The 56895-nt window shown below is 67.5% G+C and carries 50 protein-coding genes and 3 pseudogenes (2 of these 53 only partly in view); 20 read left to right on the top strand and 33 right to left on the bottom strand.

The window, feature by feature from the left end:
• The 15 genes from LOS78_RS21285 to LOS78_RS21215 form a co-directional block, all read left to right on the top strand.
• On the top strand, positions 1–201 hold the final stretch of the coding sequence (locus LOS78_RS21285; RefSeq protein ID WP_230378993.1) for an FAD-binding oxidoreductase. 1125 nt of this gene lie to the left of the window's left edge; the window shows 201 of its 1326 coding nt (coding positions 1126–1326); the start codon falls outside the window, past its left edge; it ends in the stop codon at positions 199–201.
• On the top strand, positions 198–347 hold the full coding sequence (locus tag LOS78_RS21280; RefSeq protein WP_230378649.1) for a hypothetical protein: 150 nt from the start codon (positions 198–200) through the stop codon (positions 345–347). The genes LOS78_RS21285 and LOS78_RS21280 overlap by 4 nt, the downstream gene beginning before the upstream one ends.
• 957 nt (positions 348–1304) lie before the next feature.
• On the top strand, positions 1305–2981 hold the full coding sequence (locus LOS78_RS21275; RefSeq protein ID WP_230378648.1) for a formate--tetrahydrofolate ligase: 1677 nt from the start codon (positions 1305–1307) through the stop codon (positions 2979–2981).
• Between the two features lie 99 nt (positions 2982–3080).
• Positions 3081–3971: a bifunctional methylenetetrahydrofolate dehydrogenase/methenyltetrahydrofolate cyclohydrolase FolD gene (gene folD, locus LOS78_RS21270; RefSeq protein ID WP_230378647.1), complete on the top strand. Its 891-nt coding sequence runs from the start codon at positions 3081–3083 to the stop codon at positions 3969–3971.
• 41 nt (positions 3972–4012) lie between these two features.
• Positions 4013–4993, top strand: coding sequence for a CoA ester lyase (locus LOS78_RS21265; protein ID WP_230378646.1), 981 nt, complete (start codon positions 4013–4015; stop codon positions 4991–4993).
• Entirely contained in the window at positions 4993–6258 is a 1266-nt protein-coding gene (locus LOS78_RS21260) for a glycerate kinase (protein ID WP_230378645.1), read from the top strand. The genes LOS78_RS21265 and LOS78_RS21260 overlap by 1 nt, the downstream gene beginning before the upstream one ends.
• Before the next feature lie 92 nt (positions 6259–6350).
• Positions 6351–7592, top strand: coding sequence for an aminotransferase class V-fold PLP-dependent enzyme (locus tag LOS78_RS21255; protein ID WP_028717540.1), 1242 nt, complete (start codon positions 6351–6353; stop codon positions 7590–7592).
• Positions 7593–7610: 18 nt separating this feature from the next.
• The gene (locus LOS78_RS21250) at positions 7611–8807 is read left to right on the top strand and encodes a malate--CoA ligase subunit beta (RefSeq protein WP_028717539.1); all 1197 of its coding nucleotides are present in this window, start codon (positions 7611–7613) and stop codon (positions 8805–8807) included.
• On the top strand, positions 8807–9697 hold the full coding sequence (sucD, locus tag LOS78_RS21245) for a succinate--CoA ligase subunit alpha (protein WP_028717538.1): 891 nt from the start codon (positions 8807–8809) through the stop codon (positions 9695–9697). Before LOS78_RS21250 ends, sucD begins: the two co-directional genes overlap by 1 nt.
• A gap of 9 nt (positions 9698–9706) precedes the next feature.
• Complete coding sequence (locus LOS78_RS21240) at positions 9707–10678, top strand: D-glycerate dehydrogenase (RefSeq protein ID WP_230378644.1); 972 nt, start codon at positions 9707–9709, stop codon at positions 10676–10678.
• Complete coding sequence (locus LOS78_RS21235) at positions 10678–13326, top strand: phosphoenolpyruvate carboxylase (RefSeq protein WP_230378643.1); 2649 nt, start codon at positions 10678–10680, stop codon at positions 13324–13326. The genes LOS78_RS21240 and LOS78_RS21235 overlap by 1 nt, the downstream gene beginning before the upstream one ends.
• Positions 13327–13375: 49 nt before the next feature.
• Complete coding sequence (glyA, locus tag LOS78_RS21230) at positions 13376–14644, top strand: serine hydroxymethyltransferase (protein WP_230378992.1); 1269 nt, start codon at positions 13376–13378, stop codon at positions 14642–14644.
• A 70-nt stretch (positions 14645–14714) separates the two neighbouring features.
• Positions 14715–16289, top strand: a complete 1575-nt coding sequence (locus LOS78_RS21225) for a Re/Si-specific NAD(P)(+) transhydrogenase subunit alpha (RefSeq protein WP_230375802.1) — start codon at positions 14715–14717, stop codon at positions 16287–16289.
• A 13-nt stretch (positions 16290–16302) separates the two neighbouring features.
• Entirely contained in the window at positions 16303–17745 is a 1443-nt protein-coding gene (locus LOS78_RS21220; protein ID WP_230375799.1) for an NAD(P)(+) transhydrogenase (Re/Si-specific) subunit beta, read from the top strand.
• 190 nt (positions 17746–17935) lie between these two features.
• A complete protein-coding gene (locus tag LOS78_RS21215; protein WP_051476457.1) occupies positions 17936–19240 on the top strand; it encodes a sigma-54 dependent transcriptional regulator in 1305 nt (434 codons plus the stop codon).
• 18 nt (positions 19241–19258) lie between these two features.
• On the opposite strand, the gene LOS78_RS21210 is transcribed toward LOS78_RS21215, so the two are convergent.
• Together LOS78_RS21210 and LOS78_RS21205 are read right to left on the bottom strand one after the other, a co-directional pair.
• The gene (locus LOS78_RS21210; RefSeq protein ID WP_230378642.1) at positions 19259–21229 is read right to left on the bottom strand and encodes an ATP-binding protein; all 1971 of its coding nucleotides are present in this window, start codon (positions 21227–21229) and stop codon (positions 19259–19261) included.
• Positions 21222–22592, bottom strand: a complete 1371-nt coding sequence (locus LOS78_RS21205; RefSeq protein WP_230378641.1) for a sigma-54 dependent transcriptional regulator — start codon at positions 22590–22592, stop codon at positions 21222–21224. Before LOS78_RS21205 ends, LOS78_RS21210 begins: the two co-directional genes overlap by 8 nt.
• Positions 22593–22911: 319 nt before the next feature.
• Between LOS78_RS21205 and LOS78_RS21200 the strand changes: the two genes are divergently transcribed.
• Complete coding sequence (locus tag LOS78_RS21200; RefSeq protein WP_230378640.1) at positions 22912–24573, top strand: OFA family MFS transporter; 1662 nt, start codon at positions 22912–22914, stop codon at positions 24571–24573.
• Positions 24574–24826: 253 nt separating this feature from the next.
• Here LOS78_RS21200 and LOS78_RS21195 read toward each other — a convergent pair whose 3' ends face one another.
• The 8 genes and pseudogenes from LOS78_RS21195 to LOS78_RS21160 form a co-directional block, all read right to left on the bottom strand.
• Positions 24827–25732 (bottom strand): bestrophin family protein, encoded by a 906-nt coding sequence (locus tag LOS78_RS21195; RefSeq protein ID WP_230378639.1) that lies wholly within the window; start codon positions 25730–25732, stop codon positions 24827–24829.
• Between the two features lie 7 nt (positions 25733–25739).
• Positions 25740–26537 carry a family 1 encapsulin nanocompartment shell protein gene (locus LOS78_RS21190; protein ID WP_230378638.1) on the bottom strand — a complete coding sequence of 266 codons (798 nt, stop codon included), beginning with the start codon at positions 26535–26537 and terminating at the stop codon, positions 25740–25742.
• Between the two features lies 1 nt (position 26538).
• The gene (locus LOS78_RS21185) at positions 26539–27570 is read right to left on the bottom strand and encodes a Dyp-type peroxidase (RefSeq protein WP_230378637.1); all 1032 of its coding nucleotides are present in this window, start codon (positions 27568–27570) and stop codon (positions 26539–26541) included.
• Between the two features lie 82 nt (positions 27571–27652).
• Positions 27653–28076 (bottom strand): annotated as a pseudogene (locus LOS78_RS21180) (Clp protease ClpC); the annotation flags it as partial.
• Positions 28075–28911, bottom strand: a pseudogene (locus LOS78_RS21175) (cytochrome ubiquinol oxidase subunit I); the annotation flags it as partial. The pseudogenes LOS78_RS21175 and LOS78_RS21180, both read right to left, overlap by 2 nt.
• Before the next feature lie 18 nt (positions 28912–28929).
• On the bottom strand, positions 28930–31194 hold the full coding sequence (locus LOS78_RS21170) for an FdhF/YdeP family oxidoreductase (protein WP_230378636.1): 2265 nt from the start codon (positions 31192–31194) through the stop codon (positions 28930–28932).
• 354 nt (positions 31195–31548) lie between these two features.
• Positions 31549–31854, bottom strand: a complete 306-nt coding sequence (locus tag LOS78_RS21165) for a hypothetical protein (protein WP_230378635.1) — start codon at positions 31852–31854, stop codon at positions 31549–31551.
• Entirely contained in the window at positions 31851–32003 is a 153-nt protein-coding gene (locus tag LOS78_RS21160) for a hypothetical protein (protein ID WP_230378634.1), read from the bottom strand. Before LOS78_RS21160 ends, LOS78_RS21165 begins: the two co-directional genes overlap by 4 nt.
• A gap of 181 nt (positions 32004–32184) precedes the next feature.
• Here LOS78_RS21160 and LOS78_RS21155 point away from each other — a divergent pair.
• Positions 32185–32376 (top strand): annotated as a pseudogene (locus LOS78_RS21155) (IS481 family transposase); the annotation flags it as partial.
• Positions 32377–33006: 630 nt separating this feature from the next.
• Here the strand turns inward: LOS78_RS21155 and LOS78_RS21150 are convergent.
• Positions 33007–34485 carry a nucleobase:cation symporter-2 family protein gene (locus LOS78_RS21150; RefSeq protein ID WP_230378633.1) on the bottom strand — a complete coding sequence of 493 codons (1479 nt, stop codon included), beginning with the start codon at positions 34483–34485 and terminating at the stop codon, positions 33007–33009.
• A gap of 468 nt (positions 34486–34953) precedes the next feature.
• Between LOS78_RS21150 and LOS78_RS21145 the strand changes: the two genes are divergently transcribed.
• Positions 34954–35844, top strand: coding sequence for an IclR family transcriptional regulator (locus LOS78_RS21145; RefSeq protein WP_230378632.1), 891 nt, complete (start codon positions 34954–34956; stop codon positions 35842–35844).
• A 39-nt stretch (positions 35845–35883) separates the two neighbouring features.
• Here the strand turns inward: LOS78_RS21145 and LOS78_RS21140 are convergent, their stop codons facing one another.
• The 16 genes from LOS78_RS21140 to LOS78_RS21065 form a co-directional block, all read right to left on the bottom strand.
• Complete coding sequence (locus tag LOS78_RS21140; RefSeq protein WP_230378631.1) at positions 35884–36831, bottom strand: cupin domain-containing protein; 948 nt, start codon at positions 36829–36831, stop codon at positions 35884–35886.
• A gap of 189 nt (positions 36832–37020) precedes the next feature.
• Positions 37021–37614, bottom strand: a complete 594-nt coding sequence (locus LOS78_RS21135) for a hypothetical protein (protein WP_230378630.1) — start codon at positions 37612–37614, stop codon at positions 37021–37023.
• Positions 37614–38078 carry a flavodoxin domain-containing protein gene (locus LOS78_RS21130; protein WP_028716975.1) on the bottom strand — a complete coding sequence of 155 codons (465 nt, stop codon included), beginning with the start codon at positions 38076–38078 and terminating at the stop codon, positions 37614–37616. Before LOS78_RS21130 ends, LOS78_RS21135 begins: the two co-directional genes overlap by 1 nt.
• Entirely contained in the window at positions 38078–39304 is a 1227-nt protein-coding gene (locus LOS78_RS21125; RefSeq protein ID WP_230378629.1) for an FAD-dependent oxidoreductase, read from the bottom strand. The genes LOS78_RS21130 and LOS78_RS21125 overlap by 1 nt, the downstream gene beginning before the upstream one ends.
• A 1-nt stretch (position 39305) precedes the next feature.
• Positions 39306–40790: an aldehyde dehydrogenase gene (locus LOS78_RS21120; protein ID WP_051476458.1), complete on the bottom strand. Its 1485-nt coding sequence runs from the start codon at positions 40788–40790 to the stop codon at positions 39306–39308.
• A gap of 17 nt (positions 40791–40807) precedes the next feature.
• A complete protein-coding gene (locus LOS78_RS21115) occupies positions 40808–41623 on the bottom strand; it encodes an aspartate dehydrogenase (protein WP_230378628.1) in 816 nt (271 codons plus the stop codon).
• A 3-nt stretch (positions 41624–41626) separates the two neighbouring features.
• Positions 41627–43300 carry a thiamine pyrophosphate-binding protein gene (locus tag LOS78_RS21110; protein WP_028716979.1) on the bottom strand — a complete coding sequence of 558 codons (1674 nt, stop codon included), beginning with the start codon at positions 43298–43300 and terminating at the stop codon, positions 41627–41629.
• 13 nt (positions 43301–43313) lie between these two features.
• Positions 43314–44105: an SDR family oxidoreductase gene (locus tag LOS78_RS21105; protein ID WP_028716980.1), complete on the bottom strand. Its 792-nt coding sequence runs from the start codon at positions 44103–44105 to the stop codon at positions 43314–43316.
• On the bottom strand, positions 44102–45046 hold the full coding sequence (locus LOS78_RS21100) for a VOC family protein (protein WP_230378627.1): 945 nt from the start codon (positions 45044–45046) through the stop codon (positions 44102–44104). The genes LOS78_RS21105 and LOS78_RS21100 overlap by 4 nt, the downstream gene beginning before the upstream one ends.
• Complete coding sequence (locus LOS78_RS21095) at positions 45043–45885, bottom strand: alpha/beta fold hydrolase (RefSeq protein ID WP_230378626.1); 843 nt, start codon at positions 45883–45885, stop codon at positions 45043–45045. The genes LOS78_RS21100 and LOS78_RS21095 overlap by 4 nt, the downstream gene beginning before the upstream one ends.
• Before the next feature lie 11 nt (positions 45886–45896).
• Positions 45897–46634 (bottom strand): SDR family oxidoreductase, encoded by a 738-nt coding sequence (locus LOS78_RS21090; RefSeq protein WP_230378991.1) that lies wholly within the window; start codon positions 46632–46634, stop codon positions 45897–45899.
• Entirely contained in the window at positions 46634–47665 is a 1032-nt protein-coding gene (locus LOS78_RS21085; RefSeq protein WP_036698298.1) for an aromatic ring-hydroxylating dioxygenase subunit alpha, read from the bottom strand. Before LOS78_RS21085 ends, LOS78_RS21090 begins: the two co-directional genes overlap by 1 nt.
• A gap of 46 nt (positions 47666–47711) precedes the next feature.
• Positions 47712–48551, bottom strand: coding sequence for an ABC transporter permease (locus LOS78_RS21080; RefSeq protein ID WP_084648105.1), 840 nt, complete (start codon positions 48549–48551; stop codon positions 47712–47714).
• Entirely contained in the window at positions 48548–49522 is a 975-nt protein-coding gene (locus tag LOS78_RS21075; protein WP_230378625.1) for an ABC transporter substrate-binding protein, read from the bottom strand. The genes LOS78_RS21080 and LOS78_RS21075 overlap by 4 nt, the downstream gene beginning before the upstream one ends.
• A gap of 14 nt (positions 49523–49536) precedes the next feature.
• Complete coding sequence (locus LOS78_RS21070) at positions 49537–50310, bottom strand: ABC transporter ATP-binding protein (RefSeq protein WP_230378624.1); 774 nt, start codon at positions 50308–50310, stop codon at positions 49537–49539.
• Positions 50300–50602 carry a recombinase-like helix-turn-helix domain-containing protein gene (locus LOS78_RS21065; RefSeq protein WP_028716988.1) on the bottom strand — a complete coding sequence of 101 codons (303 nt, stop codon included), beginning with the start codon at positions 50600–50602 and terminating at the stop codon, positions 50300–50302. Before LOS78_RS21065 ends, LOS78_RS21070 begins: the two co-directional genes overlap by 11 nt.
• On the opposite strand from LOS78_RS21065, the gene LOS78_RS21060 reads away from it, so the two are divergent.
• Entirely contained in the window at positions 50589–51752 is a 1164-nt protein-coding gene (locus tag LOS78_RS21060; protein WP_230378623.1) for an IclR family transcriptional regulator, read from the top strand. The two genes, LOS78_RS21065 and LOS78_RS21060, sit on opposite strands and share 14 nt — an antisense overlap.
• A 19-nt stretch (positions 51753–51771) precedes the next feature.
• On the opposite strand, the gene LOS78_RS21055 is transcribed toward LOS78_RS21060, so the two are convergent.
• The 3 genes from LOS78_RS21055 to LOS78_RS21045 are packed head-to-tail and all read right to left on the bottom strand — an operon-like array spanning position 51772 to position 54355.
• A complete protein-coding gene (locus tag LOS78_RS21055; protein ID WP_230378622.1) occupies positions 51772–52539 on the bottom strand; it encodes an ABC transporter permease in 768 nt (255 codons plus the stop codon).
• Positions 52536–53342 (bottom strand): ABC transporter ATP-binding protein, encoded by an 807-nt coding sequence (locus LOS78_RS21050; protein WP_230378621.1) that lies wholly within the window; start codon positions 53340–53342, stop codon positions 52536–52538. The genes LOS78_RS21055 and LOS78_RS21050 overlap by 4 nt, the downstream gene beginning before the upstream one ends.
• Positions 53342–54355, bottom strand: a complete 1014-nt coding sequence (locus LOS78_RS21045; protein ID WP_230378620.1) for an ABC transporter substrate-binding protein — start codon at positions 54353–54355, stop codon at positions 53342–53344. The genes LOS78_RS21050 and LOS78_RS21045 overlap by 1 nt, the downstream gene beginning before the upstream one ends.
• Before the next feature lie 459 nt (positions 54356–54814).
• Here LOS78_RS21045 and LOS78_RS21040 point away from each other — a divergent pair, with 459 nt between their 5' ends.
• Positions 54815–55201, top strand: coding sequence for an IclR family transcriptional regulator C-terminal domain-containing protein (locus LOS78_RS21040; protein ID WP_230378619.1), 387 nt, complete (start codon positions 54815–54817; stop codon positions 55199–55201).
• A gap of 6 nt (positions 55202–55207) precedes the next feature.
• Here the strand turns inward: LOS78_RS21040 and LOS78_RS21035 are convergent, their stop codons facing one another.
• The 3 genes in view from LOS78_RS21035 to LOS78_RS21025 are tightly spaced (each overlapping or abutting the next) and all read right to left on the bottom strand, a layout consistent with a single transcriptional unit that may run on beyond the window.
• Positions 55208–56563 carry an FGGY-family carbohydrate kinase gene (locus LOS78_RS21035; RefSeq protein WP_230378618.1) on the bottom strand — a complete coding sequence of 452 codons (1356 nt, stop codon included), beginning with the start codon at positions 56561–56563 and terminating at the stop codon, positions 55208–55210.
• The gene (locus tag LOS78_RS21030) at positions 56560–56874 is read right to left on the bottom strand and encodes an L-rhamnose mutarotase (protein WP_230378617.1); all 315 of its coding nucleotides are present in this window, start codon (positions 56872–56874) and stop codon (positions 56560–56562) included. Before LOS78_RS21030 ends, LOS78_RS21035 begins: the two co-directional genes overlap by 4 nt.
• A protein-coding gene (locus tag LOS78_RS21025; protein WP_230378616.1) for an ABC transporter permease crosses the window boundary here: on the bottom strand, positions 56874–56895 show its 3' portion. The gene runs 971 nt beyond the window's last position; only the last 22 of its 993 coding nucleotides appear in the window; its start codon lies beyond the right edge, outside the window; its stop codon occupies positions 56874–56876. The genes LOS78_RS21030 and LOS78_RS21025 overlap by 1 nt, the downstream gene beginning before the upstream one ends.

Raw genomic sequence — 56895 nt, 5'->3', positions numbered from 1 at the left:
TTCGGGCAATGCATGGCCGCCCTGCTGGCCGGCGAGATTGCCGAATCCGACCTGCCCCTGCCCGTCACCCGCCCTGCCCCCGTCGCCTGGCGCGCGTTGCAGCAGGTGTTTTATGAAGCCGGCGCCCAGGCGGTTCACCTGGCCGAGGCCGGCCGCAACACCCTCCTCAAAGCCGTTTCTTCCGAAAAAGGCGCCCGATGACGACCGGCTTCATCCGCGCGCCGCGCATCGCCGATCTGGCAATCTCGGAAATCGTCCACCAGACCGAGAAGGCCGCCGTGCGAAGGCGCAGGGTCGCGACATCGTCGCCGGTCATCCTGCATGGCTCTGCTGCACAAATCAGATGATGATCGGACTTCCCCTTTCCTCGGACGGACTGGTCCCACCGCCTCCGTGACGGGTGCCAAGAGCCGTGAAGCGGTTGAGCACGACTCCCCCCGCCTGGTCGCCTCGGAGGTGAGCGCGTCGTCCGTATCGCGCGGAGGGGCGTCCCGTCGCAATCCCATACGACAGATGTTCCGAGGACTTTCCGGCCGGAATCGCGCTGGCCGCAATCATGTGCCGGCTATGGAGGTTTGTCCCTAGCGCGTGCGCCGCGCGATCCCCGGCGGATCAATCCGGCGCGAATGTCATCCCGCTCCACCAAGGCCCGGCTTCCGGGTTGCAGCTCGTCGATTTTTCAGCACCGGGCCAAGTCAATCAGGACGGAACGGGTGATTCGTCCTTCGGAGCAGCACCGAGCCCTTTTTCCAGGATGGAACGGCGGGTCGATCCTGCCAATCGAAAAGGGGCGATTTGGACAGAATGTACCAGTTTGACCGCCCCATCCGTCTGCCCATGGTCAGAATGTCCGCATATCGAACGGTCGCGTCGCGGAGAACAGACAAAGTGACCAGTCAACTCATTGATATAAAACAATAAAATATTGACAGCCAGACGCAATATATCGTTCCTGCAATTGGGGGGCTTCGTCGGGAACGCTGTGTGCGGACACCGGCAGCTAGGGGAAGGGAGGAAATGATGCGTCATTGCAGCATGCCGACATGGCGACAATCAGCGGCACCAGGTGACCGGCAGGTCACAGGCGCCCAGCAGGACACTGGTCGCCTTGGTGAACGATGCCCGGTGCTGCCCCATCCAGGGCTTTGAACTGCATCGCGGCCGGATGACCTGACGGCGGCTCGTGCCGTAGCGCGCAGCGCCGCACAGGATCTCCGGCATCTGACGAAACCGACCGGGCAGGCCGGCAAAGCCGGCTTGCGGGTGATCGTTTCGGCGCAACCTTCAGCATCAAGTACACCAGCATGGCATACAAGACTGACTCAGAAATCGCCTCGAAGGCGACCAAGCTGCCGATCGGGGAGGTCGCGGCAAAGCTCGGCATCGCGGTCGAGGACCTGCTGCCCTATGGCCACGACAAGGCCAAGGTCAGCCAGCAATTCATCGACCGGCTGGCCGACCGGCCCTCGGGCAAGCTGGTGCTGGTCACGGCGATCAATCCGACCCCGGCCGGCGAGGGCAAGACCACCACCACCGTCGGCCTGGGCGACGCGCTGAACCGCATCGGCCATCGCGCCTGCATCTGCATCCGCGAGGCGAGCCTGGGGCCGAATTTCGGCATGAAGGGCGGCGCGGCGGGCGGCGGCCATGCGCAGGTGATCCCGATGGAGGACATGAACCTGCATTTCACCGGCGATTTCCACGCCATCACCAGCGCCCACAACCTGCTGTCGGCGATGATCGACAACCACATCTATTGGGGGAACGAGCAGCAGATCGACCTGCGCCGCGTGGTCTGGCGGCGCGTGCTGGACATGAACGACCGCGCGCTGCGGCAGATCACCTGTTCGCTGGGCGGCGTGACCAACGGTTTCCCGCGCGAGACCGGCTTCGACATCACCGTCGCCTCCGAGGTCATGGCGATCCTGTGCCTGGCGACCGATCTCGACGATCTCGGGCGGCGGCTGGGCGACATGATCGTCGCCTATCGGCGCGACAAGACGCCGGTCTATTGCCGCGACATCAAGGCGGACGGCGCGATGACCGTGCTGCTGAAGGACGCGATGCAGCCCAACCTGGTGCAGACGCTGGAAAACAACCCGGCCTTCGTCCATGGCGGGCCCTTCGCCAATATCGCCCATGGCTGCAATTCGGTGATCGCCACCGCCACGGCGCTGAAACTGGCCGATTACGTGGTGACCGAGGCCGGCTTCGGCGCCGATCTGGGGGCCGAGAAGTTCTTCGACATCAAATGCCGCAAGGCCGGGCTGAAGCCGGACGTGGCGGTGATCGTCGCCACGGTGCGCGCGCTCAAGATGAACGGCGGCGTCGCCAAGGCGGACCTGGCGGCCGAGAATGTCGAGGCGCTGCGCAAGGGCTGCGCCAATCTGGGCCGCCATATCGCCAACATGAAATCCTTCGGCGTGCCGGTGGTCGTCGCGGTCAACCATTTCGCCGGCGATACCGAGGCCGAGATCCGGGCGCTGCAGGATTATGCCAGGGCGCGCGGGGTCGAGGCGATCCTGTGCAGGCACTGGGCCGAGGGCTCGGAGGGCGCGGTCGATCTGGCGCAGAAGGTCGTGCAGATCGCCGAGGCGGGCGGCGCGGAATTCGCCCCGCTCTATCCCGACGACCTGCCGCTGTTCGCCAAGATCGAGACCATCGCCAAGCGCATCTACTATGCCGACGAGGTGCTGGCCGATACCGCGATCCGCAACCAGTTGAAGGAATGGGAAGGCCAGGGCTACGGCCATCTGCCGATCTGCATGGCCAAGACCCAGTACAGCTTCACCACCGACCCCAATCTGCGCGGCGCGCCCGAGGGCCATTCCGTGCCGATCCGCGAGGTGCGGCTGGCCGCCGGCGCCGGTTTCGTCGTCGTCATCTGCGGCGAGATCATGACCATGCCCGGATTGCCTCGGAAGCCCACGGCCGAGGTGATCGGACTGAACGGGGCGCGCGAGGTCGAAGGTCTGTTCTGACCGCCCGGCCCGTCGCCCGACCAAGCGACCCAACGACGCTGCGGCGGCGGTGGCCCAGGGCTGCCGCAGGACCGGGCGCATTATCAGGAAGCGAAGACAATGAATGCCAAGATCATCGACGGCAAGGCCTTTGCGGCAACGGTCCGGGACCGGGTGGCCGGGACCGTGGAACGGCTGAAGGCGGAAGCCGGCATCACCCCGGGACTGGCAGTCGTGCTGGTGGGCGAGGACCCGGCCAGCGAGGTCTATGTCCGTTCCAAGGGCAAGGCGACGCTGGAAGCGGGGATGAACTCCTGGGAGCACCGGCTGGATGCCGATACTTCGGAAGCGGACCTGCTGGCGCTGATCGAGCAGCTGAACAACGATCCCGAGGTGCATGGCATCCTGGTGCAGCTGCCGCTGCCGGCGCATCTGGACCCGGACGTGGTGATCAACGCCATCGACCCGGCGAAGGACGTGGACGGCTTCCATATCTCGAATGTCGGGCTGCTGGGGACGGGGCAGAAATCCATGGTGCCCTGCACGCCGCTGGGCTGCCTGCTGATGCTGCGCGAGCATCACGGCTCGCTCTCGGGGCTGAACGCGGTCATCGTGGGCCGCTCGAACATCGTCGGCAAGCCGATGGCGCAGCTGCTGTTGGGTGACAGCTGCACGGTGACCATCGCCCATAGTCGCACGAAGAACCTGGCCGCGGTCTGCCGCAACGCCGACATCCTGGTCGCGGCTGTCGGCCGGCCGCGGATGATCCCCGGCGACTGGGTCAAGCCCGGCGCCACGGTGATCGACGTCGGCATCAACCGCATCGAGAACGAGGGCAAGACCCGGCTGGTCGGCGACGTCGATTTCGACAGCGCCGCGGCGGTCGCGGGCGCCGTCACCCCGGTGCCGGGCGGTGTGGGGCCGATGACCATCGCCTGCCTGCTGGCCAATACCGTCACCGCCTGCTCGCGGGCACATGGCCTGCCCGAACCGGAAGGGCTGACCTCCTGACGGGGGCGGCGAACTGGAACCGAAGGAAGAAGGAACCCGATATGAGCTTTCACGTCATCGAACAGGCCCCCGCGCGGTTGAACCGAAGCGAGCTTGCCGTGCCCGGCAGCGCCCCGCAGATGTTCCAGAAGGCCGCCGAATCCGAGGCCGACGTCATCTTCCTGGACCTCGAGGACGCGGTCGCCCCGGATGAAAAGGCCGAAGCGCGCCGGAACATCATCCGGGCGCTGAACGAGATCGACTGGGGCAGCAAGACCATGTCGGTGCGCATCAACGGCCTGGATACGCATTACATGTATCGCGACGTCGTGGACGTGGTCGAACAGGCCGGCGAGCGGCTGGACCTGATCATGATCCCCAAGGTCGGCACCGCCGCCGATGTCTATGCGGTGGACATGCTCGTCACGCAGATCGAGGACGCGAAGGGCCTGAAGAAGCGCATCGGTTTCGAGCATATCATCGAGACGGCCCTGGGGATGCAGAATGTCAGCGCCATCGCCGCCGCCTCGAAACGCAACGAGAGCCTGCATTTCGGCGTGGCGGATTATGCCGCCTCGACCCGCGCGCGCACCACGATCATCGGCGGCGTGAACCCCGATTACGCCGTCCTGACCGATCCCGACGAGCATGGCGGCCGCCAGCGCCACTGGGGCGACATGTGGCATTATGCCATCGCCAAGATGGTCGTCGCGGCGCGGGCCAACGGCTTGCGTCCCATCGACGGGCCCTTCGGCGATTTCAGCGACCGCGAGGGCTATCTGGCCGCCGCCTATCGCGCCGCCGTGCTGGGCTGCGAGGGGAAATGGGCCATCCACCCCAGCCAGATCGCGCTGGCCAACGAGGTGATGAGCCCCTCGGACGCCGAGGTCACCAAGGCGCAGCGCATCCTGACGGCGATGGCCGAGGCCGAGGCCGAAGGCAAGGGCGCCGTCTCGCTGGACGGGCGGCTGATCGACTATGCCTCGATCCGCCAGGCCGAGGTTCTGGTCGAGAAGGCCCGGCAGATCGCCGGCGCCGCGTGATGTCCGCCGCGCTCAGATCCCGGGCCGAGACGCTGTTCCGGGCGGCCTGCGCGGCCGCCGACCCGGCGCAAGCCCTGCGCGCCGCGCTGCGGCAGCATCCGGTGCCGGACCTGGGCGCGAATGGCCGCTATATCGTCGTCGCGGTCGGCAAGGCGGCGACCGCGATGGCCGGGGCCATGCTGGACGCGCTGGAACCGGCGCCGGTGCAGGCGCTGGTGGTAACCAATCGCGAGAACCGGCGGCCCCTGCCCGGCGCCATGGTCATGGCCGCCGGCCACCCGGTCCCGGACCAGGACGGCGCCGCGGCGGCCAAGGCGGTGATCGCCCTGCTGGGCGCGGCGGGGGCGCAGGACCGGGTGATCGCGCTGATCTCCGGCGGCGGTTCGGCCATGCTGCCGGCGCCGGCGGGCGACCTGACGCTGGCAGACGAGGTCGCGGTCGGCCGGCTGCTGCTGGAGCGCGGCTTTGACATCCGCGCCGCCAACCTCGTGCGCCAGCAGCTGTCGCGGCTGAAGGGCGGCGGCATGCTGCATTTCGCCGCGCCGGCGCCGGTGACGGCCTATATCCTGTCGGACGTGATCGGCGACGACCTTGCGGTGGTGGCCTCGGGGCCGACCGTGGCGCCGATCGGCAGTATCGAAGAGGCCCGGTCGCTGATCGAGGCGCGGGGCCTGTGGCTGCTGCTGCCCGAAGAGGTCCGGGCGCATCTGGGCCGCGGCCAGGCGTCCGGTCCCGCTGCGGCCCTGCCCGAGGCGCGGAACCACCTGATCGGCTCGAACCGCAAGAGCCTGGAGGCGATTTCCGCGGCGGCGGCGGACCTGAACCCGGCGATCCTTTGCGACGCGCTGGTGGGTGCGGTGGCCGAGGCCGCGGCACGCATCGTCGCGGCGGCGCAGGACGCGCCGCGCGGGCGGCCGGCCTGCCTGATCTTCGGCGGCGAGACGGTGGTGAATGTCGTCGGAACCGGGCTGGGGGGGCGCAACCAGGAACTGGCGCTGCGCGTGGCCCTGACGATGCCGGCCCTTGGCCGGGACTGGGTCTTCCTGTCCGGCGGCACCGATGGCCGCGACGGCCCGACCGACGCCGCCGGCGGCATCGTGGACGCGGGCACCGCCGCCCGCATCCGCGCCGCCGGCCGCGACGGCGCGGCGCTGCTGGCCAACAACGACAGCCACGTGGCGCTGAAGGCCGCGGGCGATCTGCTGCTGACCGGAGCGACCGGGACCAATGTCGCCGATGTCCAGATCCTGCTGCTCTGCCCCTGAACCAAGGAGGAAACCGTGAAGAACCATCCGGCCCCGTCCAGCCGCGCCCGCAACGGCACCCAGGCAAACATTCTTTCCGAAAGGTTGACGCGATGAAGGACACGATCATTTTCCCGCCCCTCGAAATCCCCGAGACGCTGGCCGCCGGGCCTGGCCCGGGCAATACCGATGCGCGGGTGCTGCAACGCTTTTGCCAGTCGGGACTGGCCGACCACATGCAGGCCGACGTCCTGCGGGGGATGATCGAATGCAAGATCATGCTGCGCGAGGTCTGGGGCACCGGCAATATCCACACCTTCGGCGTCGCCGGCACCGGCTTTTCCGGGCTCGACTGCATGCTGAGCGCGATCCTGCCCGGCGACAGCGTCGTGGTCTTCACCAACGGCACCTTCTCGGGCATCGACGGGCTGTCGATCCGCATGAAGGCCTCGACCCGCGAGGAATTGCGGGCGGATTCCCTGAACCCGCAGCCCGCCTCGGTCACTACGGTCGAGGTGCCGCATGGCCAATCCGTCTCGGCCGAGGTGATCGAGGCGGCGCTGGCCCGCCACAAGCCGAAATGGGCCTTCATGGCGCATTGGGAAACCGGCGCGGGCCGGATCAACGACCTGCGCGGCTTCTCGGACGCCTGTCAGCGGCACGGCGCGCTGGGGCTGGTCGATGCGGTCTCGTCGCTGGGCATCGCGGATTTCTCGATCGACGACTATCCCGGCGTGGTCGGCTGGGCCTCCTGCCCGCAGAAGGGCGTGCTGTGCCTGCCGCTGACCTATGCGCCGGTCAGCTTCAGCGACCGCTATATCGCCGAGCTGCGCGAGAACGGCTGCCACACCTATGCGCATCACCCGATCCTCGAGGCGCGGCACTGGGCGATCGTCAACGGCCAGGATGTCGAGAAGGGCGTCTATCACCGCACCCATTCCGGCTATGCGGTGGCGGCCTTTCACGAGGCGCTGCGCATCATCCTGCAGATCGGCCGCGCCAAGCGGGCCCAGGACTATGCCTTCCACGAAAAGGCCCTGCGCGCGGCGGTCGAGGCCATGGGCTGCGAGGTCACCTCGAACATGACCAGCCTGGTGGTGCTGAACCTGCCCGGGCCGCTGGCGGGACGCGAGATGGAACTGGTGCAGAACTGCCGCGCCGAGGGCTTCGGCATCTGGCCGACGCTTTCGGAACCCGTGCAGGTCCGCATCGGCATCCTCAACCAGCTTTCCGAACCCGCGATCACCGAGATCGTCACCCGCTTCGCCGATGCCATGGCGGACCTGGGGGCGAATATCGACATGGCCAGGGTCCGGGCGGTGCTGAGCGCCCATTACGACCACGCCGACGCCTAATCCAGGGAGGATTGTCAGATGGATATTCACGAATACCAGGCCAAGGAAATCCTGGCGAGCTTCGGCGTCGCCATTCCGCCCGGCGCGCTGGCCTACAGCCCCGAACAGGCGGCCTATCGCGCCCGCGAACTGGGCGGCGACCGCTGGATCGTCAAGGCGCAGGTGCATGCGGGGGGCCGCGGCAAGGCCGGCGGCGTCAAGCTTTGCGACAGCGATCACGAGATCATGGAGGCCTGCGAGGCCATGTTCGGCCGCAAGCTGGTCACGCATCAGACCGGGCCCGAGGGCAAGGGCATCTATCGCGTCTATGTCGAGGGCGCGGTGCCCATCGCGCGCGAGATCTATCTGGGCTTCGTCCTCGACCGCGGCTCGCAGCGGGTGATGATCGTCGCCTCGTCCGAGGGCGGCATGGATATCGAGGACATCTCGGCCCAGAAGCCCGAGACAATCGTCCGCTCGGCCGTCGAGCCGGCGGTGGGACTGCGCGAGTTCCAGGCGCGCGAGATCGCCTTCGCGCTTGGCATCCCCGCCCCGCTGGTCCAGCAGATGGTCCGCACGCTGACCGGCTGCTATCGCGCCTTCCGCGACCTCGACGCCACCATGGTGGAGATCAACCCGCTGGTGGTCACCGGCGACAACCGCATCCTGGCGCTGGATGCGAAGATGACCTTCGACGACAATGCGCTGTTCCGCCATCCGCAGATCAGCGAGCTGCGCGACAAGTCGCAGGAGGACCCGCGCGAATCCCGCGCCGCCGACCGTGGCCTGTCCTATGTCGGGCTGGACGGGAACATCGGCTGCATCGTCAACGGCGCCGGCCTTGCCATGGCGACCATGGACACCATCAAGCTGGCCGGGGGCGAACCCGCGAACTTCCTCGACATCGGCGGCGGCGCCACGCCCGAGCGGGTGGCCAAGGCGTTCCGGCTGGTCATGTCGGACAAGAACGTCCGCGCCGTGCTGGTCAACATCTTCGCCGGCATCAACCGCTGCGACTGGGTGGCCGAGGGCGTGGTCCAGGCCCTGACCGCCAACCCGGTCGAGGTGCCGGTCGTGGTGCGCCTTGCCGGCACCAATGTCGAGGAGGGCCGCAGGATCCTCGAGCAATCCGGCCTGCCGGTCATTGCCGCCAAATCCCTGATGGACGCGGCGCAGAAGGCGGTGAACGCCCTGACGGACGGGGCAACCAATCTGGAAAAGGCGGAGGCGATCTGATGAGCATCTATCTGGACAATGAAAGCCGCGTGATCGTTCAGGGCATTACCGGGCGTCTTGCGCAGTTCCACACCAAGGAGATGATCGACTACGGCACCAATGTCGTGGGCGGCGTCGTGCCCGGCAAGGGCGGCGAGACGGTGCAGGGCGTGCCGGTCTTCGACACCGTCAAGCAGGCGGTGGCGGCGACCGGGGCCAATGCCAGCCTGGTGATCGTGCCGCCGCCCTTTGCCGCGGATTCGATCATGGAGGCGGCGGATGCCGGCATCGGCTATTGCGTCTGCGTGACCGACGGCATTCCGGCCCAGGACATGATCCGGGTCAAGCGCTACATGTATCGCTATCCCCGGGAAAGCCGCATGGTGCTGACCGGGCCGAACTGCGCCGGCACCATCAGCCCCGGCAAAGCGCTGCTGGGCATCATGCCGGGCCATATCTATCTGCCGGGCAACGTGGGCATCGTCGGGCGGTCCGGCACGCTGGGCTATGAGGCGGCGCAGCAGCTGAAGGATCTGGGCATCGGCGTCTCGACCTCGGTCGGGATCGGCGGCGACCCGATCAACGGCTCGTCCTTCAAGGACATCCTGATGGCCTTCGAGCAGGACGACCAGACCGAACTGGTCTGCCTGATCGGCGAGATCGGCGGCCCGCAAGAGGCGGATGCGGCCGGCTATATCCGCGACCACATGAAGAAACCGGTGGTCGCCTATATCGCCGGGCTGACCGCGCCCAAGGGCCGCACCATGGGCCATGCCGGCGCCATCATCTCGGCCTTCGGCGAAAGCGCCAGCGAAAAGGTCGAGATCCTGACCGCCGCCGGGGTCACCGTCGCCGAACATCCCTCGATGATCGGCGAGACCATCGCCCGGTCGATGAAACAGTTTGCCTGAGAGGTCGAGATGGCACAGCCCAAGGTACTTCTGACCCGACGGTGGCCCGAGGCGATCGAAGCGCGGCTGGGTGAGGTCTTCGACCTCACCGTCAGCCGGGACGATCTGCCGCTGGACGCCGACCAGCTGAAAGCCGCGCTCCGCGATTACGACGCGGTGCTTCCCACGGTGACCGACCGGCTGTCGGCCCCTGTCTTCGACGTGGCAAGCCCGCGCACGAAGATCCTCGGCAATTTCGGCGTCGGCTTCAGCCATATCGACCTGGCCGCCGCCAGCGCCCGCGGGATCACCGTCACCAACACGCCCGACGTGCTGTCCGAATGCACCGCCGACCTTGCCATGACCCTGCTTCTGATGGTCGCGCGCCGCGCCGGCGAGGGCGAGCGGGAATTGCGCGCCGGCAAATGGACCGGCTGGCGCCCGACCCACATGATCGGCAAGAAGGTTTCGGGCGCGACGCTGGGCATCGTCGGCTTCGGCCGGATCGGGCAGGCCATGGCGCGGCGCGCGCATTTCGGCTTCGGCATGAAGATCGTGGTGCAGAACATCCCCGCCGTCGCCCCCGAGACCCTGGCCGAGTTCGGTGCCGAGCAGGTCGGCACCATCGACGAATTGCTGCCGCGCTGCGATTTCGTATCTCTGCACTGCCCGGGCGGGGCCGAGAACCACCACCTGATCGACGCGAGCCGCCTGGGGCTGATGAAGCCGGACGGCTGCCTGATCAACACCGCCCGCGGCGAGGTGATCGACCAGCACGCGCTGGCGCAGGCGTTGTGGTTCGGCACCATCGGCGGCGCCGGGCTGGACGTGTTCGAGGGCGAGCCGGACATCCCCTATGCGCTGCTGGGCGCCGACAACCTGGTCATGCTGCCGCATCTGGGTTCCGCCACGCGCGAGACGCGCGACGCCATGGGCCTGCGGGTGATGGAGAACCTCGTGGCCTTTTTCGAGGGCCGCGAACCGCGCGACCGTGTGAACTGATGGCACGCGCGCGGGACTTCCAGCCCGGACCGGACGGCGGCGCCGATGCCTATGCCGAGACGCTGAGGCGCACGCTGCGCCAGCTTTGGCGCGAGGTGCTTCTGCGCCGCGCGCCGCAGGTGGCCGCCAGCCTCGATTCCGCTGCGCCGGTCGCGATCCCCCGCGACAATGCGGCGGTGCCCTATCTTCAGGCGCTGAACATCTGGTTCCAGCTGCTGCGCATCGCCGACGAGAACGTGGCCATGCGCGAGCGGCGGCAAGCCGAGACCGAGTCGGGCCCGGCGACCGTGCCCGGCAGCTTCGCCAAGGCGCGGGCCGAGCTGGGCGCCGCGGCCCGGATCGGCGCCAGCGGCGCAGAGGACGGCATCTGCGTGGGGCCGACGCTCACCGCGCACCCGACCGAGGCCAAGCGCGTCACCGTGCTGGAAATCCATCGCCGCATCTATCGCAATCTCGTGGCGCTGGAGACGCAACGCTGGACGCCTCGGGAACGGGCGCAGCTGACCGACGACCTGCGCAGCGAGATCGACCTGCTCTGGATGACCGGCGAGCTGCGTCTGGAACGCCCGCGGCTGTCGGATGAGATCGAATGGGGGCTGCAATTCTTTCGCGACAGCATCTATGACGCGGTGCCGCTGCTCTATGACCGCTATCTGGCCGCCGGCTTCGACCCCGGCACCCTGCCCGAGATCCGCTTTCACAGCTGGATCGGCGGCGACCGGGACGGCAATCCCAACGCGACGACCAAAGCGACCAGCGACGCGCTGGCCCGCAACCGGCAGGCGATCCTCGACCGCTATCTGGACGGGCTGCGCGAGGCCGGGGCCCGCATCAGCATCAGTTCCTCCATCGTCGCCGTTCCGGGGGCCGAGGGCATCGCGCTGGACGCCCTGATCGCCGAGCGCCCCGAATGCCGCAGCCGCAACCCGGGCGAGGTCTTCCGCCAGGCGCTGACGGTCATCGGCAACCAGATCCGGGCGCTGCGCGACCAGACTGGCGGCTATCGCTTCCTGAGCGACTTCATCGCCGACCTGAAGGTGGTCGAGGACGGGTTGCACGCCATCGGCGCCGCGCATCTGGCGCATCGCCATGTCCGCCCGATCCGCTGGCAGGCGCAGACCTTCGGCTTTCGCACCGCGACGCTGGACATCCGCCAGAACTCGACGGTGACGACCGCAGTGCTGGCCGAGATCTGGGCCGGCGACGGCGGCCCCGCGCCGCAATACGGCTCATGCGCCTGGTCGGAGCGGCTGCGCGCCGACCTGTCCAGCCCGGCGCTGCCAGAGGTCGATCCCGCCCGACTGAGCGAGGCCGGTCAGGAACTGCTGGCGCTGCTGCGCTTGATGCACGACATGGGCGAGGGCGTGGACCGCGATGCGCTCGGCCCGTTCATCCTGTCCATGACGCGCTCGACCGACGATCTGCTCGGTGTCTATCTGCTGGCCCGCCATGCCGGTTTCGGCGCCGAGACCCTGGACCTGCGCGTGGTGCCGCTGTTCGAGACCATCGCCGATTTGCGCGCCGCGCCCGCGATCCTGTCCGAGCTGCTGCAGGTGCCGCTGGCGCGCCGCAGCCTGAAGGCGCGCGGCGGCAACCGGTTCGAGGTGATGCTGGGCTATTCCGACAGCAACAAGGACGGCGGCTTCGTCAGCTCGACCTGGGAACTGGAGCGGGCGCAGCGCAGCATATCCCGCGCCCTGGCCGGCCACGGGATGCGCCCGGCCTTCTTCCACGGCCGCGGCGGCTCGGTCAGCCGCGGCGGCGCCCCGACCGAGCGCGCCATCGCGGCGCAGCCGCCCGGCACGGTCTCGGGCCGGATGCGGATCACCGAACAGGGCGAGGTGGTGTCGTCGAAATACGCGAACCGCGGCACGGCGCTGAACACGCTCGAGGTGCTGACCTCGGCGGTGCTGCTGCACAGCGCGGCGCCGGCGCCGGCGCGGACCGCGGCGACGCCGGAATTCGACGATGCGCTGGAAGGCCTGGCGGGCATGTCGCAGACCGCCTATGCTACCCTGCTGGGCCAGCCCGGCTTCGTAAGCTATTTCCAGCAGGCCAGCCCGGTCGAGGAGCTGGCGATGCTGAAGATCGGCTCGCGCCCGGCCCGCCGCTTCGGGGCCAAGTCGCTTGACGACCTGCGGGCGATCCCCTGGGTCTTCGCCTGGTCGCAGAACCGCCACCTGATCACCGGCTGGTACGGCTTCGGCACCGCCATCGACAGCTTCCGCAAGGTGCGCGGGGCCGAGGGCGAGGCCCTGCTGCGGCGCATGCTGCGCGGCTCGGCGCTGTTCCAGCTGATCGTGGACGAGGTCGAGAAATCGCTGTTCCAGGCGGATATGCGGATCGCCGCCCGCTATGCCTCGCTGGTCGAGGATGCCGGGCTGCGCGACGCGATCCTGGGCGCGGTGCAGGCCGAATACCGCCGCAGCGAACGGGCGCTGCTCTGGCTGACCGGCGAGGCGCTGCTGGCCGAGCGGTTCCCCATGATGCGCGACCGGTTCGAGCGGGTCCGCGCCCCGATGAACGACATCCATGCGCTGCAGGTCGACCTGCTGCGCGACTTGCGCGGCCGCACCACAGGCAAGCTGTCGGTGCCGCTGCTTCAGACGATGAACTGCATAGCCGCCGGCCTGGGCTGGACCGGCTGAACCACAGAACAGGGAGAGGAAGATGAACCACCAACCGATCAACACCACCATGGCCGCCAGGCCGCTGGCCGACAGCGATCCCTATATCTTTCGCGCCATCCGCATGGAGCTGGGCCGCCAGCGCGACGAGATCGAGCTGATCGCCTCGGAAAACATCGTCTCGCCCGCCGTGCTCGAGGCGCAGGGCTCGGTCCTGACCAACAAATATGCCGAGGGCTATCCGGGGCGGCGCTATTACGGCGGCTGCGAATATGTCGATATCGTCGAGGATCTGGCGATCCAGCGGGCGAAATGGCTGTTCGGCTGCGAATATGCCAATGTGCAGCCGAATTCCGGCAGCCAGGCCAATCAGGGCGTGTTCACCGCGCTGATGAAGCCCGGCGACACCTTCCTGGGCATGAACCTGGCCTCGGGCGGCCACCTGACCCATGGCGCGGCGCCCAACCAGTCCGGCAAATGGTTCAACGCGGTGCAATACGGCGTGCGCAGGCAGGATTGCCTGATCGACTTCGACCAGGTGGCGGACCTGGCCCGGCAGCATCGGCCGAAACTGATCGTCGCCGGCGGCTCGGCCATTCCGCGGGTCATCGACTTCCGCAGGTTCCGCGAGATCGCCGAGAGCGTCGGGGCCTATCTGATGGTCGACATGGCCCATATCGCCGGGCTGATCGCCGGCGGCGCGCATCCCTCGCCCTTCCCCCATGCCGATGTGGTGACCACCACAACGCACAAGACCCTGCGCGGCCCGCGCGGCGGCATGATCCTGACCAATTCCGAGGAGATCGCCAAGAAGGTCAATTCGGCGATCTTCCCGGGCATCCAGGGCGGGCCGCTGATGCATGTGATCGCCGCCAAGGCCGTGGTCTTCGGCGAGGCGCTGGAGCCCGAGTTCAAGTCCTATGCCGCGGCGGTGGTGAAGAACGCGCAAGCCCTGGCGGCGGGCCTGATCGAGGGCGGGCTGGACATCGTCACCGGCGGCACCGACACCCATGTGATGCTGGTCGACCTGCGGCCGAAGAAGGTGACCGGCAACGAGACCGAAAAGGCGCTTGGCCGGGCCAACATCACCTGCAACAAGAACGGCATCCCCTTCGACCCGGAAAAGCCCACCGTGACCTCGGGCATCCGCCTGGGCAGCCCGGCCGCCACCACCCGCGGCTTCGGAGAGCCGGAATTCCGCCAGATCGCCCGCTGGATCATCGAGGTGGTGGACGGGCTGGCCGCGAACGGTCCGGACGGCAATGCGGCGGTCGAAACGCGGGTCAAGGCCGAGGTCCAGGCGCTTTGCGCGCGTTTCCCGCTTTATCCCGAACTCTGAATGGCATCCGCCCGGCCCTCCCGGGGGCCGGCGGATTCTGACGCGTGAAGACTACGGAAAGGATCGCCTGGTGAAGATCGGCGGATTGAGAGAGCGTTTTGGGGGTGAGGCGCGTGTTGCGGTGACTCCGTCCTCTGCGGCGCATCTGCAGAAGCTTGGGCATGAGGTTTACGTCGAGGCGGGCGCCGGGGTTCGTGCGGGGTTTTCGGACGCGGCCTATGAGGCGGCCGGGGTCGCGGTTCTGCCGGACGCCGCGGCGCTGATCGGCGCGGTGGACGTGGTGGTCAAGGTGCGGCCGCCCGAGCCCGGGGAACTGCGGCAGATGCGGCGCGGCCAGGTGCTGATCTCGCATTTCTGGCCGGCGCAGAACCCGGACCTGCTGGAGCTGGCGCGCGAGCAGGGCGTCACCGCCATCGCCATGGACATGGTGCCGCGCATCTCGCGGGCGCAGAAGATGGATGCGCTGAGCTCGATGGCCAATATCGCCGGCTACCGGGCGGTGATCGAGGCGGCGAACAATTTCGGCCGCTTCTTCACCGGCCAGGTGACGGCGGCGGGCAAGGTGCCGCCGGCCAAGGTGCTGGTGGTGGGCGCCGGCGTCGCCGGGCTTGCCGCCATCGGCGCCGCGGTCAGCCTGGGCGCGCAGGTCCATGCCTTCGACGTGCGCCCCGAGGTGGCCGAGCAGATCGAATCGATGGGCGCGGAATTCGTCTATCTGGACTTCCAGGACCAGGTGCAGGACGGGGCCGCCACCGGCGGCTATGCCGCGCCCTCCTCGCCCGAGTTCCGCGAAAAGCAGCTCGAGAAGTTCCGCGAACTGGCGCCCGAGATGGACATCGTCATCACCACGGCGCTGATCCCCGGCCGCGACGCGCCGAAGCTGTGGACCGCCGACATGGTCGCGGCGATGAAGACCGGCTCGGTCATCGTCGACCTGGCGGCCGAGCGCGGCGGCAATTGCGAGCTGACCGTCCCGGACGAGCGCATCGTCACCGAAAACGGCGTGGTGGTGATCGGCTATACCGATTTCCCGTCGAGGATGGGGGCGCAAGCCTCTGTACTTTATGGCAACAACATCCGCCACATGCTCTCGGACCTGACGCCGGGCAAGGACGGCGTCATCGTCCAGAACATGGAGGACGACGTGATCCGCGGCTCGACCGTCACCCATGACGGCGACGTGACCTGGCCGCCGCCGCCGCCCAAGGTCGCGGCCATCGCCGCCGCGAAGCCCAAGGAAAAGCCCAAGGAGCCGACCCCCGAGGAACGGCGCGCGCAGGAAATCGCCGCCTTCCGCGCCCAGACCCGCAGCCAGGTGACGCTGCTCGGCGCGGGGGCGGTGCTGATGCTGCTGGTGGGGCTGTTCGCGCCCGCAAGCTTCCTGTCGCATTTCATCGTCTTCGTGCTGGCGGTCTTCGTCGGCTTCCAGGTGATCTGGAACGTCAGCCATTCGCTGCACACGCCCTTGATGGCGATCACCAACGCCATCTCCTCGATCATCATCGTCGGCGCGCTGCTGCAGATCGGCTCGGGCGGCTGGCTGGTGGTGCTTCTGGCGGCGCTGTCGGTGCTGATGGCGGGCGTCAACATCTTCGGCGGCTTCCTGGTCACGCGCCGGATGCTCGCCATGTTCCAGAAGTCGTAAGGGGAGAGGGCGCATGGAATACGGATTCACCACCGCCGCCTATGTGGTCGCGGCCGTGCTGTTCATCCTGTCCCTGGGCGGGCTCTCGGGCCAGGAAAGCGCCAAGCGCGCGGTCTGGTACGGCATCGCGGCCATGGCGCTGGCGGTGGTCGCGACGCTGATCGGGCCGGGCTATGGCAATTGGGGGCTGACGCTGGTCATGCTGGCCATCGGCGGCGCCGTGGGCTGGGTCGTGGCCAAGCGGGTGCAGATGACCGAGATGCCGCAGCTGGTCGCGGCCATGCACAGCCTGGTCGGCCTGGCCGCGGTGCTGATCGGCTTCAACGCCCAGTTCGAGCTGGCGCGGGTGATCCGCGCCCGCGCCACGGATGCCGCCGCGCATTTCGAGGGCTTCGCCGCGGTGCTGGCGCACAAGACCCCGGCCGAGATCGCCATGCTGAAGGTCGAGGTCTTCCTGGGCATCTTCATCGGCGCGGTGACCTTCACCGGCTCGGTGGTGGCCTTCGGCAAGCTGGCGGGCAAGATCGACGGCAAGCCCCGCAAGCTGCCGGGCGGGCATATGCTGAACGCCGGCGCGGCGGCGCTGTCGGTGCTGCTGGGCATCCTCTATTGCGCCGGGATCGGGCCGGCGGTGCCGTGGCTGCTGCTGATCACGCTGCTGGCCTTCTTCATCGGCTATCACCTGATCATGGGCATCGGCGGCGCCGACATGCCGGTGGTGGTGTCGATGCTGAACAGCTATTCCGGCTGGGCGGCGGCGGCGATCGGCTTCACGCTGGGCAACGACCTGTTGATCGTGGTGGGCGCGCTGGTCGGCTCCTCGGGTGCGATCCTGAGCTACATCATGTGCAAGGCGATGAACCGCAATTTCGTCAGCGTGATCCTGGGCGGCTTCGGCGGCGAGGCGGGCCCGGCGATGGAGATCGAGGGCGAGCAGGTGGCCATCGACGCCGACAGCGTGGCGGCGGCCTTGAACGATGCCGACGAGATCATCATCGTGCCGGGCTATGGCATGGCGGTGGCGCAGGCGCAGCAATCGGTGTCGGAGCTGACCCGCAAGCTGCGCGCCAAGGGCAAGACCGTGCGCTTCGCCATCCATCCGGTGGCGGGCCGCCTGCCGGGGCACATGAACGTGCTCCTGGCCGAGGCCAAGGTGCCCTATGACATCGTGCTGGAGATGGACGAGATCAACGAGGATTTCCCCTCGACCGACGTGGCGATCGTGATCGGCTCGAACGACATCGTGAACCCGGCGGCGCAGGAGGACCCCAACAGCCCCATCGCCGGCATGCCGGTGCTGGAGGTGTGGAAGGCCAAGCAGGTCTTCGTCAGCAAGCGCGGCCAGGGCACCGGCTATTCCGGCATCGAGAACCCGCTCTTCTACAAGGAAAACACCCGCATGTTCTACGGCGACGCAAAGAAATCCATCGACCAGCTCCTGCCCATGATCGAGTGAGGGGGGAAACCGCGCGGAAAACAGCGGCGGGCCGAAAAGACCGGTCCGGTTGCGCATCGCGAGTCTTGCTCGTTTCGGGGGACATCTTGCTGTATCACGAAAGGCAGGCGTCCGCAGGGAACGGACGGAACGGGAGGTTGCATTGGAAGCCCAGGCGACGGCGCCCGCCGCCGACAGAGCCGACCCGCTGATGCGCCAGGCAAGCGTGCTGGTGGTCGATGATGAGCCGGGAATACGCAATTTCCTGGTCAAGACGCTGCAGCCCCATTGCCGCGCGGTGCTGGAGGCGGCGGATGTCGAGACCGCCGGCGCCATGCTGGAACAGCAACGCTTCGACATCGTGCTGCTGGACAACCGCATGCCCGGCCCGCGCGGCATCGACTGGCTGGTGCAGCAGCGCAAGCAGGGCTGGCGGTTCGAGGCCATCATGATCACCGCCTTTCCCGACCTGGATACCGCCATCGAGGCGATGCGGGCGGGTGCGGCGGATTTCCTGCTCAAGCCCTGCCGCGCCAACCAGGTGCTGAACGCGGTGCGGCGCAGCATGGAACTGGCCTCGCTGCGGCGCGAGAACCTGCTGCTGCGCCATGAGCTCGACCGGACGCGGCTGAGCCAGCGCAGCCAGCTTCTGGGCAGTTCGCCCGCCATCGAGGAGGTGCGCGAAAGGCTGCGCCGCGTGGCCGGGCTGCCGACGCCGGTGCTGATCTCGGGCGGCTCGGGCACCGGCAAGGAAGAGGCGGCGCGCTTCCTGCACGCGCTCTCGGGCCGCGCCGACCGGCCCTTCGTCGCGATCAATTGCGCGACCATCCCCGCCGATATGCTGGAAACGGAACTGTTCGGCCATGCTCCCCGTGGCGCGGACCAGGGACGGACGGGCCTGTTCGTGTCAGCCGAGGGCGGCACCGTCTTCTTCGACGAGATCGCCGAACTGCCCAGGCCGGCGCAGGCGGCGCTGCTGCGGGTGCTCGACAAGCAGACCATCCGCCCGGTCGGCGCGGAGCGCGAGATCGCGCTGGACCTGCGCTTCGTCTTTGCCACCGGAAAGACGCTCGCGGCCGAGGTCGAGGCCGGCCGGTTCCGCGAGGACCTGTTCTTCCGGGTGAACGTCCTGCAGATCGAGATGCCGCCGTTGAGGCTGCGCGGCACGGATACCATCGACCTGGCCGCCTTCTTCATGGCCGGGCTGGCCGCGGAACTGGGGCTGGAGCCCTTGCCGATCGATACCCAGGTGCGCGCGGCGCTGTTGCGCCACCCCTGGCCCGGCAATATCCGCGAGCTTCGCAACTTCATCGAACGGTCGCTGATCTTCGGCCGCTTTCCGCTGGAGACGCTGGGGCCGGCCACGCCCCAGGACGTCGAGCCGCTGGATGCGGTGCAGCGCCGGTATATCCTGCAGGCGCTGGAACTGGCCGGCGGCAACCGCTCGCGCGCCGCGGATTGGCTTGGCGTGTCCCGCAAGACCATCGAGCGGAAATGCGCGCGCTGGGGGCTGTAAGCGGCGCGCGCGGCGCGATCACGCCGCAGGCAGCCAGATGCGGAAGCGGCTGCCGGTTGCGTCGCTCTCGACCGTGATGCTGCCGCCCTGGCGCTCGACCAGCCGCCGGCAGATCGACAGGCCCAGCCCGGTGCCGCCCTTGCGGCCGCGGCTGGTGACGAAGGGCTCGAAGATCTGCCCCAGTATCTCGGGCGGGATGCCGGTGCCGGTGTCGGAAAGCTCCAGCGACACGCCCTGCGCGCCGTCGAAAGCCGCGTCGCGGCTGGCAACGCGGATCTCGCCGCCCTCGGGCATGGCGCGGATGGCGTTGGCGATCAGGTTCACCAGCACCTGCTGCAACGCGACCCGGCCGATCCGCACCATCCGCGTCGAGCGCAGGTCGTGGCGCATGGTGACGGCACCGCGCGTCAGCATGTGCCGGACCAGCGGCTCGCATTCCGCGACCGCCTGCACCGGATCGGTTGCGGGCTCGCCCTCGCCCGGCTCGTCCATGCGGGCGAAATCCAGAAGCCGCGTCACGATCTGCGAGATGCGGTGGATCTGTTCGTCGATCAGCCGCAGCTCGGTTTCAGCCGGTTGGGCGGCCGGGCCCAGGATCTCGCGCAGCACGTCCAGATTGCCCTGGATCACCGCCAGCGGGTTGTTGATCTCATGCGCGATGCCGGCCGAGATCTCGCCCAGGGCAGCCAGCTTTTCCGATTGCACCAGCTGATGCGTGGCGGCCTCGAGTTCGCGCACCGCCTGGCGCAGGGCGGCGGTGCGTTCCTCGACCCGCTGGTTCAGCGCGTCGTTCCAGGCACAAAGCTGCCGGTCGCGATCCTGCAGCTGCGCCAGCAGCCTGTCCAGCAGCATGGCAAGGCCGGCGATCTCGTCCGCGCCGCGGGTGACGCCGGTGCGGGCGGAAAGGTCGCCGCCGCGCAGCCGGGCAAAGGTCTCGGCGATCTTCTCGAGCGGGCGGAAGATGCTGCCTGCCCATCGCAGGAACACCGGCACCGTGACCAGCGCCACCAGCAGGAAGGCGGCCAGGACCAGCAGCACCGCGCGGCGCTTGGCCTCGGCGAAGGGGCGGTCGAGGATGCCGACATAGATCATGCCGATGCGCTGGCGCGCGCTGTCCTCAATCGGCGCATAGGCCGAGATATAGCGGTCCTGCAGCACCTGCGCCCGGGCCAGCCAGACCTGGCCCCGGCCAAGCACCCGGTCGCGCACGATGGCCGAGGCCCGGGTCCCCAGCGCCCGCGCCCCGCCCGCCACCGTCACATTGGTCGAGATGCGCATGTCGCCCAGAAACAGCGAGACCGTGGCATGGGCGCCCGGCGGCAGGGTGTCGGGGTGATAGATCAGCTCGTTGATGCGGTCGATGATGGACAGGTTGCGGTTCAGCAGGATGCCGCCCACCAGGACTGCCGGCGCGCCGGTCTCGGGATCGCTGGCCGCGACGACCGATTGCGCCACCATGCCGCGGGTTTCCCTTTGCCGCGACGGCTGGGGGGCGGCCGAGACCAGGGCGATCTCGGCCCGGGCGGCAAGGCCGGGCGAGATGGCGCGAAGCGCGGCCTGGTCGAAGACCTCGAGGGTGTTGCGCGCGCCCCGCACCGGGCCCGAACCCGGCACGTTCATCGGACGCGCGCCCTGCGGGCTGGCGGCGACCAGCCCGCCCGCCGGCGTGGCGAGGTAGAGATAATCCAGCCCCAGCCGCACCCGGTAAAGGTCCAGCAGGCCCGGCCGGTCCGCGCTATGGGCGAATTCCTCGGAGCGCGCCAGCATCTCGATCCGCTCGCCGGCGTTTTCCAGGATGCTCTGCAGATATTGCTGGGCGATGGTCAGGTCGCTGTTGACCTTGGCGGTCAACAGCCGGTCGAACTTGAGCGACCATTGATGCATGGTGATGCCCAAAAACACCGGCAGGATCACCAGCACCGGCAAAAGCGCGATGGCGAGCAGGCGGTAGCGCACCGAATGACGCCAGCGGCGGGTCGCCTCAGCCATTCCAGTCCGCCAGGCGCCGGTCGATGGTCTTGCGCGAGATGCCCAGCCGCGCCGCCGCCGCCTCGCGGTCGCCGTCCAGCGCCGCCAGCGTGCCCATGATCGCCCGCCGCTCGATCTCGGCCAGGGTCTGGCTGTCGCGGCGGCCCAACGGGGCGGCCAGCGGCGGGAAGCGGCCCAGGATCAGCGCGCGCTCGACGGCATTGCGCAGCTCGCGCACATTGCCGGGCCAATCATAGGTGGCGAGGTTCGCCCGCACCTCGGCGGTGATCGGCACGGGCCGCATGCCAAGCTGCCGCGACAGGATGGCCATGAACAGATGCACCAGGTCGAACAGGTCCGGCCCGCGTTCGACCAGCGTCGGCATGGCGATATGCAGCACGTTGATGCGATAAAGCAGATCGGCCCGCAGCCGCCCCTCGGCCACCGCCTTGTCGAGATCGGTATTGGCGGCAAAGATCAGCCGCACATCCACCGGGGTCTCGCGCTCGGACCCCAGCGGCCGGACGCGACGATCCTCGATAGCGCGCAAAAGCTTGGCCTGGAGCCCGACGGAAAGCTCGGCGATCTCGTCCAGGAACAGCGTGCCGCCGCGCGCCGACATGAACAGGCCCTCGCGGTTCTGCTCGGCGCCGGGAAAGGCGCCGCGGACATGGCCGAAGAGTTCGGTTTCCAGCATATCCTGGGGGATGGCGGCGCAATTGACCGGTACGAAGGCGCGGCCGGCGCGGTCCGACAGCGCATGGATCATCCGCGCCGCCACCTCCTTGCCGGTGCCCGAGGCGCCGGTGATCAGCACCGAGGAAGGTGTGGCGGCGACCCGGGCGATCACCTGCCGCACCGCCTCGATGGCCGGGGAACCGCCGACCAGCTCGCTGCGCAGCCGGTCCTGGTCGACGCTGTTGCGCAATTCCTGGCGCAGCACCAGGTTTTCCCGGCGCAGCCTCTCGCCCTCAAGACAGCGGGTGATGCCGTTCAGCAGCTGGTTCGTGCGAAAGGGTTTCAGCAGGAAATCCGAGGCACCGGCCTGCAGCGCCTGGATGGCGGTTTCCATGTCGGCATAGGCGGTCATCAGGATCGCGGGCGGAAAGAAGCCCAGCCGCCGCTGCTCGGAAAGCCAGTCGACGCCGCGCTGGCCCTCCATCAGGTTGTCCAGGATGACCAGGTCGAAATCGGTCCGGCCGATCAGGGCGCTGGCCTCGGCGGCATTGGCGGCCAGATGCACGGCCCGGCATTTCGGAGCCAGGATGCGCTCGATGAAATTCCGCATGCCCGGCTCGTCCTCGACGACCAGAATCGTGGCCTGGGCAATCGCCTCGCCGAACCCGCCTTGCGGTCCGGGCCTTGGGTCGGTTTCCGCCTGCATCACACCCCCCTTCCTCCCGAGAAACACAGTCGCACTCCCCCGCTCGGCTTGGCAAGCGTCCGGCTCTTGCCGGATGGACCCGGGCGGGGCGCAGGTCAACGGACAGAGCGTCCGGGCGCGGCGGACAGGCTGTCCGTCGATGCGTCCCGGCGCCACACACGGGACAGGTTGTCCAGGCATGGCAGACATATTGTCAATTGATATCAATACCATGATCTGGCCTCATCCCTTTCCACGCGCATCCGCGACTGCGACCGCACGCCGGAAGAGGAGCCGGCGGCATCGCGCCCCAGGTCGCATGCCCAGGGAGGAACAACACATGACGGATCTTCAGGAAAGCTGGACAGAGATCGGCGCTCCCGCCGGCCTGCTGTCCCGAGACCGCACGATCGCGAAGCCCGGCTTCAACCGCTGGCTGGTGCCGCCCGCCGCGCTGGCGATTCACCTGTGCATCGGCATGGCCTATGGCTTCTCGGTGTTCTGGCTGCCGCTGTCGCGCGCCATCGGCGTCAGCGACCCGGTGACCTGCGAGGGCATGAGCCTGGTCTCGGCGCTGTTCACCACCAGCTGCGACTGGCGCATCGCCGATCTGGGCTGGATCTATACGCTGTTCTTCGTGCTGCTGGGGTCCTCGGCCGCGATCTGGGGCGGCTGGCTGGAAACCGCGGGGCCGCGCAAGGCCGGCGTGGTCGCGGCCTGCTGCTGGTGCGGCGGCATGGTCGTCTCGGGCATCGGGGTGATGACGCACCAGCTTTGGCTGATGTGGCTCGGCTCGGGCTTCATTGGCGGCATCGGGCTGGGCCTGGGCTATATCTCGCCGGTCTCGACGCTGATCAAGTGGTTCCCCGACCGGCGCGGGCTGGCGACCGGCATGGCGATCATGGGCTTCGGCGGCGGCGCGATGATCGGGGCGCCCCTGGCCGACCGGCTGATGAACTATTTCCAGTCGGCGCAAGGCGTCGGCGTCTGGCAGACCTTCTTCGCCATGGCGGCGATCTATCTGGTCTTCATGCTGGCCGGGGCCTTCGCCTATCGCGTGCCGCCGGCCGGCTGGAAGCCCGAGGGCTGGCAACCCAAGGTCTCGGCTAGGAAGGCCGCGATGATCACCCCGCACCACGTCCACCTGCGCGACGCCCACAAGACCCGCCAGTTCTGGCTGATCTGGCTGGTGCTGTGCCTGAACGTCTCGGCCGGGATCGGGGTCATCGGCATGGCCTCGCCCATGCTGCAGGAGATCTTCGCCGGCCATCTGATCGGACGGCCGGACCTGGACTTCACCCAGCTCGACACCGGGCAGAAGGCCGCCATCGCCGCCATCGCCGCCGGCTTCGCGGGGCTCTTGTCGCTGTTCAACATCGGCGGACGGGTGGGCTGGGCCTCGGCCTCGGACAGGTTCGGGCGCAAGAACACCTATTGCATCTTCTTCATCCTGGGCATCGCGCTTTACACCCTGGCGCCCAGCGTGGCGCATTCCGGCAACCAGGTGCTGTTCGTGGCGATGATCTGCATCATCATCTCGATGTATGGCGGCGGGTTTTCGACGGTGCCGGCCTATCTGGCGGATGTGTTCGGCACGCAGTTCGTCGGCGCCATCCACGGCCGGCTGCTGACCGCCTGGGCCACGGCGGGCATCGTCGGGCCGGTGGTGGTGAACTACCTGCGCGAGGCGCAGATCGCCGCCGGCGTGCCGCGGGCGCAGGCCTATGACTACACGATGTACATCCTTGCCGGTTTCCTGGCGCTGGGGCTGGTCTGCAACCTGCTGGTCCGACCCCTGGACGAGAAATGGTTCATGAAGCCCGAGGAGCTGGCAGCCCTGCAGGCGCGCGAGCACAAGACGGCCGAGGTCAGAAGCGGTACCTTCGGCATCGACCGCGGCCGCTTCGACCTGCCGGCGCTGCTGGCCTGGGCGGCGGTTGGCATCCCCCTGGCCTGGGGCGTGTGGATGACGGCGCAGAAGACCGCGGCGCTGTTTCACTGACAAGGCGGGCCCTCCCCCGGCGCAGCAACGGGGGAGGGCTTTCCGATCGTCGCTCGGTCTTGCCGAGAGGTCGCAAGCGAACGGCCAAGCATCCCGGATCAACCTCGGTTTTCATGCCGATGCCCAAGGGCCATGCCGGCAGGATTCACAGCGGTTGATGACCCGAAATGCCACCGCGATCCTCCTGGTGCATGTCTCGTGCCCTCGGGATCGCGGCGGTGTGATGCCGATGGACCCGCCGCCGCGCCGCATTTCAGCCAGCAGATCGGCAAGCGGCGCCCGCACCGCCGTCACGATACGGTCCGCCTGGTTCTGATGCGGCCTCGATCATCTCCCTTTCGATGGTTTGGGCGAGCGCGTCGAGGGGCAGGGCATAGGGGGTCTGGCCGAACGGGTCCTCGAGCTGGTGGCCAAGCGCGTCGAGGCCGAAGAAGGTATAGGCCACCAGCAGCACCGGCAGCAGCGTCCAGATGCCCAGAGACCCCGCCAGCGCGAAGGGCAGGAGCAGGCAGAACACCAGCGCCGTGCGATGCAGCAACAGCGAATAGGCGAAGGGCACCGGCGTCGTGGCGATGCGCTCGCAGCCGGCCTGGGCCGCCGAAAGCGCCTGCAGATGGCCCTCGAGCACCGACCAGCGGATCGGGTCCAGCCCGCCCGGTCCCAGCGCCGCCGCCAGCCGCGCCCCGGCCTCGCGCAGCACCGCGTCGGTCGGGTTGACCCGGCCGGCCAGCGGCAGGTCAGGCTGCCAGCGGGCGATGGCGGCGCGCTCGTCCCGGCCGCGCAGCCGCGCCGCCAGCCCGGCGGCAAAGCCGCAAAGCGCGTGCAAGAGCGGCCCGCGCAAGTCGGGCGGCAGGCCGGCGCTGGCCCGCGCCAGGCCGCGGCAGCCGGTCAGCACCTGGCCCCAGAGCTGCCGCCCCTCCCACCAGCGGGCGTAGCAGGTGCCGTTGCGAAAGCTCATGAACACCGACAGCGCGATGCCGATCAGGGTAAAGGGAAAGGCGCTGATCGTGGCGAAGATGCCCGGGTGCAGCCCGGCTGCCAGCACCGCCACCAGCGACACCGCCCCGATCGCCGCCAGCCGGCCCAGGATCGAGGGAATGATCGAGCCATGGACCGTGAACAGGATGTCGCGCAGGCTGGGCTGCGAGCGCCGGATCATCGCCGTCTCAGGCCTCCAGCACCACGACCGCCTCGGCGGTCTGCATCTGGAAGGTCAGGCTTTCCTGCAGATACAGCGTCACCGTCTGCGCGTCATGCGACAGGTAACCGATGGCGATGTCCTGGCCCAGCCACAGATCGAAATCGCCGCCGCGCGTCGTCACCACCGCGCCGCCCTGCAGCGCCTGGCTCCAGGTCACCGGCGCATCTACCAGCTTTTCCAGGTGCTTGAGCACCGGATAGCCGTCCTCGGCCCCGCCGCTCGCCGCTGTGAAGCCGGCGGTTCCCAGGACCAGCGCATAGGGCCCGTTCACCCCGGCCAGCCGCAGGGCGCTGACCGCGCGCGCCACCGCCTCGGGGTAGTCCGCGACATCCTCGGGCAGGGGCACGGCGGGGTTGCTGGTTTCGGGCAGGATGCCCTTGATGCCGGCCTCGGGATAGCCATGGAACACCAGCCGGTCCTCGGCCAGGGCAAGCTGGCGCGCGGCGTCCTTCAGCGGCTGCCAGTCGCTGTCGTTGGCGCCGCGCGCCACGTCGTCCACGGCGGCGCGGGTCAGGGTGAAGGGCACGCGCAGCTCGACCAGCGGGTTCACCTCGCGCTGCTGGCAGGCGACGCCCTCGGCCAGCGCCGGCGCGGGCTTCAGATGGCCGGTGCCGACGGCGGACAGCGCGAAGCCCTCGGGCCCGTGCAGGTCGACGACCCGCCGCGCACCGAGGTAGCGTTTCAGCGTGCGCGCGGCCTCTTCCTCGATCTGCGCCCAGGCGGCGCTGCTGATCGGGGCCAGTTCGCGGTAGAGATTGTCCATGTCAGTTCCCCTGTCCAGTCTGGCGTTTCAAGGATCCGAGGCCCAGCGAGCCGTCGGGCGCCGCCGCGGCGGCCGGCGCGGCGGCCGGCGCCATGGGCTGGCCGGCACCGATGCGCTCCAGCACATCGACGGTCGGCACGAAGAACAGCCCGCCCGTCACCGCCGTCGAGACATCGAGGATGCGGTCGTAATTCCCCGGCGGCAGGCCGATGAACATGTTTTCCAGCATGGTCTCGATGCGGCCCGGCTCGCGGGCGTAGCCGATGAAATAGGTGCCGGCCTCGGCCCGGCCGGGGCTGCCGAAGGGCATGTTGTCGCGCAGGATCTGCAGCTGGTTGCCCTGCGCGTCGTTGATGTTGGTCAGCACGTTATGGGCCGAGCTGGCCTTTTCGGCATCGGGGAATTCGATGTCCGAAAGCTTGTGCCGGCCGATGACGCGTTCCTGCGCGGCCACGCCCATCGCCTCCCATTTCGCAAGGTCGTGCAGGTATTTCTGCACGATGACATAGCTCGAACCGGCGAAGGCGGGGTCTTCGTCGCCGACCAGCACGGCCTCGGACCGTGCCGCGCCTTCGGGGTTCTCGGTGCCGTCGACGAAGCCCAGCAGGTCGCGGTTGTCGAAGAACTTGAAGCCCTGGGTCTCGTCCTCGAGCGTGGTGGCCGGGCCGAGGCGCAGCATGATCTGGCGCGCGAGCTCGAAGCAGAAATCCGGCCTCGCGGCGCGGATATGCAGCAGGATGTCGCCGGGCGTCGCCGGCGCGTGATGCACGCCCGAGATGGCGCGGAACGGGTGCAGGCCGGCCGGCGTCGCGCCCATGCCGAGCCGGTCCCAAAGCCCGGCACCGATGCCGATGATGCAGGACAGCGCCGCCTCGGCGTTGCGAAAGCCCACCGCGCGGATCAGGCCGGGCAGATCGGCCGCAAGGTCGCGGAAGGTCTGCACCGCCGCATCGCCCTCGTCCAGCGACAGCGTCAGGAAGACGGCGTTGGCGGTCAAGGATCCGTCGACGGGCTGGCTGGCAATCGTTGTCATTGGCTCTCCTTCGCTGGCATGGGATCAGAAAAGCTTATTCGGCCGGCTTGCGAAAGCACCGAGATCGTCCGGATAGGCACGTGACCCCGGCCAAGGCTTTGGCGAACTCGGCCTTGCCGACGCCAGTCGGGCCCAGGAACAGGAAGGTGGCGATGGGCCGGCTGCCTTGCCGCAATCCGGCCCGCGCCAGCCGCGCCGCGTCCGAGACCGCCTCGATGGCGCGGTCCTGGCCGATGACGTGCTGGTGCAGGCGGCTTTCCATCTGCAGCAACTTTTCCTTTTCCTCCTGCGTCAACTCGTTCACCGGGATCCCGGTCAGCTTCGAGACGATATCGGCGATGTCGCCGACCTGGACCTCGGCGCTGCAAGAGCCGACCCGGGCCTGCCAGGCATCGGTCTTTTCCTCGAGATCCTTTTCGCGCTCGGCGATCCGGGCCTCGAATTCCTTGGCCTTGTCGAAATTCTTGCGAGGCGGCATAGGCCTGCTCGCGCTTCAGGCCGGCGATCGGGCAGGCCGAACAGGATCAGCGGGGCGCCCTCGGGACTGGGCTCGTAATGGCCCTCCATGGCCAGGACCTTGGCGGGCTGGTGCTCCAGCGTGTTCAACCCATGCGCGTCGCCGACCAGGACCTGGATCGGCGCGACGATGGCCGCCATCCACATCGCCATCGAGAACATCTTGCGCGCGCCGGGATTGGCGCGGCCGCGCAGCAGGTGCCAGGCCCCGACCGCACCCACCGCCAGCGCCGTGGTCAGATAGGCGGCGATGACCGTATGCACCAGCCGGTACGGGAAGCTTGCGGTGAAGATGATGGCCCACCAGGACGGCCCCGGCACGAACTGCCCCTGTTCGGTGAGCAGATGGCCCGCCGGGGTCTGCATCCAGCTGTTCGCCGCCAGGATCCAGGTGGCCGAGATCAGCGTGCCCAGCACGACCATGCAGGTGGCCAGGAAATGCAGCCCCTTGCCGACCTTGTTCATCCCGAACAGCATCACGCCCAGGAACCCCGCCTCGAGGAAGAACGCGGTCATCACCTCATAGGCCATCAGCGGGCCGATCACCGGCCCGGCCTTTTCCGAAAAGACCGACCAGTTGGTGCCGAACTGATAGGACATCACCACGCCCGACAAGACGCCCATGCCGAAGACCACCGAAAAGACCTTCAGCCAATAGCGGAACAGGTTGGCATAGACGCCCCTGCCCGTGCGCAGCCAAAGCGCCTCGAGCACCATGAGATAGCTCGCCAGCCCGATCGAGAAGGCCGGAAACACGAAGTGGAACAAGACCGTGAAGGCGAATTGCACGCGGGCCAGGAGCACGGCGTCCCGATGTTCAAGCATGGCTGCCCCTCCGGGGGATCAGGTGGCGATGCGAACGGGAATGGATTTCGCGGCGGGCGTGCCGCTGATCCGGTCAATGTAATCAAGCGGCAGAAGCGGATTCAGCTCGGGGTAATATCCGGCGACAGACCCGCGCGGCATCGGGTATTCCACTACCGTCAGCCCCTCGACTCGGCGCGGCCGCCCGTCGCGGCTGATCGTGTCCAGCGCCACCGTCTGGCCGTCGCGCAACCCGCGCGCGGCGATGTCGCCCCCGTTCATGAACAGCACCATGCGGTCGTTGTAGATGCCGCGATAGCGGTCGTTGTGGCTGTAGATCGTGGTGTTGAACTGGTCGTGGGACCGGATCGTCGACAGCCGCAGCATCTGCGGATCATCCACGGGGTCGTTGACCTCCAGCCCCGGCAGCAGCAGGAAATTCGCCTTGCCGTTCGGCGTCGCCCAGATGCGCCGGCGCGGCGGCACCTCGAGATGAAAGCCGTGCGGCGCCTTGATGCGACTGTTGAAATCCGCATAGATCGCCGGATAGACATCGGCGATCCGGTCGCGGATCGCGCCGTAATCGTCGATGTATTCCTGCCAGGGCGTGCGGCTGTCCGGCAGCGTCGCCAGGGCCATGCGGCAGACGATCTCGACCTCGGGCAGGCAGTCGGGGCTGGCCGGCGTCAGCACCCCGCGCGAGGCGGTGACGTTGGACATGCTGTCCTCGATGGTGACGAACTGCTCGCCCCGGGCGGTGCGGACGATCTCGGAACGCGCCACCACGGGCAGGATCAGCGCGTCCCGGCCATGGACCAGATGGCCGCGGTTCAGCTTGGTCGCGATGCCGACGGTCAGGTCGAGCTTGCGCATCGCTGCATAGGTCCGCTCGGTGTCCGACATGGCGCGGGCGAAATTGCCGCCGAGACCGATGAAGACCCTGGACTCGCCACGCAGCATGGCCTCGACTGACTCGACGGCGTGATGACCGTGTTCGCGCGGTGGCTCGAAGCCGAAGACAGCGGCCAGCCGGTCCAGATAGTCCTGCGACGGCTTTTCGTCGATGCCGACGGTGCGGTCGCCCTGCACGTTGGAATGCCCCCGGATCGGCGAGATCCCCGCGCCCGGCTTGCCGAAATTGCCGCGCAAGAGCAGCAGATTCACCACCTGCTGCACCAGCCGCGAGCCCTGCTGGTGCTGCGTCACCCCCATGCCGTAGCAGATCATCGTCGCGTTCGAGCGGATATAGATCTCGGCCAGCCGCCGGATCTGCGCCTGGTCGATGCCCGAATGCCGCTCCAGTTCCGCCCAGTCCAGCGCCTCGACCTCGGCCCGGACCCCGTCCAGGCCGGCGGTGTGGGCGTTGACGAAGGGCCAGTCGATGACGTCCTCGCCCGCGGCGTCGCGCTCGAAGATCACCTTCATCATGCCCTTCAGGATCGCCAGGTCGCCGCCGATCCTCACCTGCACGAATTCGCTGGAGATCCTGGTCGAGCCGAAGGTCGCCATCTGGATCATGTCCTGCGGCTCGGTGAACTGGATCAGGGCGCGTTCGGGCATCGGGTTGATGGTGACGATGGGCACGCCGCGTTTACGCGCCTCGACCAGGTTCGTCATCATGCGCGGGCTGTTGGTGCCGGTGTTCTGGCCGATGATGAAGATCGCCTCGGCATGTTCGAAATCGGCCATGACCACGGTGCCCTTGCCGACGCCGATGGCGGGCGGCAGGCCGCGGCTGGTCGGCTCGTGGCACATGTTCGAACAGTCGGGGAAATTGTTGGTGCCGAACTCGCGCACGAAGACTGCGTAAAGGAAAGCCGCCTCGTTCGGCGTCCGGCCCGAGGTATAGAATTCGGCCTGGTGCGGGCTGTCGAGGCCGCGCAGGTGCCGCCCGATCAGCGCGAAGGCATCGTCCCAACCGACCGGGACGTAGTGGTCGGTCGCGGGATCGTAGCGCATCGGCTCGGTCAGCCGGCCCTGCATCTCCAGCCAATAGTCCGACTGCTTCATCAGTTCGGTGACGCTGTGGCGGGCGAAGAAGTCGCGGGTGACGCGGGATTTCGTCGCCTCATGCGCCAGCGCCTTGGCGCCGTTCTCGCAGAATTCCAGTTTCTTGCGGCAATCGGCATCGGGAAAGGCGCAGCTCGGGCACTTGAACCCGCCAGGCTGGTTCATCGCCAGCAGCGCCCGTGACCCCTTGGTCAGCACGCTCTGCTCCATCAGCACCTTGGCCGTCGCCGCCGCCGCGCCCCAGCCTCCGGCGGGGTGATGATAGGCCTTGTAGACGGGCTTGCGGTCGGGCATCGGCGCGGTTCTCCTGTCGGGCCGGGCAGGCCCTGCCCCCCGATGGCAACAGGCCGGCGCCGCGATTGCAACGGACAGCCTGTCGGTCCATTCCGGACAATCAGTCCGGTACTCCTGGCCGTGGCGATGGCGCGATGCCGGCGCCAGCGCAAGGCGATACGAAGGATGTCATGCCGACAGAACGGATGCCGGCCGCGAGACATTTTCAACATGCCGGACGGGTTCTTTCGGATTGCAGGCCGTCCGGTCCGATGCAGCGACGGGATCGCAGCCAAGCCCGAGGGAGAGCGGCTTTTCCCCGCCGCCGCCGCGCTGCCTCTGCACGAAACCCCGCGCAGGTTGCGCCGCGGCCTGTCACGCGGTCTCTGAGGCGGGCCCCTGCGCAGCAAGCATTTGCGCCAGCCGCTCGGCGACCAGCCGGGCATCGGCCGTCAAGTCGGGGATACCCGTCAGCTCGCCGACATGGCCGCGGGTCAGCGGGCCGGTAACCAGCAGATCCGGCTGGGCCAGCCCGTCCTTGTCCGCCGCATGACATCCCGCCGTCACATCCAGACCCAGATGCAGCGGATCGGGGCGGATCAGTCCGGCCTCGGCCAGCGAGCCCAGCGGCGGCGATCCCGCGACGATGCCGCCATGCGCGGGGCCGGTGGTCAGGATCACCGCTTCGAACACCTCGCGGCGGATCGTCCGACCGCGCCATCGACCTGCCGCGTCGAGAGCAACCGCCCGGCCAGCATCGCCAGCCTGCCCTCGGCGATGCGCCGGTCCAGCACCGGCTCGACCTGCGCTGCGATGCGAAAGCGGTGCACGTCCCACCATACCCGCGGCCAGCGCAACAGGCGGGCACGCTCTGCCGGCGGCAAGGCCGCCCAGCGCGCCGGGCCGTCGCGGCGCACATTGTCATCGCCGCCCGCCAGAGCAGCCCGGCCCGGGCCTCGCGGCGCAGCGCCTGCCGGATCCGGCGCAACAACGCACGCCGTCCGAGCAGCAATACATCGATCAGGAGCTGCGCTCGCGGCGTTGAGCCGGGAACTCGGCATCAACCCCAAGACGGTGCCGACGTGGCGGAAGCGGGCGACGGTCGAGGATCTGAAGACTGGCCTGAAAGAGCCGCGCTCGACTGTGCTGACCGAGGCCGAGGAGGCGGCGGTGGTCGCTTTCCGGCGCCATACGCTGCTGCCGGCTCGGCCCCGGCAAGTTGTGCATCGGTCAGTCTCCTTGCGGAGCCTGGTCCGCGGCGCCACGGACAAGGCAGCAGGCCAGCACCTTGGCATTGGGGGGAAGGCCGCTCTTGCGGATGGCTCGCAGCCGGCCGAACCGGGCGCGGGTCCACGCGCCCGGCAGCGGCACGGGGCTTGCGGCGCGCAGGCGGGCCGGATGATCTTTCCCGCGAAGCTTAGCCGCTTTCTCATTGCCCGCGGTTGCGCCTGCCAGCGCACCGGGGGTTTCTGTTTCCGGCGCATCCTCAAGGTTGGACAACGCGGAAATATCTTGAATGATCTCAATGCCCCCTTCCGAGCGGGTTGGACAGGCCAACGGCATTGAATTTACAGAAGAAGAATGGCCCCCTACGAGCTGCCATTTCCCCCCTTGCCCCTATCCAATCCCGCCTTGAACAATCCGCTCTGGCCAGACGGCAAGGCGCGCAGGCACGAAGCGTGACTGAGCGGGCCATCGCGCTTTGGGTAGCGGCCCGTGTTGCGCGGGTGCGTGGATTGGCCGACCTGCCGATGGCGTTGTGGCACGGACCCAGGGGCAGCCTGAAATATCCCGGCACGGTGCAGGCCGCCGGGAAGGCGGCTCGCTCCGTGATCAATGACTGGCCGGCCGGATCAGCGGCACCTCATTGCCGTTCGCGTCGTAAAGCCGGCCGTCCATGAAATAATCCCCGTCCTCGAGCTGGGCGATGTCGGTATAGCGGATGGTTCGCTCCGCCGCAGCACCGAAGACCGAAGGCTGGTCGGAATTGCCGGCCGTGAAATGGTTGAACAGAAGGTTGAGCGTGATCGCCATCAGCGCCGAGGAGCTGATGCCCGAATGGAAGATCGTCTCGACCCAGGCCGGGAACTGGTGGTAAAAGGCCGGCAGCACGATCGGGATGGTGCCGAAGCCGATCGAGGTCGCGACGATGATCAGGTTCATGTTGTTGGCGTAATCGACCTTGGACAGGGTGCGGATGCCACTGGCCGCGACGGTCCCGAACAGGACGATGCCGGCCCCGCCCAGCACCGGGCTGGGAATGGCCGCGACGATCCGGCCCATCACCGGAAACAGCCCCAGCGCCACCAGGATCAGCCCGCCCGTCGCCACGACATAGCGGCTCTTGACGCCGGTCACGGCCACCAGACCGACATTCTGGGCAAAGGCGCTCTGCGTGAACGAGCCGACGACCGGCGCCAGCATGCTCGACAGCATGTCCGCGCGCAGCCCGTCGCCCAGCCGCCGCCCGTCCACCTTGGTCTCGACGATCTCGCCCACAGCGAAGATATCCGCCGAGGTCTCGACCAGTGTCACCAGGATGACGATGAACATCGAGATGGTGGCCGCGACCCCAAAGGTCGGATAGCCGAAGTGAAAGATCTGCGGCAGCGCGAAAACCGGCCCCTGCCCGACCTGGGAAAAATCGGTCATGCCGGTCGCATAGGCGATGGCCGTGCCGATCACCAGCGCCAGCAGAATCGACAGCCGGGAGATCGCGGCATTGCCGACTTTGCTGAGCAGCAGCACGATGGCCAGCGTGACGCCTGCCAGCAGGATATTGGCCGGGCTGCCGAAATCGGCCGCGTTGCGGTCGCCGCCCATCGCCCAGGTGCCGGCGACCGGCATCAGCGTCAGGCCGATGGTGGTGATCACGATCCCCGCCACCAGCGGCGGAAAGAAGCGGGTTATGCGGGAAAACACCGGCGTGATCAGAAGGCCCAGCAGCGACGAGGCGATGACCGCGCCGAAGATCGCCTGTATGCCGCCGTTGCCCGAGATGGCGATCATGGTGGCGACCCCGGCGAAGGAAACGCCCTGCACCAGCGGCAGCTGGCAGCCAAAGAAGGGCAGGCCGAGGGTTTGCAGGATGGTCGCGACCCCGCCGGCGAACAGGGATGCCGTAATCAGCAACCCGATGTCAGCAGGCGACAGGCCGGCGGCCTGGCCGACGATCAGCGGCACCGCCACAATGCCGCCATACATGGTCAGGATGTGCTGCATGCCATAGACCAGGTTGGCGGCAAGGCCCAGCCGTTCATCCTCGGGCCGGATCGGCCCCGCTTCCGCATTCTTTGCCGTTTGCACAGTCATCTCCCCCTCTTTCTCCGCAAGCAGACACTCTCCCTGTAAAGATTGGCGGAACTTATCGGGATAAGCCGGGGGTAACTTTTACAGAAATCTATATGCTGAATTAAAATCTGGTAGAAAGTCTGCACGGCTGCGGGCGCTGCGGGCCGGGCCCGCGACAGGATTTCCGCGGATGGCGGCCTCGACGGCCCGGCGTTACGATATATCGCGCACACCGCTGACGCGGTGACGGAAGGAATGTCGGGCCGGGCTGCCTGATTGCGGCGCCTCGACCCGGTTCGCGTCGGTAATGATCGCGCTGGCGCCGGCGCAGCCGGATATCCCCGTGGCGCCCCCTTCCGCCGACATGATCGGGCTCGCTCTGATGAATGGTCGGCGTCTCACGATTTCCCGACAATCGATGTCGTCCTCCATTGCTGGCTGGTAATAGTTGACCGGACCGATGGATGGCCCTTTCAGTCCAGGAAGCCTGTGGACCTCATCTCGCCATGGCTACATTGTCGTGAAGCCATCTCGACAGGAGCCTTATTCAGCATGATGGAAGACGATCGCGACCGCTATCTTGTCCCCGGCCTCTTGCGCGGGCTCGCGACGCTGAAACTGTTCACCCCCGCCTCGCAATCGCTGTCGCTGAGCCAGATCGCCAGGGCGCTTGGCATCACCCGCTCGGCGGCCTTCCGCACGGTCTATACGCTGACGCATGAGGGCTGCCTGCTCTATGACGAGCGCAGCCAGTCCTATGCCCTGGGCCCGGGGGTCATGCGGCTGACCTACGGCTATTTCGCCACGCGCGAGGTCGTCGAGATCGCCCAACCGGAACTTGCCCGTCTGCGCGAGAGGACGGGTTGGTCCGTGCATTTGGGGGTGCTTGACGGAACATCGGTCATGTATCTGATCCGCATTCCCGGCCCCAGGCATGAATCCTCGATCATTCATGTCGGAAGCCGGTTGCCGGCGCGGGCAACGACGCTTGGCCGGGTGCTGCTGGCCGGGCTTGATCCCCAGGAGATCCTGAATCGCTATCGTCCGGCCGCCGCGACGGCGGCGCCGCAGGCCACCGGGCTCGGCGTGCAGAAAGTCACCGAGATCCTGCGCCAGGCCAAGGCGGATGCCGCGGCAGAGGTCGTATCCCATATCGGGGATTTCGAGGCCGGAATCATTTCCGTGGCCGCCCCGGTCAGAACCATGTCCGGCCAGGTGGTTGCGGCCATAAACGTGACCGCTCCGAGAGAGGAAGGCATGGAACGGCAGATAGAGGAGGTCCGGACTGCGCTGGTCGCAACCGCCAGCCGGGTATCGCGCCTGCTGGGATGGGATCCGCCGGACCCGGCTTCATCATGCGGCGCCGACGCAGGGAAATAAGAAGGGGCGGGATCGTCCCGCCCCTGCTGTGCAAGCGGATCAGGCCGCCTGGAAGGTGATCGTCTCGGGCGAGGCTGAACCGACGATATACCAGACCGTCGCGTGACCCGCGCCGTTGTTGCGGAACCAGTGCCGACGGCCGGCGGGGGTCTTGACCAGATCGCGCGGCCCGAGCTCGACCTCGACCTGTTCTCCGTTCTCTTCCCAGCCCACGGTCAGCGTACCTTCCAGTACCAGGAAGGCGTCCTCGACATCGCGGACAAAGGGCTTGATCCCGACACGCGAGGGGATTCCGAGCATTTCCTTGCGGCAGGTGTCGGTTTCCACGCCGCCCGGTCCGCAATAGATCTTGCGGGTGAATCCGGCTTCTTCCCAATGCGTCCTCAGCTCGGCATGGCGCACGACATATTTCGCCATCAATTGCTGCAGCGGATGCGCGCCCTTGGGATCGAACTTCATCGTCTTGCCGGGCGCGGCCCCGAAGGCACGGGCCAGCTCCGGGGCGTGCTCCTTGGGGTGATAGTGATAAACCGGCGGCAAGGGCTTGCCGACATCGACCGAGATCGACATCAGCACCGGCTCGACGCCGTCCACCCGGAAGCCGTGGCCGATCTCGCGGGCGTTCAGGATCATGTCCTTGGGTCCCAGGTTGACCTCGACCACCTCGCCGTCCTTTTCCCAGCCGACGACCAGCGCCCCGTCGATGATCAGGAAGCTCTCCTCGATCTCGTGGCTGTGGCAGGCGGCATAGCGACCGGGTTCCTTGTAGATCAGCGAGAGAGTGAAATTGTCTGGCTTGAGCGTGCTGGCATCGCCGACCTTGGGCGAGCCGCCGGCGCCGATATAGCGCATCTGCGCCCGCGCCAGTTCATCGAAGCCGGCATTCGAAGGGAAAGCGTTCCAGTCGAACTGCTTGTCGGTGAAACGCCCGGTATGGGCCCGAAGCTCGTCGGCAAGCGTCTGAAACTTCGTATCCTGTAGGGTCATGGTCTTACCTCTGCGAAAAATTGGAAGGGTTCGCGGTATCGAATGGAGGGAAGGATAGTGCAGGGCGTTTTATTGGATACCGTGCGTTTTACTGGCAAATAAGACGGGAGGATTATCGCACCGTTCCAGCCACTTGGCCGATGACACCCGAAGGCCGTCAGACCGCCACGGGAACCGCCCCGGGCAGGTTCAGGCGTAGGTATAGCCGAAGCTGATATCGAAGTGCTCGGGCGGCAACGCGCCATCGGCCAGCCGCGCCCGTCGCGTCCACAGCCGACCATGGACCAGCATCTCGCCGCTGCGAATCTGCTCGAAGCGCGCGCTTTCCAACCAGAGCCCGCCCAGCCATTCCGAGCCATGCAGATCCGAAATCCCGCCCAGCCTGGCACGCTCGAAAGAGCAATTGCCATAGCCCACGGCTCCGGCCAGATCGACCCCGCCAGACAACTCGGCGCTGTCGAACTGCAGCACGCCGCGAAGCTCTGCGCCTGGCATCGCCAGCCGTCGCCGGAAGCGCGCGGCATCGAAGCGGGCATCGGCGTGAAACACCGCACCGGTGAAATCCGCATTGTCCGCCTCGATGTTCCGAAACCAGCTCAGGCCGCGGAACTGCGCGCCTCGCGCCGAGATGCCCAGCGGAAAGCGGGCGCCGGTGAAGTCCAGCCCGGTCAGCACGGAGCCGTCCAGAACCAGCCTGTCCTCGCAGATGATGCCGCGCAGATCGACGCAATCGCCGAAGGCATAGGGCTGTTCCAGCCGGGCGCGGATCTCGGCGGCGCGCATCAGGCCGCCGCCCCCAGGCGGGTCCCGGCCAGCGCCACGATCTCGCGTGCCCAAGGCAAGGCCAGATCCTCGGCAAGATCGCTGCCGGATGCGTCGTGAACCACCCTTTCGCCCAGAAGCGTGGCGCCTGCTCCCTCCATCAGTTCCTGCAGGTGCCGCGAGCCCTGGTTGAAGGTCTCGTATTCGGAATCGCCCAGGCCGAACAGGCCAAAGGAGACCCCGGACAGGTCGGGCGCCTGCGCCCGCATCGCCGCCCCGAAAGGTTGTGCCGAAGCCGGCAATTCGCCGTCGCCATAGGTCGAGGAGACGATGAGATACAGCCGCGCGGGATCGAAATCGCCAGGATCGAAATCGGACAGGTTGGCGACCTCGACCGCATGATCGGCCTGCAGATCGGCCTGGATATCCTCGGCCAGCATCTCGGCATTGCCGGTTTCGGTTCCGTAGAGAATGACGATATTCATCAGCGTGCGTCCTCTTTTTCGCGGCAGAGCGTCAGCATTTCTGCCCGGGTGGTGATCTTGGTGCGACAACGTCCGGCGATCGCCGCGGCAAGCTCATGTGCATCGAGCCGCTTCCAGCCGGTCCAGTCCACGATCTGGTGGCCCGCCGGCAGGATCCCCGCGCCGGCCCTTGCGCGGGGCGCGGCGGCCTCGACGTCCTCGACGATGCGTTGCGCGATGGCCAGGCTCTCGGCGCGGTTCTCGGGGATGGTGCCGCGCGGGCCGCGGCGGAACCAGCCCACGGCATAAAGCCCGGCCGCGATCCGGCCCGACTCGGGATCCTCGGCCGTGGCCATGAGATGGTCGCGGCCGAGACTGCCGTCGCAGCAGAAACCGATGGCGGTGATCAGCGTGTCGCAGGCCAGAACCTCGGATCCCTGCGGTCCTTCGACCCGCAGCGCCCGGATACGGCCCGCCGCATCGGTTTCGATCTCCGCCGGCCGGCAACCGAAGCGAAAGGTGACCGGGCGCGAACCCGTGGCCAGCCCGTCCAGCCCGGCCAGCGCCTCGATCAGCCTGTCGCCATCGGCCTCAGGCAGGTCGGCCACCCGGATCCTGACGCCCCGCAACTTGCCCAGCTCGCGGATCATCACCGGATCGAAGCGCGCCGCCGTCGCGGGCGAGCGGCCGAGGATGGTCAGGCTGTCGATGGGTTGTGCGGCCAGCCAGGCGCTGGCCTCGGCGCCAAGGTCGCTGTCCTGCAGTTCCGCCTCGGTCTTGGCCAGCAGGCGCAGGACATCGACGGCAACGTTGCCATTCCCCAGCACGATCACGTCGCCCCTCACGTCCGGCAGCCGGCCGGAATCGGGGTGATCGTAGAGAGCGCGCGTCAGTTCTCCGGCGCCGATCACCCCCTCGGCTCGCCCCAAGCCGTGGTCGCGGTCGCCCGACAGGCCGGTGGCCAGGACAACGGCATCATAGGCGGCGCGCAGCGCCTCCAGCGTGACGTCGCGGCCCAGGGTGACGTTGCCGAAGAACCGAGCGCCCTGGCGTTCAAAGACGCGCTCGAACTGGCGGGTGATGGCTTTGGTGCCCTGGTGATCGGCAGCCACGCCATAGCGCACCAGCCCATAGGGCACGGGCAGCGTGTCATAGACATCGACCGTCCAGTCGGGCCGGGCCTTCAGGATGCCCTGTGCCGTGAAGCAGCCCGAGGGCCCCGATCCGATGATGGCAACCTTGCGCATGTCACAGCCCCTCCAGAACATCCGCCGCCCAGGGATGGGGCCGGCCGGTCAGATCGGTATAGACGGATTTCTGCGCCTGATAGGCGCGCAGGCCCTCGCGGCCCTTCTCGCGGGCCATGCCGCTGTCCTTCTCGCCGCCGAAGGGGGTCGAGATCGAGAATTGCTTGTAGGTATTGATCCAGACCGTGCCGGTGGTGATGGCACGCCCGACCCGCCAGGCTTTCGGGAAATCGCGGGTCCAGATCCCGCAGGCAAGGCCGTAATCGCTGTCATTGGCCTGGGCGATCACCTCGGACTCGTCCTCGAAGGGCAGCACCACCAGCACCGGGCCGAAGATCTCCTCGCGGCAGATGCGGGCGCTGTTGGGCACTCCCGCCAGGACCGTGGGCAGGTAATAGGCGCCGCCCGCCAGCGCCGGGTCTTCCGGCCGTCGCCCGCCGGTCAGCAGCGTGGCCCCCTCGGCCAGCGCGGCGGCCACATGTGCCTCGACCGCGTCACGGTGATCGGGATGGACAAGGCACGAGACCTGCGTCGCCGGGTCGTGCGGATGGCCGACGCGCAGCCTTTCGGTGGCGCGCACCAGCCGGGCGACGAATGCGTCATGGATCGCGCGCTGCACGAAAAGCCGCGCCCCGGCGATGCAGCTTTGCCCGGTCGAGGAAAAGATGCCGAACAGGATCCCCGCGATGGCCAGGTCGGGGTCGGCATCCGCGAAGACAATGGTCGGCGACTTGCCGCCCAGTTCCAGCGAAACCGGCATCAGCTTCTCGGCGGCCTGCCGCGCGATCTGCCGGCCGGTCCCGGTGCCGCCGGTGAAGGAGACGCGGGCGATGTCGGGATGCTCGACCAGCAGGGTGCCGATCTCGCGCCCCGAGCCGGGCAGGACCGAGAACAATCCCTTCGGCAGCCCGGCCGCCTCGACGATCCGCGCCAGTTCCAGCGCGACCAGCGGCGACCAGCTTGCGGGCTTCAGCAACACCGCATTGCCCGCAGCCAAGGCCGGCGCCACTTTCTGCGCATCCGAGGCGATGGGCGAGTTCCACGGCGTGATCGCCGCGACCAAGCCCAGAGGCTCCCAGACCGACATGGTCAGCGCATCGCCGCGCTGCGCGGTCAGCGCATCATCCATGCTTTCCAGCACCGCGCCGAAATAGCGGAACGTCCCGGCGGCCGAGGCGGCCAGCATGCGGGTCTCGCGCAGCGTCTTGCCGGTGTCGCGGGTCTGGATGCGGGCGATGCGCTCGGCATTGGCTTCGATCCCGTCAGCTATCCGGTAAAGGTATCGCGCGCGTTCATGCGGCTTCAGTCCTCGCCAGGCCGGATCGGCCTGGGCAGCCTTGGCGCGGGCAATGGCACGCAACCCATCCTGGCGCGAGGCCCCGCGCAACACCCGGTTCACAGAACCGTCGGCAGGAAAAACCGAAGTGATCTCGGGCCCCGTGCCGGCTTCCCATTCACCACCGACGAACAGTCGGCCATCGGGCATATCAATCGCCATGTCCTTCATATCGAAACGGGCCCCAGATGGTTTTTCAGTTCGCGCAGCACGGAATAGACCGTCGCAAGCGAGGTTCTGGCATTGCTGCCCGTGGCGCGGTTCGAGATTTCGACCGAGACCGTCGCCAGCGGCGAGACGATCTCGTAGCGATGCGAATTGCCCTGCGCGGCAGGGTCGGCGGTCAGCGTGACCTCTGTCGCGTCGAAGCCGGCGCCCGCCAGCGCCAGCGTGGCCGCCACATTGGCATTGCGGGGATAGGCGGTCGCGGCTTCGCGGGCCGTGCCGTGAAAGATCTGCTCGGCATGGGCCAGCGCCTCCAGATCGGTCGCCTGGGCCGCGGGTGTGCCGGCCCAGGCCTGCGGCGGCTTGGCGCCGAAATAGCGCACCTTCAGATCGCCCGCCGGCGCCAGCGCGGCGAGAAGGTCGATGCCGCCGATGGCCCCCGAGGGCAGGATCAGCCGCGCGCCGCTGCGTGCCGCCGTATCCCGCAGCCGCCGGTGCAGCGCCTCGTCCGCCAGCGCACCCACCGAGACCAGGACCAGATCGATCCCCGCCGCCAGCACCTTTTCCGCATTTGCGCAGACTGCTTCGTGTCCCGCCGCCTCGATCACGAAATCGGGCCGTGCGACCAGAAAGGCGTCGCCATCGCTGAGGATCGCCGCCCGGCCCTCTAGCCCCGGATGGGCCGAGAGCAGCCGGTCCCGGGCGACATTCTCGCGCCCCTCGCGCACCAGGATGGTGATGCGTTCGACCGGCAAGCCCTCGATCAGGCCAAGAAGTTCGTTGCCGATGCTGCCGTAACCGATCAATCCCAGATGCATGGGCTACTCCGTCTTGCCGGCCGCGCCCGCCGGCGGCCCGGCGAAGGTCTCGGCGAAGGGGCCGATGGCACACATGTCGATCTCGATCACCTGCGGCCCGTCGGCGGCGATCGCGGCGTCGAAGGCGGCCTCGAACTGCGCCAGATCGTCCACCCGGCGATGCGGCATGCCGATCGAGGCACAGAAGCTGCGGAAATCCGGCGTCGCCAGCGCGCTGTAGTGATGGCGCGAGCCGTATTGCGCATCCTGGATGTTGCGGATCACGCCATAGGCGCGGTCGTTCATCAGCACATAGACCAGCGGCGCGCGCTCCTCGACCGCGGTGATCATCTCGGCGATGCCCAGCATGGTGCCGCCGTCGCCCAGCAGCGTTACCGCCTTGGGACCGTCCGAGGCCAGCGCCGCGCCGATGCCCATGGCCACGCCCTGGCCGATGCCGCCGCCAAGCGCATGCACGCCCAGGCGCGGCTCGGCGATACGGACATAACGGTTGCCGAAGGTCGAGTTGGAGATGGTCACGTCCCGCACCCAAGGGTGGCGACCGGCGGCGATCCGTTCGTTCAGCACGTCCGCAACCACGCGATAGGGGCCCAGCACATCGCGCATCCTGCCCTCGGCCTGCGCCCGGACACGGGCGATGTCGAATTTCAGGCCCTCGTCGGTATCCAGCCTTTCGGGAAGCGCCGCCACCAGCCGGGCCAACACGTCGGCGGCATCGCCGTGGATGAACTGGTCGACGGGATAGTTGCGCCCGCCCTGTGCGGCATCGGCATCGATTTGCACCAGCGGCCGGGGCAGCGGCATGCGGTTGTTCTGCGTCTCGTTGCCGCGCAGGCGCGAGCCGACCACGATCATCAGGTCGCAGCTGCGGTAAAGCTCGACCGCCTCGGGAGTCATGTTGAAGGCGCCCAGCGAGGCCGGCTCGTCCTCGGCCACCACCGCGCGGCCATTGGTCGAGGTGACGACGCCGAAGCCGCGGCGCACCAGCTCGGTCGCGGCCGCGCCGGCGCCGCGCGCGCCGCCGCCCAGCCACAGCATCGGCCGGCGGGCGGCGCGCACGCGCTCGGCAAGCTCGGCAATGGCGTCGTCGCAGGCGCGGGGCAGTTGCACCAGCGGGGCATAGGCGCGCGCGGACCCTTCGACCGGGCTGCGCTGCACATCGACCGGGATCTCCAGGCTGACCGGACCCGAGGGCGCCGACAGAGCCGCCGAGCAGGCCGCGGTCAGCGTGCCCACAGCGCCCTGCGCATCCCACATGCGAAACACCGATTTCGACACCCCCTCCAGCATCTTGGGCTGGCGCGGCACGTCATGGATCGCGGCGCGGTCGCGGTCGGCGAATTCGCGGTCTACCTGCGTCGTGATATGCAGCAGTTGCGTCCCTGCGGTCAGCGCCTCGGCCTGTGCACCGGCAGCATTGCCGGCCGCCGTGCCGGTCGAGGTCAGGCAGACCCCCAGCCTGCCCGAGACCCGGGCATAGGCATCGGCCATGTTCATCGCTCCGGCCTCGCCCCGGGCGGGAACGAAACGGATGCGGTCCTGACGCGCCACGGCATCGAGGATCGGCATGTTATGGATCGAGATGACCCCGAAGATCGTGGTGACGCCGATATCGGCCAGATAGCGGGCGATCAGGTCGCCGACGGTTTCCACCTCAAGGCGGATGTCCATTTTCATCGTGATTGTTCCTTCAGATAGAACGGGACAGGCCGCCCGAAACATCGATCTGGGCACCGGTGATGTAGCTGGCGCCCCGCGAGCCGAGGAAGGCGATGGCATGGGCCGCCTCTTCGGGATCGCCCAACCGGCCGAGGGGGATGCCCTTGCGTTCGGCCAGCGAGCCATACCATTCTTCGCGGCTGACCGATTTGTCCGCTCGCTCGGCAAAGCGGCGCGTCCACTGGCCCGAGCTGATCAGCCCCATCAGCACAGAGTTCACACGTATCTCGGGGGCCAGTTCGACCGACAGGCTTTTCAGCAGATTCTGCACACCGGCCCGCGCCGAAGAAGTGCAGACCATATGCGGCTCGGGCTGATAGGCCAGCAGCGAATTGACCGCAACGATGGCACCCCGCGCCTCGCGCAGCATCGGCAGGAAAGCCCGCGTCGGCAGGATCTGGCTGAAGATCTTCAGCTCGTATTCGGCGCGCCACTCCTCGTCCGAGGTATCGGCAAAGGTCGATTGCCGGCCCTGCCCGGCATTGTTGACCAGCAGGTCGCAACGGCCGAAACGGTCCTGCACCTCGGCCGCAAAGCCGGTCACGGCGTCCGCTTCAAGCACCGACAGGGCGCTGGCCAGCACCCGGTCCTCGCCATGATCGCGGCGCAGAACCGCGGCGACATCCTCCAGCCGCCCCTCGTTGCGGGCGCAAAGCGCCACGCGCGCGCCGCAATCCAGCAGCAGCCGCACCGTGGCCAACCCGATTCCCGAAGAGCCGCCGGTCACGACGGCGACCTGTCCCTCGTAATCGTAACGGTTCATGCGGTGGCCTCCTTGTCCCTGCTGTTGCGGCCCGGCACCAATTCGGGAAAGCCTGGATCGGGGCGGCCCTGCATCACGGCGCGTTGCGCCGGCGTGGGCGGGCCCGCGGTCATCCACTGGTCCATCTTCTCGGGGTCGTCGCGGGGCCAGACCTGCGCCTCATGCGTGGCCTCGTCGATCTGCTGCAATTCCGAGGTGAACTCGATCACGAAGCCCGAGGGCGAGACGAAATAGGCAAAGGGGTTGTTGCCCGGCCCGTGGCGGCCCGGCCCCCAGGTCGGCACATGGCCCTTCTGCTTCATCCGGCCGATGGCGCGCATGAACTCGTTCAGTGTCGGCACCTCGAAGGCGACATGGTTCACCGAAGCGTAATGCCCCCGGACCAGCGCGATCGAGTGATGGTCGGACGAACAGCGCAGGAACACCATCTGGTCGGCCGAGTAATCCGAGACACGGAAGCCCAGAACCCGTTCATACCATTCCTGCACGCCCTCCATGTCGGGCGTGTTCAGAACCACATGCGAGACCTTGCGGGGCATGGCCCATTGCGGCTCCTCGTCATGGCGCAGGCCGCCGGCGCGGAAGCGCAGCCGCCGCAGGTCGGGATCCAGGATCTCGAACCCGTAACCGCCGATCCAGTCGTCGAAGGCCGTCGGATCGCCCAGAACCACGGCGCCTTCGGCCGTGACCTGGGCGTGCAGCGCGTCGATGGCGGCCGCATCGGGCATATTGAAATGGATGTGGTCGATGCCGAAGACCGGGCCGTCCTTCAGCCCGTAGAGATAGGCTTCGGGTCCGGTGCCCTTCAGCCAGGCGGCCCCGTCCTCCTGCCGGGCCAGGGTCAGGCCCCACATGTCCTGATAGAAGGGCAATGTCGCCGGCAGGCCGGGACCGCGCATCATGATGCCGCGCAGGCTTTCGACGCGAATACGCTCGCTCATCCTGTCATTCCTTGGCTTGCGGCCTGCACCGAGTTGGCGACAGGCAGGGTTTGGTCGAGACACGCCGCCAGGGCGCGCGCAAAGGCGGCCGGTTCCTGCTGATAGATGGCATGGCCCGCTCCCGGCAGCTCGATCAGCGGGCCCCGGATGCGGCCGGGGATCGCCTTATGGGCACGGCGGTTCGCCTGCGGCGGCGTCATCATGTCGCCGGTGCCCACGATGACCGAGGCCGGCACGGCCAGCGCCGCCAGATCGTCGAGCAGCCGGCCCGAGGCCAGCATCCGGGCCGCCTGCCCATAGCCGGGCATCCGCACCTGCGCCATGTTGCTGGCGACCAGTGCCACCACTTCGGGATGGCCATCGGGATCGCGAACCAGGCGCGGCGCGCGCTTCGCCGCGAAGGCTTCGGGACCAAGGGCCTGCAATTCGTCGATGCGGGCCTTGGCGCCCTCGGACAGCGCCGCGCCGGGGCTGACGCCATGGCCAAGCGCGCAAGAGGCCAGCACCAGCGCCTCCACCCGGTCCGGCCAGCGCCGGGCGAAAGCGGCGGCCATCAATGTGCCCAGCGAATGGCCCAGCAGGATTGCCCGGTCGATGCCCATCCGGTCCAGCAGACCGGCCAGCGCCTCGGCGTAGTTCGCCGCGACGGGCCAGTCGGCGGCCAACGGTTGCGATGCGCCATAGCCGGGCGCGTCCCAGGCGATCACGCGACACGACTGGGGCAGATGCGGCAACAGTTCGGCAAAACCCGCGCTGTTCGAGCCGATGCCGTGCAGCGCCACCAGCGGCATCCCCCGACCGGGGCGCTCGCGATAGGCGACGGGGCCGGATATCTTCACCGCAAACCCCATCAGTTGAACCAGAAGCCGTTATTGACCGGCAGGGTCTGCCCGGTCAGGGTCAGCGCGTCCTCGCCCAGCAGGAAGGCGATGGTGCCGGTGATCTCCTCGGGGGTCTGCGGACCGGGCACGGCGCGGCCTTCGGCATAAAGGCGATGCCGCGCCTCGGGGACGTAATCGGTGCTTTCGGTGGTCAGGATGCCCGGCGCAACGGCGGTGACGCCGATCCGGTCGGGGCCGAGTTCGCGGGCGTAGGAGCGGGTCATCGCCATCACTGCGCCCTTCGAGGCAGTATAGGCCATCAGCCGCGGCGCGCCCCACAGCGCGGTATCCGAGGCCACGTTGACCACGCGGCCCGAACCCGATGCCTTCAGCAGCGGGGCAAGCGCCCGGGTGACCAGCCAGGTGCCGCGGATGTTGACCGCCATCACCCTGTCCCAGGTCTCGATGTCGATCTCGTCATGGGTGATGCCGCCGATACCCGTGGCGATGGCCCCGTTATTGACCAGCCCGTGCAGCAACCCGCCCGCCTGCGCCGCCGCGGCCTCGGCCATGGCCGCGATGGCGGCCGGGTCGGCCAGATCGACCGGCACGAACGCCGCCCCCAGCCGGTCGGCAACCGCCCGGCCCTCCTCGGCCAGCAGGTCTGCCAGGATCAGCCGCGCGCCCTCGGCGGCAAGGCGCTCGGCGATCTTCTCGCCCAGGCCCCGCGCCGCGCCGGTGACCAGGATATGGCGCCCCCGCAGCATCATTCCGCCGCGACCCTGGTTTCGGCCTCGATCTGGCTTTTCGCCGCCCGTGTCAGGATCTGGCGGATCCGGCTGACGCCCAGGTCGTGCTGATAGAGCATCTCGCGCTTGCGGGCATCGTCGGGCATGCCCTCCAGCATCACCCGATCCTGTTCCAGCACATGCCAGTGGTTCTGTTCCAGCTGCGCCCGGTAAAGGAAACGCCAGCTTTCCCGTTCGATCCCCGAAACCTGGCGCAGCCGCCAGAAGAACACCTTGCACCGACGCTCGGCGACCGGCAGCACGAAGCCGACGATGCGCATGTTGCCGCCCGGCCCCGCCGCCGGCGGATAGGGAATGTCGAGATAGCAGAACATGTTGCCGGGATGGACCTCGAATTCGGTCCAGTCGAAGTTCGCGCCGACCTGCCCGACGCGAGAGATGCGGAAACCCTCCTCGGTCTTGTTCAACTCCATCAGATCCTGCTTGGAACCGAAGGCGAGGGTGAAGCTTTCCGAGTGCAGGTAGCAGCCATGCATCGGGTCTGCCAGATTGTCGAGCGCATAGCGATAGTTGCAATCCCAGACCGAGGTGCACAGGAAGCCGGTCCATTCGTCGGATTCCAGCTCCTTCGGCATGACCAGCTCGGGCGGTTCGGGCTGCTCGGCCGAGGGCATGTAAACGAAGACACAGTCGCTGTGCTCGGTGGCGTGGAAGCTTTCCAGCGCCTTGCGCCCCTCCAATGCGCATTCCGGCATGGCGGGCACGCGTTGCACCACGCCCTCGCCGTCCACGATCACGCCATGATAGCGGCAGCCGATATTGCCCTCGTGGATCTCGCCATAGGACAGGGGCGCGCCGCGATGGGGGCAGAAGTCCTCGATGCATTTGATCTGTCCGGCGCCGTCGCGCCAGAGCACCAGCTTGCGGCCCAGCACGATCGCGCCATAGGGCACGGTGTTCTTGATCTCGACGGATTTGGCGACCGGATACCACTGGCCCAAAAGGCCGGAGTTCACCCGTTCCTCGATCAGTGTCTTCTTGTCGATCATGGCTGAATATCCTTCGGAGGTGAGATGGAGGGAGGCGGCGACCGCCTCAGCCCTGAGCCCTGGGGATGTAGTGCAATACCCGCGCCTCGATCCGTTCCAGGACCAGGTAGAGCGCGAAACCGATCACGGTCAGCAGGATGATCGCATTGAAGACCATCGCCGCATTGGCCTGTCCGCCACCATAGGCGATCAGGTAGCCAAGCCCGCTGTTGCCGCCGACCAGCTCGCCTACGGTGATGCCGATCACGGCCAGGGTCGAGGCGATGCGCAGTCCCGCCATCAGGTTCGGCAGGGTCGACGGCATCTCGATCTTGCGGAAGATCTGCCAGCGGTTCAGCGAATAGGCGCGGGCCAGGTTGACAAGATCGCGGTCCACGGTGCGCATCGCCTGCAGCACGTTGACCAGCACCGGGAAGAACACGATCAACACCGCCACCAGCAGCTTGGGCATGGCATTGTAGCCGAACCACATGATGAAGAGCGGCGCGAAGGCGACCTTGGGCGCGATCTGCAGCGCCAGGATATAAGGCGAGAGCACCTTTTCCCAAAAGCGCGACATGCCCAGCAGATAGCCCATCGCCGCTCCGAGCGCCGAGCCGATGGCAAAACCGAGCACCGTATAGATCGCGGTAGAGATCGTATGCCCTGCAAGCCCCTCGGACTGGTACATCCTTAGCAGTTCGGACAGGCATTGCGAGAAGGTGGGGATGATATAGCGCGGCATGTCGAGCGCCGGAGGCAGGAACTGCCAGGCCAGCAGAACCAGCCCCAATATGGCCAGCGACACCGCGGTCTGGACCCGCTTTTCGATCACGGCATAGGTCGCCTGGGAGATGCGGCCGGCCAGTCGCGCCGCAGGGCGGGTGTCATGTGTCGCATCGGTCATCTGACGAACTCGTTGGTATAAAGATCCTCGACAGGCACGGCGGTCTGGACGATGCCGTGATCGACATAGAACGTCTGCACGGCGGTCAGGCGTTCGGGGTCGAAGCCGCCCAGCGGCAGGCCTTCCTGCGCCGGATAGACCTTGGTCGCGTATTCGCGCAGGATCGCCTCGACTTCCGCCTCCTTGCCGGCGTGCTGCGGCACGAAACCGACATAGTCTGCGGCCGCCTTGGCGGGATCGGCCTCGATGTCACGGATCGCGCGCAGGACGGCGTTGACGAAACTGCCGACCATCTCGGGCTTTTCGGCAATGGTGCGATCCGAGGCGATGATGGCCTGCGCCATGGCGGGGAAGATCGTCTCGACGGGAACCTGCTCCATCTCGACGCCGGCAGCCTCGACGGCAGCGATCCATTCCGGAACGCCGGACATGCCGTCCAGCTCGCCGGCGATGGTCAGCTGGATCACCCCGCCCGGCCCCACCGACTGGATCTGCACGTCGTCCTTGGTCAGTCCGACCGAAGCCAGCGCGCCCAGCAGGTTATAATAGGTGGTGTCCTGATAGGACAGCACCCCGATGCGCTTGCCCTTGAACGCCTCGGGCCCGCCGATGCCGCTGTCCTTGCGCCAGGCGAGCTGCGTCAGGCCATGCCCGCCCAGCAGCGCCACCCCCTTTACGTCCAGCCCGTTGGGACGCACCACGATCGGCGTGTCGCCGATGCCGCCGCCCAGATCGGCATTGCCGACGGCGACCTGCGTGGCCACATCCGCGCCGCCCTTGCCGACGCGGAAGGTCACGTCCAGCCCGGCCTCCTCGAAATAGCCCTTGCCCTTGGCAAGCTGGAAGGGCGCGAAGGCCGGCAGAAAATCGGGGCCGGGAAAAAGATAGGTCACGGCCTGCTGCGCCTGAAGCGCAGCGGCGGAAACCAGGGTCGAGACAGCAAAGGCTGCCGAGAAAAAGACTGATTTCATGGCATTCCCCCTCATCAGGCGACGGCTTTCTCTTCCAGTTTCAGCAGCGTGAAGATCTGCGCGGCATAGTCGCCGACCTCTTTCAGCGTGCTGCGCTTCAGCGGCTCGTCGCGATGCGGCAGGTCGACCGGGATTTCCGCGAGGACGCTGCCGGGGCGCTCGGACAGGACCAGGATGCGATCCGACATCAGCACCGCCTCGGCCAGGTCATGGGTGATCAGCAGCGTGGTCTTGCGCTGCTCGGCGATGACCTTGGCGAAGCTGTTCTGGATCAGCAGCTTGGTCTGAGCGTCCAGGGCCGAGAACGGCTCGTCCAGAAGAATGATCTCGGGGTCGATGGCCAGCGTGCGCGCCAGTGCCGCGCGCTGCCGCATGCCGCCCGACAGCTGATAGGGGTAATGGTGCTCGAAGCCCTCCAGATGGCAATGCACCAGTTCCTGCATGGCGCGCGTGCGGCGGGCATGCTTGTCGACGCCGCGCGATTCCAGACCGAATTCGACGTTCGAGACAATGTCTCGCCAAGGCAAAAGCAAGTCCTTTTGCAGCATGAAGCCGACATGGGGGTTGGGCCCGTTCACCCGCTCGCCCGAAACCAGAACCTCGCCCTCGGTCGGGCCATAAAGGCCGGCGGTCATGCTGAGGATGGTCGATTTGCCGCAGCCCGAGGGCCCGACCACCGAAACGAACTCCCCCTGGTTGACGGTAAAGGTCACGTCCTGGACTGCGGTGACTTCCTTGCCCGTCTTGGTCGGGAAACGCTTGGTCACATGGCGGAACTCAAGCGCCATAGCCGTGATCCCGATAGGCAGCGTCGAGATCGGCATTGATCGCGGACAGTTCTTGCAGCAGCAGCGCCTCGGTCCAGTCCGTGCGGCCCGAGACCGGAGCCGCAACCCCGCGCGAGGCCAATTCGGCGGCAACCCGGGTAAAATCATGCGTCCCGGCGGCGAACACTTCCATCAGCGCGTCTTTCAGCGCGATCTCGGCGTCGCTCAACGGCCTGCCCTGACATTGATGGGCAAGCGCGGGGCGGCTGGTATCCAGCGCACGCTGAGAGAGGCGATCCTTGAAGACGTCCATTTCTAACCTCCTGTTTTCCACCGGCCCAAGTCGCCTGGCGGCAAGTCCGGTGTTTTCGTTCATTATTGAACGTTATGTTCATAATAGTAACGCCGCGACATGGCTGTCAACAAAACTCGTCATTGGACGGCGTTCATCTTGCGCTCATGGCATCCGATCCAGGAGGGCGGGATGCGGCGACGCCGGCGTGCTTGACGATATCGGATTGATTACAAAGGATTTGCCGCATCAGCGGCGATCCAGGCCGCCGACCGGCAGAACATGGCTTGGCGGCAAGACAGGAATTGTTCATTATAGAAAATATCGTTCATGGATTTTCCGGGAGGCTCCCATTCCACGCTCGACCGCCAAACCGGCGACCGAATCGGTCATCGATCCGAATCCCAGCTATGAGGTTCCACCCGTCAGCCGCGCCTTCAGCCTGCTGCGCCATATCAGTGCCGGCAATCGCTGCCGGAACATGTCCAAGGCCGCGGCAGCTCTGGAGATGAACCGCACCACGCTCCTGCGTCTGCTGCATACGCTGGAACGCGAAGGCATGATCGAGCGCGACGAGGACGGCGGCGGCTACATCCTGTCCTATGGGCTGCTGGAACTGACGGCAAGCATGCTGTCCTCGCGCGATGTGGTGCGTCTGGCCCGACCGCTTCTGGCGCGGCTGGCGGCCGAGACCGGGCTTTCGGCGCATCTGGGCGTGCTGTCGCGAACCGATGTCATCGTTCTGGTGCGCGAGACGCCCGAAGTGCAACTGGTCAGCAATATCCGCGAAGGCAGCCGCCTGCCCGCCCATGCCACCGTCATGGGCCGGATCATCCTTGCCCATATGCCGCGCGCCGAGGTCCGCGATCTCCTGGCAGACGGGAAGCTGGCGGCGATCACCTCGCGGACGGCGGTGACCTTTGAGCAACTGGAAAGGCAGCTCGATGCCGACAGGGCCGAGGGGCTGGCCTGGTCGGTCGCCAATTATGAGGAAGGTATCGGCTCCTGCGCGGCAGTGATCCTGGACCATTCCAACCGGCCCGTCGCGGCGATCAGCCTCTCCGGCCGGCAAAGCGCCTTCGAGCCGAACAGCGACCGCCGCCAGGCAATTGCAGACGGCGTGCACAGCACTGCACAACGCCTGTCTTCGCTGCTCGGCGCGCAGGTATAGCGCGCCGGGCAGCTCCTTCTCAGCCGATCACCGAGACGTGCCAGGGAGTCAGCCAGCGCCGCAACTGCGAGATCACCGCGTAAAGCGCCAATCCCACAAGCGTCAACACCACGATGACGGCAAAGAGCTGTGGGACAGCAAGATTCTGCAAATGCATGACTGCCAGATAGCCCAGCCCTTCGCTGCCGCCGATGAACTCGCCCACGATGGCACCGATCATCGCCATCACCACGGCAACCTCGGTACCGGTCAGGACCACGGGCAAGGCCGTGGGCAGGTCGAGCATGACGAAGCGTTGCCAGGGATTGGCCTGCAACATGGTCATCACGTCCCGGTCTTCTGGATCGACCGACTTGAACGCCTGCAGCGCGTTCGAGAACACCGGGAAAAAGGCGAGTGCGGCCGCAATCACGATCTTGGATTCCAGTCCGAACCCGAACCACAGCACGAACAGCGGAGCCAGCGCAATTTTCGGGATCAGCTGCATCAGCACGATGAAGGGCTTGGCCGCCCATTCCACAGGCGGCACCCGGGCCATCACGAAGCCCAGCGTGATGCCAAGCCCCACAGCAATGCCGAACCCGGCCACCGCCTCGGTCATCGTGACGCGGGTGTGATACCACAAATCCGGGTCGGCGATCATGTCGGACAAGGCCAGCAGGATCTGCTCGGGCGCGGGCAGGACGAAAGCCGAAACCTCCGATGTCCTGACATAGGCCGACCAGCCGATCAGAAACAGCAGCACCGCGATCACGGGCAGCACGATACGCAGGGTTTTCTCTTTCATGCCGCGCCCTCCGTCAGCACCTTCCTCAGTCGTCCCACCATGTTCTGGAAGCCGGACGTGCGCTGCAGGTCCAGATCCCGGGGCCGGGGAAACGGCATCTCGATGGTTTCCACGATCCTTGCCGGCCGGGGCGCCAGCACCGCCACCCGGTCGGACAGGAAAGCCGCCTCGGTGATGGAATGGGTGACAAGAATCGTCGTCACCTTGGCCCGGGCGCAAACCTCCATCAGTTCCAGGTTCAGCGTATCGCGGGTCATCGCGTCCAGCGCCCCGAAGGGCTCGTCCAGCAGCAGCACCTGCGGCTCGGTCACCAGCGCCCTGGCCAGCGAGGCGCGCTGCCGCATGCCGCCGGACAGCTGGCCCGGCCGATGATCGACGAAGGCGCCAAGGCCGACGGTCTCGCAGATCCGCCGCGCCCGCGCCATGCGCTCGGCCCGGCCGATGCCCGCGATGCGCAGCGGCAGGGCAACATTCTCGGCGACGGTATACCAGGGAAACAGCCGCGCCTCCTGGAACATCATCGAAACCGGTCGTGTCGCTCCGTTCGAACGCCGGCCGGACGCCCAGACCTGCCGATCGCGGATCTGCACATTGCCCGAGGTCGGTGCCTCAAGCCCCGCGATGATACGCAGAAGCGTGGTTTTGCCGCAGCCCGAAGGGCCCAGAAGCGACAGGAACTCGCCCCTTTCGAGGCTGAGATTGGCGTTGGTGATGGCATGGACCGCGGTTTCCCCATGGCCAAATACCTTGTCCAGTCCGGAAACAACGATGTCGGGGCCTTGCGGCGACTGGTCGAAAGCCATCACGCCACCGCCCTTTCCAGCAGAGCATTGGTGTAAAGCGTCGTCGGATCCGGTGCCGCGTCCAGCATGTCGGCGCGGTGCAGGGTCTCGACCGCATGGGCCCAGATCTCGGGCACGTTGCGAAGCAGGTTCTCCGGGCCCCTGGCCATCCAGTTCCGGGCATTGGTTTCCAGGTCGCGCTTGGCCAGTTCCGCATCACTGGCCCCGGAAATGGTGAATTTTCCGACAAGCTTCTCAAGGACCGGCCCCAGATCCTCGGCGGCAGCTATCTCGCGGGCCGATCGATGGGTGGCCTTCAGGAAAGCGATGAATTTTTCGGGGGCCGCTTCGATCTCGGCGGGACTTGCGACATAGACCTGTCCGGGCATGCCGTCATCCATGGGAATGGCATGCACATCGCTGCGCGCGGCACTGGCCAGGATCATCGACGAGGTGTTGCCGACAAAGGCCCCGGCCCGCCCGGCCTCGATCAGCGCGAATGAGGCCGCGTTGTCCGCCACCTTGACCTTGCGAACCTCCTTCGGATCGATGCCGTTGTCGATCAGCAAAAGATCCAGCGTGCCCTCCATCGAGCCGCCAAGGCTGGCAAGGCCAACCGTCCGTCCCTTCAGATCGGCCACGGCCTGCACCGGCTCTTGCGTCGAGGAAATCAGGAAAAACGGCGATATCTGGGCGATGGTCGCAATCGAGATCAGCGGCGCATCGTTGTTGACGCGCGAGACGAGATAGTTCGTGCCCCCGGTTCGGCCTGCATCCATCTGTCCCGCGATGACCATCTGCGCCGCCATCGCCGCCCCTTGCGCCGCTTCTATCGCCACATCCAGACCATTTTCCGCATAGTAGCCCGCAGCTTCGGCATAGAGCACGGGGGCGAAAGCCAGGGAGAATGAGAATGGAGTGATAAAACGGAATGCCGTTCCAGCCGCCGCAGCCGGACTGGCAAGCGCCAGTGTCGCGGCGGATGCGGCAGCACCGCGAAGGAAATCGCGGCGGCCAATCGTCAGTGGGTTCATGTTCGTGCGTCCTACCTGTTCTGCGCAACCGAGCCTGTGCGACAGTATGCCACGGGCAAAGCGCGTGTTTCACCAGCAAAACGCTCGAAGCGGTAGGGCTTTGGACCACTCCCCTGCAATGACATGATCATGGAGGCTGTGGAAGCAGGCTTGGCCGCTGTGGGTGCCGCCAGGACATGAGGTCTTCGATGTGGGATCTGGGGTTCCCGTCAAGGATGGCGCGGACGGCTTCGGCGAGATAGTCGACGGGGTTCACGCCGGACATGGGTCCAGCAATAGACCAGCTGCCACGAACCATTCACGCGCTTTATCTCGGTCAGCGGTGGCCGAGGTCGAGGCGCGGCAGGACGCCGCGGCGGCGCCCGGCACGCCTCCGCGTCGAACCGCACGCCGCAACCGCGGGCATCTTCCGGCGGGTCTGCCCCGGATCGAGCGGATGATCGAGCCGGATACCTGTCGATGCAATCCACCCTGGGCAAGCGCAACCCGCTGCATTCGACCTCGCTGGGAAAGGCGCTGCTGGCCTTTCGCGACGATGACGAGATCCGCGAAAGGCTGTCGAAGATGGAGATGAAGAAGCTCGCGCCTCGCACCATCACCGACCCGGACGAGCTGTTTGCGCAACTGATGCAGGCCCGCGCGCAGGGCTATGCCGAAGAAATCGAGGAAAGCGAGGCCGGCGTACGTTGCATGGCGGTGCCCGTCCTGGACCATGCCGGCAAGTCGGTCGCGGCAATCAGCATCGCCTTCCCGCTGATCCGCTTCGACGAAACGCGCAAGCCGGAATATGTCCGGCTGCTGACCGCCGCGGGACGCGCCGCTTCGACGGCCCTTGGATATGGCTGACATCCCTCACCCCACCGCTGCGCGCCATTGATGCGCATAGGCGCGCAGCGACTCGGCGCTGGCGGGTGGGGGCCGGGGCGTGCTGCATGCGGCCGCCGCGTCGGGCAGGCACAGAAGCGCCGCGCCGACCGAGGTGCCGGTGGCCGAGGCCGCGGTTTCGACGCCCTTGCCGCGCAAGGCCGACAGCATGTCGAGAAAGTCGCCGTTTCGCGCGAAGGGCCCCTCGACGATCGTGGGCCCCTGCGCCCCGACCAGATCGAGGCAGGTCGCCGTCATCAGCGCCAGATACCAGGACAGGGCGACCATGCGCTGCCCCTCGGTCGCCGGCCGGCGGGTCCACCCCATCTTGCGGCCCCGGAACGGGCCCGAGCCCGGCTCGACCGCCGGCAGGATCATCAGGCCGGCATCCAGCACGGCGGCGCGATCCGCGTCGGAGGGCTTGGCCGCGCTGCCGGCGCGGATGATTTCGAATTCGCGCCCGCCCATGAACCGGGCCGAGGGCACGGGTTCGCCAAGCGCGCTGACATTGACCAGGACGTCGCGCGCAGGGTCCAGCCGTTCACCCGCGCCGCCCACCGCCATGGCCACCACCCAGGTGCCGGTCGAGACCACCGCGAAGGGCGCCTGCCGCGCCAGCACATGCGGGAAAAGCGAGGCGTTGCTGTCATGGATGCCGACCGCGACCGGGGTGCCGGCGGGAATGCCGGTCCAGCCCGCGACCTCGGGCGACAGCCCGCCCAGCACCTCGTTCGAGCGGCGCGCCGGCGCGAAGCGGCCGGCCAGCCCCAGCCGCTCGACCAGCGGCGAGAAACGGCCCTGCCACGGATCCCAGAGATCGGTGTGGCAACCGAGCGAGGTCATGTCCGAGGCCAGTTCGCCGGTCAGCCGCAAGCCCCAATATTGCGGATAGGTCACGACATGCGCGACGCGCCCGGCAAGATCGGGATGGGCGGCCAGCAGCCAGTGAAGCTGCGCGCCGAGGTTCAGCCCCAGCGGTAGCCGGGGCGAACCGGTCAGCGCGAAATCCGGCCGGATCGCGTCATAGCGCGCCGCCAGCGCATCCGGCCCGGAATGCTCGTAATCCAGCATCCGCGCCGCCACCCGGCCCTGCCGGTCCAGCAGCACGGCCGCAGCGCCATGCGTGGTGATCGAGATCGCATCCACGCCATGCTCGGCCTGGAAGGCCGCCAGATGCGTCAGGAAGAACCGCCAATGCCCATCCAGATCGACATGAGGCCAGGGCGGGCCGGGCAAGGAACGGTTCGGGCGGGTGACGACGGCGATCTCGGCCAGCGTCCCGCCATCGACCAGCGCCAGCTTGGCATTGGTCTTGCCGATGTCGATGACGGCGATATGGGTCATGGCAGGTGGAACATCGGGATCAGGGGCACCGCCACCGGCTCGTCGTCGGGACGGGTTTCCATGATGTCGGCCATATGCGCCCACCAGCGCCGCATCACCGGATGCGCCGGCAGATCGTCCATACCGTGATCGTCCGGGCGCCAGAGCACCGCGAACAGCGCATCGGTTTCGGGGTCGAGATGGATCGAATAGTCTTGCACCCCCGCCTGCTTCAGCAAGACGACGAGTTCGGGCCAGATCGCGTCATGGCGGCGGCGGTACTCCTCGGCCATGCCGGGCTTCAGCATCATCCGGAAAGCATGTTTCTGCATCACCGCCTCCGCGCCATGGCC

The sequence above is a fragment of the Paracoccus sp. MA genome, from assembly GCF_020990385.1.
In the GTDB taxonomy this organism is placed as follows: Bacteria; Pseudomonadota; Alphaproteobacteria; order Rhodobacterales; family Rhodobacteraceae; genus Paracoccus.
Note: the sequence above shows the minus strand (reverse complement) of the source record. Positions and strands in the feature narration are given on the sequence as shown.

Coding starts and splice junctions, on each gene's coding strand:
- LOS78_RS21280 (WP_230378649.1), top strand. CDS start 198: ATGACGACCGGCTTCATCCGCGCGCCGCGCATCGCCGATCTGGCAATC.
- LOS78_RS21275 (WP_230378648.1), top strand. CDS start 1,305: ATGGCATACAAGACTGACTCAGAAATCGCCTCGAAGGCGACCAAGCTG.
- folD (WP_230378647.1), top strand. CDS start 3,081: ATGAATGCCAAGATCATCGACGGCAAGGCCTTTGCGGCAACGGTCCGG.
- LOS78_RS21265 (WP_230378646.1), top strand. CDS start 4,013: ATGAGCTTTCACGTCATCGAACAGGCCCCCGCGCGGTTGAACCGAAGC.
- LOS78_RS21260 (WP_230378645.1), top strand. CDS start 4,993: ATGTCCGCCGCGCTCAGATCCCGGGCCGAGACGCTGTTCCGGGCGGCC.
- LOS78_RS21255 (WP_028717540.1), top strand. CDS start 6,351: ATGAAGGACACGATCATTTTCCCGCCCCTCGAAATCCCCGAGACGCTG.
- LOS78_RS21250 (WP_028717539.1), top strand. CDS start 7,611: ATGGATATTCACGAATACCAGGCCAAGGAAATCCTGGCGAGCTTCGGC.
- sucD (WP_028717538.1), top strand. CDS start 8,807: ATGAGCATCTATCTGGACAATGAAAGCCGCGTGATCGTTCAGGGCATT.
- LOS78_RS21240 (WP_230378644.1), top strand. CDS start 9,707: ATGGCACAGCCCAAGGTACTTCTGACCCGACGGTGGCCCGAGGCGATC.
- LOS78_RS21235 (WP_230378643.1), top strand. CDS start 10,678: ATGGCACGCGCGCGGGACTTCCAGCCCGGACCGGACGGCGGCGCCGAT.
- glyA (WP_230378992.1), top strand. CDS start 13,376: ATGGCCGCCAGGCCGCTGGCCGACAGCGATCCCTATATCTTTCGCGCC.
- LOS78_RS21220 (WP_230375799.1), top strand. CDS start 16,303: ATGGAATACGGATTCACCACCGCCGCCTATGTGGTCGCGGCCGTGCTG.
- LOS78_RS21215 (WP_051476457.1), top strand. CDS start 17,936: ATGCGCCAGGCAAGCGTGCTGGTGGTCGATGATGAGCCGGGAATACGC.
- LOS78_RS21210 (WP_230378642.1), bottom strand. CDS start 21,229: ATGGCTGAGGCGACCCGCCGCTGGCGTCATTCGGTGCGCTACCGCCTG.
- LOS78_RS21205 (WP_230378641.1), bottom strand. CDS start 22,592: ATGCAGGCGGAAACCGACCCAAGGCCCGGACCGCAAGGCGGGTTCGGC.
- LOS78_RS21200 (WP_230378640.1), top strand. CDS start 22,912: ATGACGGATCTTCAGGAAAGCTGGACAGAGATCGGCGCTCCCGCCGGC.
- LOS78_RS21195 (WP_230378639.1), bottom strand. CDS start 25,732: ATGATCCGGCGCTCGCAGCCCAGCCTGCGCGACATCCTGTTCACGGTC.
- LOS78_RS21190 (WP_230378638.1), bottom strand. CDS start 26,537: ATGGACAATCTCTACCGCGAACTGGCCCCGATCAGCAGCGCCGCCTGG.
- LOS78_RS21185 (WP_230378637.1), bottom strand. CDS start 27,570: ATGACAACGATTGCCAGCCAGCCCGTCGACGGATCCTTGACCGCCAAC.
- LOS78_RS21170 (WP_230378636.1), bottom strand. CDS start 31,194: ATGCCCGACCGCAAGCCCGTCTACAAGGCCTATCATCACCCCGCCGGA.
- LOS78_RS21150 (WP_230378633.1), bottom strand. CDS start 34,485: ATGACTGTGCAAACGGCAAAGAATGCGGAAGCGGGGCCGATCCGGCCC.
- LOS78_RS21140 (WP_230378631.1), bottom strand. CDS start 36,831: ATGACCCTACAGGATACGAAGTTTCAGACGCTTGCCGACGAGCTTCGG.
- LOS78_RS21135 (WP_230378630.1), bottom strand. CDS start 37,614: ATGCGCGCCGCCGAGATCCGCGCCCGGCTGGAACAGCCCTATGCCTTC.
- LOS78_RS21130 (WP_028716975.1), bottom strand. CDS start 38,078: ATGAATATCGTCATTCTCTACGGAACCGAAACCGGCAATGCCGAGATG.
- LOS78_RS21125 (WP_230378629.1), bottom strand. CDS start 39,304: ATGCGCAAGGTTGCCATCATCGGATCGGGGCCCTCGGGCTGCTTCACG.
- LOS78_RS21120 (WP_051476458.1), bottom strand. CDS start 40,790: ATGCCCGATGGCCGACTGTTCGTCGGTGGTGAATGGGAAGCCGGCACG.
- LOS78_RS21115 (WP_230378628.1), bottom strand. CDS start 41,623: ATGCATCTGGGATTGATCGGTTACGGCAGCATCGGCAACGAACTTCTT.
- LOS78_RS21110 (WP_028716979.1), bottom strand. CDS start 43,300: ATGAAAATGGACATCCGCCTTGAGGTGGAAACCGTCGGCGACCTGATC.
- LOS78_RS21105 (WP_028716980.1), bottom strand. CDS start 44,105: ATGAACCGTTACGATTACGAGGGACAGGTCGCCGTCGTGACCGGCGGC.
- LOS78_RS21100 (WP_230378627.1), bottom strand. CDS start 45,046: ATGAGCGAGCGTATTCGCGTCGAAAGCCTGCGCGGCATCATGATGCGC.
- LOS78_RS21090 (WP_230378991.1), bottom strand. CDS start 46,634: ATGCTGCGGGGGCGCCATATCCTGGTCACCGGCGCGGCGCGGGGCCTG.
- LOS78_RS21085 (WP_036698298.1), bottom strand. CDS start 47,665: ATGATCGACAAGAAGACACTGATCGAGGAACGGGTGAACTCCGGCCTT.
- LOS78_RS21080 (WP_084648105.1), bottom strand. CDS start 48,551: ATGACCGATGCGACACATGACACCCGCCCTGCGGCGCGACTGGCCGGC.
- LOS78_RS21075 (WP_230378625.1), bottom strand. CDS start 49,522: ATGAAATCAGTCTTTTTCTCGGCAGCCTTTGCTGTCTCGACCCTGGTT.
- LOS78_RS21070 (WP_230378624.1), bottom strand. CDS start 50,310: ATGGCGCTTGAGTTCCGCCATGTGACCAAGCGTTTCCCGACCAAGACG.
- LOS78_RS21065 (WP_028716988.1), bottom strand. CDS start 50,602: ATGGACGTCTTCAAGGATCGCCTCTCTCAGCGTGCGCTGGATACCAGC.
- LOS78_RS21055 (WP_230378622.1), bottom strand. CDS start 52,539: ATGAAAGAGAAAACCCTGCGTATCGTGCTGCCCGTGATCGCGGTGCTG.
- LOS78_RS21050 (WP_230378621.1), bottom strand. CDS start 53,342: ATGGCTTTCGACCAGTCGCCGCAAGGCCCCGACATCGTTGTTTCCGGA.
- LOS78_RS21045 (WP_230378620.1), bottom strand. CDS start 54,355: ATGAACCCACTGACGATTGGCCGCCGCGATTTCCTTCGCGGTGCTGCC.
- LOS78_RS21040 (WP_230378619.1), top strand. CDS start 54,815: ATGCAATCCACCCTGGGCAAGCGCAACCCGCTGCATTCGACCTCGCTG.
- LOS78_RS21035 (WP_230378618.1), bottom strand. CDS start 56,563: ATGACCCATATCGCCGTCATCGACATCGGCAAGACCAATGCCAAGCTG.
- LOS78_RS21030 (WP_230378617.1), bottom strand. CDS start 56,874: ATGCAGAAACATGCTTTCCGGATGATGCTGAAGCCCGGCATGGCCGAG.